Consider the following 54,419-nt stretch of genomic DNA (forward strand, 5'->3'; position numbering starts at 1 on the left):
TAACTGGCGTTGTCACTCTTCCGGAAGGCGTAGAAATGGTTATGCCTGGCGATAACATCCAAATGTCAATCGAACTGATCACTCCGATCGCGATTGAAGAAGGTTTGCGTTTCGCGATTCGTGAAGGCGGCCGTACCGTCGGCGCTGGCGTTGTAACCGCGATCTCTCAGTAACCAACAGTAAGTGTGTCCTGTCTGGTTGGCAGTGGTCAGCCAGACAGGGCCATTCCCCCAATGCGATGATGCGGAAGGTTGCCCGCGTCGCGGGGAGATTTCCGCAGAGAATGTCCGTTCTAGAAACTGGACGATAAGGAGGAACCTGATATGGCCAAACAGCAAAAAATTCGTATACGCCTAAAGGCGTATGACCATAAAGCACTGGACCAAAGCGCGGTGAAAATCGTTGAAACCGCTAAGCGGACCGGCGCAATGGTGTCCGGACCTATTCCGCTTCCGACGGAAAGAAATGTCTTTACTATTCTGCGTTCCCCGCACGTGAATAAGGATTCACGGGAACAATTTGAAATGCGGACTCATAAACGTCTCATTGACATCATCGAGCCGACTCCTAAAACTGTCGACGCCCTAATGCGCCTCGACCTGCCGGCCGGTGTTGACATTGAGATCAAGCTGTAGAGGAGGTGGAAATAATGGCGAAAGGAATTCTGGGCAAGAAACTGGGTATGACACAACTCTTCTCTCCGGAAGGAAAATTAATTCCTGTGACCGTTGTTGAAGCCAACCCCAGCGTTGTGCTGCAGACTAAAACAGTCGAAACCGATGGCTATAATGCCGTTCAACTCGGTTACGGTGTTGTTAAGGATAAAAAAGTTACCAAGCCGATGAAAGGCCACTTCGCAAAAGCAGGTATAAAGCCTGTGAAGTTCATTCGCGAATTCCGCCTAGCAACTACGCCAGAATATAGCGTAGGTCAAACCATCGGTTGCGACGTGTTTGAACAAGGCCAATTAATTGATGTGATTGGTGTCGCTAAAGGCAAAGGATTTGCCGGCGCAATTAAACGACACAATTTCGCACGTGGACCGATGGCCCACGGCTCTAAATCGCACCGCGAACCTGGTTCGATGGGACCTCGGATGAGCGGCGGCGGCGGTAAAGTGTTCAAGGGCAAAAAACTTCCTGGTCGCATGGGTAACCAAAAAGTAACTGTACAACGTTTGACAGTAGTTAAAGTAGATACAGAACGTAATCTGATTTTAATTAAAGGCGCGGTCCCTGGACCTAAAGGCAGTCATCTTGTTATCAGAGATACGGTTAAGCCTCGGAAATAGCCTACGGGTAGGAAAGGAGGATGCACTATATGGCGAAAGTAGCAGTGTATAATATCGCCGGTCAGCAGACTGGTGAAATAGAATTAAATGATACAGTTTTTGGCATTGAAGTCAACGAAGCCGTTGTTCACCAAGCACTTGTCATGCAATTGGCAAGTCAGCGTCAAGGCAATGCGGCCACTAAAACGCGTGCCATGGTCCGTGGCGGCGGCAGAAAGCCTTGGAAACAAAAAGGCACAGGCAGAGCCCGTGCCGGCACCATCCGGTCGCCCCTGTGGGTAGGCGGCGGTACCGTTTTTGGACCGCACCCTCGCAGCTATTCTTTCAGAATGCCGCGTAAAGCGCGCCGGCTGGCGATTAAGTCCGCTTTGTCGGCAAAAGTTCAAAGCGGAGAATTGGTTGTTCTCGAAGGTATTCAATACGATCAACCGAAAACCAAGCAGGTTGTTGAGCTTCTGAAAACCTTTGGCCTGGAAGAACGCAAAGCGTTGCTTATTACCAGGGAAGCTGACGAAAATGTTGAGAAGTCATCCCGTAATATCCCGGGTGTTAAAGCCCTAGCGGCTAGCGGATTGAATGTCTTCGACCTCCTGCATCACGACAAACTGCTGATCACCCGGGACGCGGTTGCCCGGATCGAGGAGGTGCTTGCGTAATGACGAACCCGCGTGACGTTCTGATTCGCCCGCTGATTACCGAAAAAACTACCGCTATGATGCAAGAGAACAAGTATACTTTTATCGTGCCGCTTAAGGCAACTAAAGTAGAAGTTCGGCAGGCGGTCGAGCAAATATTCAAAGTAAAAGTCCTTGAGGTCAGCACCATTCGCGTGATGGGTAAAGTCAAGCGCATGGGACGGACAGCAGGAAAGCGCCCGGACTATAAGAAAGCTATCGTGAAACTGGCTGAAGGCCAGCGGATCGAGTTTTTTGAAGGCGTATAGTTCATTTTAGTGGAAAAGGAGGGGTACCATAATGCCAGTAAAAGGATTTAAACCTTACGCTCCCGGCAGACGGTTCATGACTGTCTCAGATTTTGCCGACATCACGACCGACAGGCCAGAGCGTTCTCTTACCGAACGGCTGAGTAAACATGCCGGACGTAACAATCAAGGACGTCTTACCGTCAGACATCAAGGCGGCGGCCACCGTAGATTGTATCGAGTTATTGACTTCAAACGGAACAAGGACAATGTTCAAGCAAAGGTTGCTTCTATTGAATATGATCCTAACCGTTCCGCTCGCATTGCTCTGCTGCACTATACAGACGGCGAGAAACGTTATATTTTGGCGCCCAACGGACTAAAAGTTGGCGATGTGATCATGAGCGGCGAAGCTGCGGATATCAAGGTTGGCAACGCGTTGCCGATGAAGTTTATCCCAGTTGGCACCATGTTGCATAACATCGAGATGAAAATCGGCAAAGGCGGCCAAATGGTTCGCTCAGCCGGGGCATCTGCTCAGTTGATGGCTAAAGAAGGCGATCATGCACTTCTCAGACTGCCTTCCGGTGAACTCCGCAAAGTGCACGTTCTTTGCAGAGCCACGATTGGTCAAGTTGGCAATCTCGAACATGAGAATATCACCATCGGTAAAGCCGGTCGCTCTCGTTGGCTCGGCATTCGCCCGGCTAACCGCGGCGTAGCAATGAACCCGGTTGATCATCCGCATGGCGGCGGCGAAGGCCGTTCACCTGTCGGACGCAAACATCCGGTTACGCCTTGGGGCAAACATGCAATGGGTGCTAAGACCCGTAGGAGAACTACGTCTGACAAGCTGATTGTCAAACGCCGTAAATAAGCGAGTGAGAAGGGAGGCCTATTAGGTGTCCAGATCGATTAAAAAAGGACCATACGTTCATGAAAGTCTCTTGAAAAAAATTGACGCAATGAACGAAAAAAATGATAAGAAGGTTATTAAGACCTGGTCGAGAAGTTCCACTATTCTGCCGGGCTTTGTCGGACACACTATTGCCGTACACGATGGCCGCAAGCATGTGCCTGTCTATGTCACTGAAGATATGGTTGGTCACAAGCTGGGCGAATTTGCTCCGACACGCACCTATAGAGGACACGGCCATACAGAACGGTCATCGTCTCTCAGGTAGTCAACGGCATAACGGAATTTTCGAAGAGAGGGGGGCTACCCATGGAAGCGAAAGAAGCTAAATCGATAGCCAAGCATATTCGCATCGCGCCTCGTAAAGTCCGTATTGTTATGGATCTGATTCGCGGCAAGAATGTGGGCGAGGCGTTTGCTATTCTGAAATTTACTCCGAAAGTTGGTTCGGACGTCATTGAAAAAGTATTAAAATCTGCCGTAGCCAACGCAGAGCATAATTATGATATGAACGCAGATAAACTTTACGTCTCTGCGGCGTATGTCGATCAGGGACCGACGTTGAAACGCATTCACCCGCGTTCCCGCGGACAGGCGTTCAAGATCCTGAAACGCAGCAGTCATGTGACGGTAGTCGTCAAAGAACGATAATTAGCGAAGGAGGGAAACTACGTGGGTCAAAAAGTCAACCCGCATGGGCTTAGGATCGGCATAATCAAGACCTGGGACGCTAAGTGGTATGCTGATAAAGAATATGCCTCAAACTTGCATGAAGACATTAAAATGCGCAAGCTGATTAAGAAGAAACTTTATGCAGCAGGTGTGTCCCGTATTGAAATCGAGCGTTCGCTCAACCGCGTTAAAGTTACTATTCATACCGCCAAGCCGGGCATGGTTATTGGTCGCGGTGGTTCTGGAATTGAAGACTTGAAGCAAACCTTGAAAAAACTGACCGGAAAAACAATTGACGTCAATGTGGCGGAGATCAAACAAGCGGAACTTGATTCCACTCTGGTCGCTGAAAATATCGCTGCACAATTGGAAAAACGCATTGCTTTCCGTCGCGCGATGAAACAGTCTGTCATGCGTACTATGCGCATGGGAGCAAAAGGGATCAAAGTTATGGTAGGCGGTCGTTTGGGCGGCGCTGAAATTGCCCGTACAGAATCGTATCGTGAGGGCAGCATCCCGCTGCATACACTGCGCGCCGACATTGATTACGGTACGGCAGAAGCGCACACCACTTTTGGTGTAATCGGCGTTAAGGTCTGGATCTATAAAGGTGAGATTCTGCCCCAAGCCAAAAAGCCTGTTGCCGCCGCCGTTTCCGAAGGGAGCGAAGGCTAATGCTGATACCAAAGAGAGTAAAGCATCGTAAGCAATTCCGTGGTCGTATGACTGGCAAAGCGCAAAGAGGCAATACAGTTACTCATGGCGACTTCGGCTTAGTTGCTATGGAACCGGCATGGATAACTAATCGCCAGATCGAAGCCGCTCGTATTGCGATGACACGTTTTATTAAGCGTGGCGGTAAAGTTTGGATTAAGATTTTCCCAGATAAACCGATTACGGCAAAACCGGCCGAGACTCGCATGGGTAGCGGTAAAGGATCGCCTGAGTACTGGGTTGCAGTAGTAAAACCAGGACGCGTTATGTTTGAAATGGACGGCGTGTCCGAAGAAGTTGCCAAAGAAGCAATGCGCCTTGCCGCTCACAAACTGCCGATCAAAACCAAGTTTGTGACCAAGAGCGAACAAGCTGACGAGAAAGTGGGTGTGGCCGATGAAAGCTAAAGACATCCGCGAAATGAGCGCTGGTGAGCTCGACCAAAAAGTTGCCGCTCTCAAGGATGAATTGTTCAATCTGCGCTTCCAACTGGCTACCGGGCAACTGGAAAACCCTAAGCGGATTCCGGAAGTTAAGAAAACCATCGCCCGAATCAAAACCATTCAGCGCGAACGCGAAATAAAAGCAAAGCACGCCTGATTGGCGGCCAAAGATAAGTGGAAGGAGGCTCATCGAAGGTGACCGAAAGAAATGAACGTAAGGTCCGTACTGGAAAAGTCGTTAGCGATAAAATGGATAAGACGGTAGTTGTCGCCGTTGAACGTCTTGTGCAGCATACTCTTTACAGTAAACCTGTAAAGAAAACTACCAAGTTCAAGGCGCACGATGAAAACAACGAAAGCCATACTGGTGATACTGTTACTATTATGGAAACCCGTCCCCTATCTAAAGACAAGCGCTGGAGAGTCGTGGAGATCGTCGACAGAGCGAAATAAGACGAGACTCAAGCGTATCATAGCGAAAAGGAGGGAAAACGATGATTCAACAGCAAACGATTTTGGCTGTCGCAGACAACACTGGCGCTAAGCAAATCATGTGCATCAGAGTCATGGGCGGATCTTATCGCCGCTATGCGAACATCGGCGATATCATCGTCGCTTCTGTAAAAGATGCATCACCCGGTGGCGTTGTCAAGAAAGGCGACGTCGTAAAAGCGGTAGTGGTTCGTTCGCACAAAGGCTTGCGCCGCCAAGACGGTTCCTACATCCGTTTTGACGAAAATGCAGCAGTTATTATAAAAGAAGACAAGAGCCCGAAAGGAACCCGTATTTTCGGACCAGTAGCGAGAGAACTTCGCGAGAAAGATTTCATGAAAATTATCTCGCTCGCGCCTGAGGTGCTCTGAGGAAGCGGGCCGCGCGGATCGCGGCCGTTAACGCGATAAAGGGAGGTGTCTAGTATGTCCGAAGCCGTAAAGATGCACGTTAAAAAAGGCGACACAGTCCTGGTGCTGTCCGGTAAAGATAAAGGCAAAAAAGGCAAGATCATTGAAGCATTGCCGAAAAAAAGCAAGATCGTGGTTGAAGGCGTGAACAAAGTGAAACGCCATACCAAGCCGTCGCAGAAGATGCCGCAGGGCGGTATTATTGTTAAAGAAGCAGCTATGCATTCAGCAAAAGTAATGCTGGTTTGCCCCGCTTGCGATAAGCCTACCCGCATCAAGAAAACCACTCTAGCGAATGGTAACATGGCTCGCAGTTGCAAACACTGCAGCGAAATTATAGACAAAGATAAGTAAGCGCGCGGAAAGGAGGTAAGTCGCTATGGTCAGGTTAAAAGAAAAATTTATGACCGATGTAGCCCCTGCTATGATGCAGAAGTTTGGCTATAAAAACGTGATGCAAATCCCTAAAATCGAGAAGGTCGTCATCAACATGGGTGTTGGTGAGGCAGTCGGCAATCCGAAGGTGCTTGACGCTGCTGTTGGTGATCTAACCACTATCGCTGGACAAAAGCCGGTTGTGACACGGGCGAAAAAGTCTATCGCCGCATTTAAGATTCGTCAAGGCATGCCGATAGGAACCAAAGTTACTCTGCGCGGCGAGCGGATGTTTCATTTCCTTGATAAACTGCTTAACATCTCACTACCCCGCGTGCGTGACTTCCGCGGCGTTAGCCCGCGTGCCTTTGATGGTCGTGGTAACTATACCCTCGGAGTTAAAGAGCAGCTTATCTTCCCGGAAATCGAATATGACAAAGTAGATAAGGTTCGTGGTATGGATATCGTTATTGTTACCACCGCGAAAACTGACGAAGAAGCACGGGAACTGCTGAAGCTGATGGGAATGCCATTTAGCGCATAAAAGGAGGGAATTTCGTGGCCAAGAAGGCTTTAATTGAAAAATGGAGCCGCGCGCCAAAATTCAGTGTGCGCAAATATAATCGCTGCAAGATTTGCGGCCGTCCACACGGTTATTTACGCAAATTTGAAATGTGCCGGATTTGTTTCCGGGAACTGAGCTATAAAGGCGCTATTCCGGGCGTCACCAAAGCAAGTTGGTAATGACACGGAAAGTGGTACGCGAAAACAGGAAGGAGGTTTACAATCCATGGTAATGACCGATCCGATTGCAGATATGTTGACTCGAATCCGCAACGCTAATTCGGTTTATCACGATAAAGTAGAGTTCCCTGCTTCTAAAATGAAACAGGCAGTTACTCAGATCCTCAAGGAAGAGGGCTTTATCAAGGATTACGAAGTAATCAGCGATGCTAAGCAGGGGACCGTCCGGGTCAGCCTGAAATATGGTCCGAATCGTGAAAAAGTAATCACAGGCATAAAGCGGATCTCAAAACCCGGCCTCAGGGTATACGCTAAAAACGACCAACTGCCTAGAGTGTTGGGCGGTTTGGGAATCGCCGTTATCTCAACATCCCACGGGATTATGAGTGACAAGCAGGCCCGCAAGCAAGGTTTGGGCGGCGAAGTTATCGCATACGTCTGGTAAGAATCAGGCAATAGGAGGTGCGCACATGTCGAGAATAGGAAGGATGCCAATTACCGTGCCGCAAGGCGTAACAATTACAATTGACGGTAATTTGGTATCAGTCAAAGGCCCTAAAGGCGAGCTCAGCCGAGTCATCCATCCTGATATGATTTTGGAACTGGATGGAGGCGTGTTGAACGTTAAGCGGCCAACTGAAGAAAAAAATCACAGAGCGCTGCACGGCCTAAGCCGTACGCTCATTAATAACATGGTTGTCGGCGTGACTCAAGGGTTTACCAAGACTCTGGAAATTGCCGGCGTTGGCTACAGAGCTGCCAAATCGGGAACAAAACTCAACCTGACTTTGGGCTTCTCGCATCCGGTTGAAGTTGAACCTCCCAAAGGGCTCACAATTGATGTCCCTGCTCCTAATAAAATCATCGTTTCCGGTATTGATAAAGAAGCAGTCGGCGCGCTGGCCGCTAAAATTCGTGGTTATCGTGAACCTGAGCCGTATAAAGGCAAAGGCGTTAAGTACGAAGGTGAAGTTGTTCGTCGCAAAGTCGGTAAGGCTGGCGGCAAGGGCAAGAAGTAGCCGCGTGGGATTAGCATCATGATTTCAACGGAAAGGAGTGGATACTTTGATTCGTAAAGCAAATAAGAATGAATTGCGTAAACAGCGTCATCTGCGGGTTCGCAAAACTTTACACGGCACGACAGAACGTCCTCGTTTGAATGTTTTCCGCAGCTTGCACCACATTTACGCGCAAATCATTAATGATGAAACTGGCGTTACACTAGTAAGTGCCAGCACTGTGGAAAAAGAGGTGTCTGCATCGCTGGTAAACGGCGGCAACACCGAAGCAGCTAAAGCGGTTGGCACCGCAATTGCCAAGCGTGCTGCTGAAAAAGGTATTGAAAAAGTTGTGTTTGATCGCGGCGGATATATTTATCACGGTCGAGTGGCTGCTTTAGCTGCAGCTGCACGTGAAGCCGGACTGGACTTTTAGGAAAAGGAGGGAAACCAATGGCCAGAATCGACCATACTAAGTTGGATTTAAAAGAAAAAGTTGTCTATATAAACAGGGTCGCCAAGGTTGTTAAAGGCGGTCGGCGCTTTTCCTTCAGCGCACTAGTCGTTGTCGGCGACGGTAACGGTTATGTCGGCGCCGGACTAGGCAAGGCTGGAGAAGTTCCTGAAGCGATTCGTAAAGGCGTCGAAGATGCCAAAAAGAATCTCATCCACGTTCCCATTGTTGAAACGACGATCCCGCATCAAATCATTGGTGAATTCGGCTCAGGCCGTGTTCTGCTAAAGCCCGCTTCTGAAGGTACAGGCGTCATTGCCGGTGGCCCAGCCCGTGCAGTGCTGGAACTCGCTGGAATCCATGACATTCTGACCAAGTCTCTGGGCTCATCCAATGCTAACAACGCGGTTCGCGCGACTATTAAGGGACTTGAGCAACTCAAACGCGCCGAACAGGTAGCCGAACTTCGCGGCAAAACCGTTCAGGAACTGTTGGGTTAAGGAGGAAAGGTCATGGCAAAGCTCAAAATTACACTTACCAGGAGCTTGATCGGCCGTCCGGAAGACCAGCGGGCTACCGTTAAGGCGCTAGGCCTAGGTAAAACAAATAGCTCCGTTGTTCAGGAAGACACTCCTGCAATCAAGGGCATGGTCCGCAAAGTGGAACATCTGGTCACAGTGGAAGTCCAAGATTAGTCCAAGGAGGTGCTACTGATGAAAATACACGAATTATCGCCTGCTGTCGGTTCAAAGCAAACGCGCACCCGCGTGGGCCGTGGACTTGGCTCTGGCCTCGGCAAAACTGCCGGTAAAGGTCACAAAGGTCAGAATGCTCGTTCAGGCGGCGGCACGCGTCCCGGTTTTGAGGGCGGTCAAAAGCCGTTGTACCTCAGGTTACCGAAACGCGGCTTCTATAACAAATTCGCTAAACAACTATCTGAAGTTAACGTTTTCATGCTGAACCGTTTTGATAATGGTGCAGTAGTTGATCCGGTCGCCTTGGTTGAGGCTGGCATTCTAAAGAATGTCCTTGACGGCGTACGCGTTTTGGGCAATGGTGAACTTGAAAAAGCATTGACTGTCAGAGCCCACGGCTTTACCAAATCAGCTGCCCAGAAAATCGAGGCCGCTGGCGGCAAAGTCGAGGTGATCTAAGGATGCTGGCAGCTCTGTCCAATGTGCTGAAAATCACGGAACTCAGGCAAAAAGTAGTGTTTACTTTAGCGATGTTCATCGTTTTCAGGGCCGGAGCCCATATTCCTGTACCCGGTGTGAATGCTTCGGTCATTGAGCAACTATTTACGTCTGGCAATCTATTTGGTCTTCTTGATCTTTTTGCCGGTGGCGCATTAAGCAAGTTCTCAATTTTCGCGATGAGCATCACTCCATACATCAACTCTTCTATTATCATGCAGCTTCTCACCATCGTTGTGCCGAAGTTTGAACAATGGGCTAAAGAAGGGGAAGAAGGCCGTAAGAAAATCAGCCAGATTACCCGCTATGGCACAGTATTGTTAGGTTTTATTCAGGCTCTTGGCATGGCATATGGCCTGCGCGCTGCAGTGATTAATCCTGGTATAGGCTCAGTACTACTGATTGCTCTCACCTTGACTGCTGGTACTGTATTCTTGATGTGGCTGGGCGAGCAGATTACCGAAAAAGGCATCGGTAATGGCATTTCATTGATTATTTTCGCAGGCATCGTATCACGTCTGCCGGATGGTTTATATGTAATGTACCAATACCTTGCCGCGGGAACGATTAGCATTTTCAACGTTCTGTTGTTCCTTATCATTGCAGTGGCTATGATTGTTTTCGTTATCGCCATTCAGCAAGGACAACGTAAAATTCAAGTTCAATACGCTAAGCGTGTTGTTGGTCGCAAAACCTATGGTGGCCATTCTACCCATATTCCACTTAAAATTAACCAAGCAGGTGTAATTCCAATTATCTTTGCGTCATCCGTGCTCATGTTTCCGGTAACCATAGCTCAGTTTATTGATGTGGCCTGGGTTAAAACAGTGGCAGGATGGTTTGCGTGGGGAACTCCTCTACAAACGCTGTTGTATGCGTTAATGATCGTATTCTTCACGTACTTCTATACTGCGGTTACCTTAAATATCCCGGATATGGCAGAGAATATGAAAAAATACGGTGGCTTCATCCCGGGACTGCGTCCTGGCAAGCCAACCGCTGACTATTTAGAGCGGGTTATGAGCCGCATAACCCTAGCCGGCGCTATTTTCCTCGCTCTAATTGCCATATTGCCGAACTTCGTGGCAGGTGCCACGAACATTCAGGGCGTCTATTTCGGCGGCACCGCGCTCCTAATTGTCGTGGGCGTGGCGCTCGACACCATGAAACAGATTGAATCACTCATCCTGATGCGGCACTATCAAGGTTTCATGAAATAGGAGGTGCGGCGGGATGTATATCCTGTTGATGGGGCCGCCGGGAGCGGGCAAAGGCACGCAAGCGGCCAGGCTGGTAGAGCGCTATAATATTCCGCACATTTCTACCGGCGATATGTTCAGAGCAGCAGTTAAAGAGCAAACAGAACTGGGAAAGCAAGCAAAGGCATACATGGATGCTGGCCAACTCGTGCCAGATAGTGTAACGATCGGTATCGTTAAAGAACGATTGTCAAAGCCTGATGCGAAAAAAGGATTTATCCTTGATGGTTTTCCCCGTACGCTTGAACAGGCGCGTGCTCTTGACGCAACACTTGAAGAACTAGGAATTTCGTTAGATGGTGTACTAAATGTTAGCGTTCCTGCGGGAGAGCTCATCAACCGCGTAACCGGGCGCCGTATGTGTAAACAGTGTGGCGCCACCTATCATGTGGTTAATTTCCCTTCCTCAGACCCGACGCGTTGCGATAAATGCGCTGGTGAGCTGTATCAAAGGGATGATGACCGGGAAGAAACGGTTGCAAGACGTCTGGCAGTACATCAGTCCCAAACAAAACCCTTAATCGAGTATTATAACCAACACGGAATCTATACCGAGATCAATGGTCTGCAATCCATGGATACGGTATTTAAGGACATCATCTCTGTACTGAGGAGCGTCTCAGCATGATCATCTTGAAGTCTGAACGAGAGATAAAGTATATGCGGGATGCGGGGCGCATTGTGGCCGAAACGCTTCAAGAAGTGAAGAAAGCGGTGCGGCCTGAGATCACTACTCTCCAACTTGATCAGATCGCAGAGGACTATATCAAGAACTGCGGTGCCATACCGACGTTTAAGGGATATCACGGATTTCCAGGGAACATTTGCGCTTCAGTAAATGAACAGGTCGTCCATGGCATTCCAAGTGTAAAAAAGTTAAAAAATGGTGATACTGTTAGCATTGATATAGGAGCGGTAATTAATGGATATCATGGTGATGCCGCACTTACCCTGCCAGTCGGCGAAATTGACATCGAGGTGAGAAATCTGCTCAATGTCACTCAAGAGTCGCTGGATAAGGGGATTGAAAAAGCAATAGCGGGAAATCGTCTCAGTGATATCTCCCATGCCGTGCAGACTCATGCTGAGAAACACGGCTACGGCGTGGTACGCGACTATGTGGGCCACGGAATAGGCAGGAACATGCACGAAGATCCGCAAATACCCAACTACGGCATTCCTGGTCACGGACCGCGATTAAAGCCTGGCATGACACTAGCGATTGAGCCCATGATTAACATGGGAACACACGCAGTGAACGTACTGAATGATGGGTGGACGGTAGTGACAGCGGACGGAAAACCATCCGCTCATTTCGAGCATACTATCGCCATAACCCCTGACGGACCGGAAATCCTAACCCGCCTGTAACTCAGGCGGGTTGGGAACCGGGCACGATGTCAGCAAACCGGATTCGTGAAGTGGATGAGGAGGAGATAGCGTGTCCAAACAAGACGTCATCGAAGTAGAGGGTACGGTAATCGAAGCGCTGCCGAATGCCATGTTCCAGGTAAAACTCGAGAATGGGCATGTAGTGTTGGCTCATATTTCTGGCAAAATGCGGATGCATTTCATTCGAATTTTGCCTGGAGATAAAGTCACTGTCGAGATCACGCCTTATGACCTGAAGCGCGGCAGAATTACCTACCGGTTCAAATAGCCCAAGGTTCGGAGTAAGTAAGGGAGGTTGCTTCTATGAAGGTCAGACCATCGGTGAAGCCGATTTGTGAGAAATGCAAAATTATTAAGCGCCATGGACATGTCATGGTGATTTGTGAAAACCCGAAGCATAAACAAAAACAAGGATAGGGGGTGCATTGAATGGCACGTATTGCTGGTGTAGACTTACCGCGTGATAAACGCATAGAAATCGCACTGACATACATTTATGGCATCGGTTTGACACTAGCCCGTCAGATCGTGGCAACGACAGGGATTAATCCTGATACACGTGTTCGCGACCTAACTGAAGAAGAAGTCGCTAAAATCCGTGAGTCGCTTGACAAGAACTATAAGGTTGAAGGCGATCTGCGTCGTGAAGAATCTCTTAATATCAAACGGCTGATTGAAATCGGCTCTTACCGCGGAAAACGTCATCGCGCCGGACTGCCGCTACGCGGACAGCGCACGAAGACTAATGCTCGCACGCGTAAGGGTCCGAAGAAAACTGTCGGCGTGAAACGGAAAGCAACTAAATAATAAGTAGCGTAAGGAGGGGATATTGATTGGCTACAAAAAAAGTAGTGGTTCGTACAAAACGCAAAGAGCGTAAAAATATCGAGTTTGGCGTTGCGCACATTCGCTCAACCTTTAATAACACGATTGTTACGATTACTGATACCAGAGGCAACGCATTGTCCTGGGCCAGCGCTGGTGAAATGGGATTTAGAGGCTCACGTAAAAGCACTCCGTTTGCCGCTCAAATGGCTGCTGAACAAGCTGCAAAAGCAGCGATGGAACACGGTCTGAAGCAAATTGAAGTCTATGTTAAAGGTCCCGGATCGGGACGTGAAGCGGCTATTCGGTCCTTACAAGCCGCTGGTCTAGAAGTTAATCTCATTAAGGACGTTACGCCGATTCCCCATAATGGCTGCCGTCCGCCCAAGCGTAGAAGAGTATAAACCGGGAGGTGTTATAAGAATGGCAAGATACGTTGGACCTGTTTGCAGACAATGCCGCCGCGAAGGTATGAAACTATACCTCAAGGGCGATAAGTGCTATAGTGATAAGTGCCCTGTTACCCGGCGCGCTTATGCCCCCGGCCAGCACGGCCAGGGCCAGGGACGCAAAAAAGTTTCTGAGTATGGCATTCAGTTGCGGGAGAAACAAAAAACTCGCCGCACCTATGGCGTTCTAGAGCGCCAATTCCACAACTACTTTGTAAAGGCTGACCGTCAAAAAGGCATCACCGGTGTAAACCTGTTAGTTCTGCTGGAACGCAGAATTGATAACATTGTTTATCGCCTTGGCTTCGCAGCTAGTCGCCCCCAAGCTCGTCAGCTCGTCCGCCATGGACATTTCACTGTTAATGGACGTCGCCTAAATATCCCGTCTGCACTGTTGAAACCTGGTGATGTGATTCAAGTTGCCGAAGGCAGCAAGTCATCACCAATCATAAAAGAGTTGGCAGAAGGACTGGCACACAAAACTGCGCCCGCGTGGCTTGAACTGTCTGCTGCAGACATGACTGGCAAAGTGGCTAGGTACCCGTCCCGCGAAGAAATTGACTTACCGGTTCAGGAGCATCTGATTGTTGAGTTGTATTCAAGGTAGTCACCTGAACACTTTTCAATCGCGAGCTGAGGCGGCGCTCACTGCAGGCAGTTGCAGCACGGCGCCGGCTTTTGCAAAGCTCTACACAGTTTTGTCCCTTAGGGGCGCACTAGCGCACGAGGAGGAGGGCATTTCCGGATGATGGAAATCGAAAAACCGAAAATCGAAATTGTGGAACAAAGTGAAGATAACAAACATGCAACGTTTGTTTGTGAACCGCTGAAGCGTGGTTATGGTATTACTCTTGGCAACAGCTTGCGGAGAATTCTCCTGTCATCTTTGCCTGGGGCTGCTGTCACCTCTGTGAAAATCGACGGCGTGCTTCATGAGTTTTCCACGATACCCGGCGTGCGGGAAGACGTAACCGACATTATCCTCAACTTGAAAGAGCTATATCTGAAATTGCATGGCGATCAGCCGCGTGTTATTCGGGTTGAAGCGCAAGGTGAAGGAGAAATTAAGGCGAGCGATATTATTACCGACGCAGATGTGGAAATTCTCAATCCTGACAAACATATCGCTACACTTAACGCGGACGCCAATTTCAAAATGGAAATGACTGTTCAGCCTGGTTATGGCTATGTTCCTGCTGATAAGAATAAGCGGCCTGATCAGGTGATTGGCGAAATTCCGATTGACTCAATCTTCTCTCCCATCCAGCGGGTAAATTATAGTGTAACAGATACGCGTGTCGGTAATGTCACTAACTTTGACAAACTTACGCTGGAAGTCTGGTCAAATGGCGGTATAAAGCCGTCCGAAGCCGTTAGCAAAGCGGCGCGAATCCTGATTTCCGAACTGAAGCTGTTCCAAAATTTCGCCGGGACCCCTCTCGAGGATGACGCCTCCGACGGAGTCGTCGCAGAACCTGTGGAGGACAGCGGCTCCAAAACAATGGAAATGAACATTGAAGACCTGGAACTGTCGGTACGGTCTTATAACTGCTTGAAGCGGGCTGGGATCAATACCGTTGCTGAGTTGGTTCAGAAATCAGAAGAAGATATGATGAAGGTTCGTAATTTGGGGCGTAAGTCTCTAGATGAAGTCAAGAAAAAGTTGGCTGAACTCGGACTTTCACTCGCCGAAAACGAGGAATAAAGGGAGGGAAATTTGTGGCCTACCGTAAATTTGGACGTGACTCCAGCGCCCGTAAGGCGCTGTTTCGCAGCATTTTGACCTCCTTCTTCGCCCATGAGCGTATTGAGACAACTGAAGCCAAGGCTAAAGAAATGAGCGGCCTAGCCGATCAGATGATTACCCTGGCTAAACGAGGCGATCTGCATGCTCGCCGTCAAGTGTTGTCCTTTCTCATGGATGAAGAAGTGACGAAAAAACTATTTGATTCGATTGCACCAAAATATAAAGAGCGTCAGGGTGGCTACACCCGTGTGCTGAAACTCGGACCCCGTCGGGGCGATGCCGCTCCGATGGCTATCTTGGAATTGGTGTAAAACACTCACCAAGCAACGTCTGATGCTTGGTCAATAATTCCGTAATACAACGGGCATGAAAGGGCGGCCGAAGGGTCGCCCTATGCGTGCATATACTCTGGCATGGGGGATTGTGATATGGGAGAGGTCATGACAGAGACAGAACAGATTATCCGATTAGATCGTGTTATACACGAGTATGTAGACGTAGAAGGAAAACCCCAAATTGCATTAAATCAAATTAACCTATCAGTCACAAAAGGCGAGTTTGTTGCGATTATCGGTGCAAACGGATCGGGTAAATCCACCCTTGCCAAGCATCTCAATGCTTTGCTGCTGCCAACAAGCGGAGTTTGTCAAATTTGTGGCATGGATACAAGTAATCCGGAGCTTCTCTGGAACATCCGTCAATCAGTTGGCATGGTATTTCAAAACCCAGACAACCAAATTGTAGCTGCAATTGTTGAAGAGGATGTAGCCTTTGGACCTGAGAATTTAGGCATTGAGGCACTTGAAATTCGCCGAAGGGTCGATGATGCGTTGCATTCAGTGGGGATGTTCGAATATGCCTCGCATGCTCCGCATCTGTTATCAGGCGGTCAAAAACAACGCATCGCTATTGCGGGAGTGCTGGCTATGCGTCCTAAATGTCTGGTACTTGATGAACCAACGGCAATGCTTGATCCAACAGGTCGTAGCGAGGTTCTTGCAACAGCTCATCGCTTGAATAAAGAAGAAGGCATCACCGTTGTCTATATTACGCATTTTATGGATGAAGCAGTAACTGCTGACCGGGTGATCGTGATGGAAAACGGTTCGGTGCTGGAACAGGGCCCTCCAGAACAGATCTTTTCTCAAGTTGAACGGTTAAAACAGATAGGCCTTGATGCGCCGATTGCTGCGGAAATAAGCCACCGATTACGCAGCCGTGGTTTGAAAATAACAGGCAAGGTCATCACAGATGAGGAACTGGTGACATCGCTATGTCGATAAAATTAGATAATGTTTCCTATACCTATATGCAGGGAACGCCATATCAGAAGACTGCTATTAGAGAAATAACGCTAGAAATTCAGCAAAGAGAGTTTGTCGGCGTGATTGGACATACCGGGTCTGGTAAGTCAACGTTGATTCAACATCTCAATGGTTTGTTGCAACCTACCCTAGGGGAAGTGTTGGTCGACGGAGTCAATCTCCACACCAAGTCTGCTGAGTCTAAGAGCGCAAGGCGTAAGGTTGGCATGGTCTTTCAATACCCGGAACAGCAACTATTTGAAGAGACGGTGTTTGATGACATTGCCTTTGGACCGCGGAATCTTAAACTGGATGCCGATACAGTAGAGGCTCGCGTCAGGCGGGCTATGGATTTTGTCGGTCTTGACTTTGATGCATTTTCCCGCCGCTCTCCTTTTCGGTTAAGCGGTGGTCAGATGCGTCGCGTAGCGATTGCAGGTGTGATTGCACTCGAACCAACCTATCTTGTCCTTGATGAACCATCTGCCGGACTTGATCCTAGGGGACGAGACGAGATATTTGGACAGATATTAAATCTTTATCATACTTCTAACATCACAGTAATCTTGGTATCACACAACATGGAAGACATAGCGCGCATGGCCAATCGTCTGTTGGTCATGCATGACGGGATCATTAGTCTTGACGGACGGCCTGAGACAATCTTTGGCGGTAGCATTGACCGCTTGCGAGCAGCTGGCGTAGATGTGCCTAGTGTGACTACCTTGCTGCGCAAATTAAAGACTGCTGGCCTTCCCGTACTCGGCGAAGCGCTAACCCCCGAGCTGGCAACAGAAGAGATTCTGGCGGCGATGGGAGGCAAGTACAGTGCTTAGTGGCATTACGTTAGGACAATATTTTCCTGGGGCGTCATTTATTCATCAGCTAGATCCTCGAACTAAAATTCTGGGCACAGTGCTGTTTATTAGCAGTATATTTTTGGCTGAGACATATCTCGCTTATGGCGTGCTAGTGCTGTTTTCTATTTTAGTTGTTGGCATATCCCGCATACCGGCTAGGCTGGTTTTTAAATCCATAAAACCACTATGGCTGATACTGTTGATTACCTTTCTCATTCATCTGCTGACTACACCAGGCGCCATTGTATTGGCTGCTGGCCCATTTGCAATCACTGACACAGGACTGCGGCAAGGGATACTCATGTCGCTGAGATTGGTGTTGCTGATCGTGATTTCCTCATTATTAACCTTTACCACTTCGCCTATTGTATTGACTGACGGAATTGAAAGGCTGCTGAATCCGTTTAAACGGATTGGCGTACCAGCCCATGAACTGGCAATGATGATGACAATTGCCCTGCGCTTTATTCCTACCTTAATTGAGGAGACAGACCGTATCATGAAGGCACAGATCGCTCGCGGTGCTGAGTTTTCTTCTGGTTCATTGCTTAAGCGGGCGCAGAATATGATCCCCTTGTTGGTCCCCTTGTTTATCAGCGCGTTTCGACGGGCTGATGAATTGGCGACAGCCATGGAGGCGCGATGCTATCGCGGTGGTGACAACCGGACACGGATGAAGGAATTACGGCTGGCGCTACGCGATGGAGTAGCAATGGCAGCGATTATCGGCCTAATTGTTACTTTGGTTTGGTTAAAATAATGTGTGAGAGAAATATTTGTTTAACTGTCGCTTATGATGGCACAGCCTACCATGGCTTTCAAAGGCAGGCGAATGCGCTGAGTATTCAGCAGGTTCTCGAAGACCGGCTAGGATCGCTTTTTGGGCATACCCTTAAAATTGCTGGTGCAGCGCGAACAGACACCGGTGTGCACGCTCATGGGCAGGTTGTCACGTTTAAGACTACCGGCTCCATACCTGTCTCACGCATACCCTTTGCCGCTCAGGGAGTACTACCGACCGATATCGTCATCCGCAAAGCCGCTGTGGTGCCAGCTGAATTTCATGCCCGCATATCAGCAAAAAGCAAGATCTACTATTATCGCATATACAATAACCACTTAGCTGATCCGCTCCTAATACGATACGCCTGGCACATTCGGCGGAAGTTGGATATTGAGCGAATGAGTCAATCGCTTAAGCATATAATTGGCAAGCATGACTTTTCTGCCTTTCGTGCTACAGGTGGAGCGACGGTCAATCCTGTCAGAGAAATGCTGCATGCAGAATGCCGGCAGGACGGAGATGTGATTGAGTGCTTGTTTCATGGAACCGGTTTTTTGTATCATATGGTTCGAAATTTGGTTGGGACGTTAGTTAATATCGGGATTCACAAGCTGGACGCAGACGCCATGTTTCATATCCGTGAGTCGCGTGATCGTCACCGAGCTGGGGTAACGGCACCAGCACATGGTCTGTATTTGAAAGAAGTTTATTATGAATCCGGGTTGTTATAGCTTTTTTACTTGACATTGACCAGTCAATTAATTACAATATCCTTATGAGATTTTGCCACGATTCCACTAGCCCCGGAAATCAAGGTGAAAATCTAGACCTAAGCTTACTATATTCGTGCTACTCTTGATTTTCATGCAAGGAGGGATAACTGGATGAGAACGACGTTTATGGCCAATGAATCAAACATAGAACGTAAGTGGTATCTCGTGGACGCCGAAGGCAAAACGCTGGGCAGACTGGCGGTTGAAGTAGCTAAAGTTCTGCGCGGCAAACATAAACCGACTTACACTACACATGTTGACACAGGAGACTATGTCATCATCATTAATGCTGCAAAAGTACAATTAACTGGCAAGAAACTGGTGCAGAAGACGTATTTTAGCCACTCCGGCTATGTTGGCGGCACTACGTTTACTACTGCTGGCAAACTAATGCAAGAGCGCCCGGAAAGAGTCGTTGAGCACGCTATCAAAGGCATGCTGCCGAAAAATAGCCTGGGTCGCGACATGTTCCGTAAATTAAAAGTTTACCGCGGATCTGAGCATCCACATGCTGCACAGCAGCCGGAAAATCTTGAATTGAATATTCGATAACCGGAAAGGAGGAACAGAAATTGGCACAAGTAGTTTATTATGGAACTGGTCGGAGAAAAACTTCGGTTGCCAGAGTTCGTCTGGTTCCGGGAGAAGGCAAGATCGTTGTCAACGACCGTGCACTCGACGATTACTTCGGTTTGAAAACCCTTGAACTGATTGTGAAGCAACCGCTGGCCCTAACAGACACGGTTGGTAAATATGATGTACTCGCCAAAGTTGAAGGCGGCGGTGTATCCGGACAAGCTGGCGCCGTTCGTCACGGGATTTCCCGTGCTTTGCTAAAAGTTGATTTGGAATATCGCCCGTTATTAAAGAAAGCTGGTCTGCTGACCCGCGACCCGCGTGAAAAAGAGCGTCGGAAATACGGCCTCAAAAAAGCGCGTAAAGCTTCACAGTTCTCCAAGCGTTAATAACAAACCAAATCCCTCAGGAATTTTTGAAATTCCTGAGGGATTTTATTTTTCTAGCAGGAAAGTTTGACCTGTTAGTCTAATATAAGTTCTATCTAGGAGTAAACGGAGGAGAATGAGAATGAAGAAGTTTGTTGTATTCACGTTGTTGCTATTGCTAGCAACGACCATGGGAACTGCATTTGCTGCGGTGGGGAACAGCCGCTCCGATACAGCTGCTCTCTATGGAGAGTATCGCATTGTTGTCGATGCAGACAATCAATTGTGGACAAAACTAGATTGGGAACAGTCCGGACACAAATATGCTAAAGAAGCGACCTTGTGGCATCAGTTTTGGCGCAATGAGCAAGGATTCCAGATGGTTGCTGCCTATGAAACCGGTAAACCCGATTCCGTTGTCCAGATTCAACGCTTCACACCGCAGAGTCCATTTAAACTCAGCGAAGTGAAAACGTTATTTCCAGAAATACATAAGTTGCTCATGTCACCAAAGACAGTAATTTTTGCCACTGATCAACAAATTACCAGTCATTTCGTGGAAAGCAAGCCTGAGATCATTCTGGGCGCAGTAATTAAAGAAGCGCCTACAGCAGATCGGCAAGCCTACTACACTCTCGTATCCTTCAACGTTGTTCAGGAGGGCCGTGTAGTCAAACATATTGACCAGATTAACGCTGATACGCTGATTCGTGAATTTGTCATGGAACGCGTTTCCAAAGCTGATGTTGACAATAAACTGCAGGAACGCAGTGGTTGGACCGTCAGCCCAAACCACTTCAAGTAATGAGAAAACTCAAGGCCCCTGGCGGTATTACCGCCAGGGGCCTTGAGTTTTCTCATTACCGGGCTCTAGCTAGGCTCAACGGCTCTGTGCGGGCTTTCTGAGCCGTTGCAGCATCGATGTATCCATTGCGCTGCATGGCAGCTAAGACGACCGCCTGGCGGCGTTTAGCCGCATTCCAGTCAACATAAGGAGAATAGATCGAGGGGGCATTAGGCAGTCCGGCAATTAGAGCAGCTTCTGGTAGAGTGAGTTTATTAGGCGTTTTATTGAAATAGATGACAGACGCTCGTCCAATTCCATAGGCGTTTTCGCCAAAATAAATCGTATTTAGATACATCTCTAGAATTTGCAACTTTGAATAGCGCAGCTCGAGATCCAGGGCCAAAGCAACCTCTTCGAGTTTTCGAGCTAGTGTCCGGTCTGGCGACAAAAATAGATTTTTCACTAATTGCTGGGTGATGGTGCTGCCACCTTCAACCACTTCACCAAATTGTAGATTAACAAGCGATGCCCGGAAAATTGCGCTCAGGTCAATGCCGATATGATTGTGAAATCGGTTGTCTTCAACAGCGATAATGGCTTGCTGCAAAATGAGCGGGATCGAGTCTATATGTACATAGTTCTGTTTGGGAATTCTGGAGTTCACGGCAGTCTTTAAAGCTGCAACACGCAATACGCGCTCGCTGACGCTTGGTTCATCCGAGTGGATGGCGAATGTGCGTTCAAGGCGTGATTGGAGCAACCGTGGCGCGTCTCCAGCCCACCAGAAGGAAGCAGCAAAAATGAGACCGAGGATAATGACAAATTTAAGACGCATAAGCCCCTCCCATGGATGTTCTTCTATATATTGTAGCGTAATTGTGGTGGTTTGGCTATATGGGCAGTACATAGAGAAAGCCGCAGTCGCATAGTATTAGCAAGAGCGCGCTGAAAAAGCCGCGAAGTGATAGGGGGACGTGTATGCGAATTCTTTTGCTGAAGCATAAAAACGTTAAATTGATTTTCTTCTGCAGTATATTTGCCATTGTTACTCACGTCTTTTCGTCATACTATCCCACTCTGACAAAGGGGAGTATTAATGACGCCGATTTATCTGCATTGAAGGGAGTATGCATTGCGATTGATCCAGGGCATGGTGGCATTGATGACGGAGCATCGCGTAATAATGTGATCGAGAAAGACTTGAATTTAACCATTTCATTGAAATTGGCTGATGTCCTGAATGCGGCTGGCGCTAACGTTGTATTGACAAGAGACAATGATGTCGATTATTATACGAAAGGCAAAGGCGGCAAACGTAATGATTTGCTGAAACGAGTGGAGATCATTCAGAATGCGAATCCCCGTTTATATGTCAGCATTCACGCTAATGCAATCGCCGGTTCTAAGTGGTCAGGGTCTCAGGTATTCTTTAGCCCTCATGTTGCGGAAAATAGACTATTAGCTGAAACTGTCCAAGAAGCCCTGCGCAATTTCCCCCCCGGAAACCGGCGCCAGGCGAAGCAGGATTTGGATATTTTGGTGTTGAATCGAATAGGTATCCCAGGTATACTGATCGAAACAGGCTATATCAGTAATACAAATGAGGCGGCTAAGCTGGTCAACCCTCAATATCAACAGGAAATGGTTGATTTGATCGCCAGAGCTCTAGCGTATCATTTGAGTAATAATATGGGAAGATAATCAGACAAAGGCCAAAGGAGTGGATGTATTTGAAGAGTCTGGTTGGTTGCGCGCTTATGCCGCACCCTCCGATAATGGTGCCAGAAGTCGGCGGGTGTGATACTAAACGCATTTGTTCCACCGTGCGGGCTGCAGAGCAGGTTGCGCAAACTCTCGTTGAGCGCGGCTCTGAGACCGTCATTTTAATAACTCCGCATGGCCCCGTTTTCGAGGACGCTGTTAGCATCAGTGTCTATCCGCGCTTACGAGGCAGTTTGGCAGCATTCGGCGCGCCGGATGTTTCTGTAGCCTTTGAGACGGACGGGCTGTTGGTGCGGCATATCGTTCGCAGGGCCGAACGCCTAGGCATTAATTATATTGAACTGACCGATGATGTGGCGAAAAGTCGTCGTCTGCCGCTAGAACTGGACCACGGCGCTGTCGTACCGCTCTATTTCCTGCACAAAGCGGGTTTTAAGGGGCAATTAGTTCATCTTTCGATTGGTATGTTGCCTTATGAAGAAATGTATACGTTTGGTAAGGCTGTACAAGGGGCTCTCGGAATGCTAGATCGAAGAACAGCGGTAATTGCTTCTGGCGACTTATCGCATAGGCTAGTACCAGACGCACCGGCGGGGTATAGCCCAAGCGCGGCTGAATTTGACAGACAGGTAATGGATGCTGTTGCCAATATGAACGTTAAAGCATTATTGACAATGGATAAGAACTTAATTGAAGAGGCCGGAGAATGCGGGTTGCGCTCCATTTTTTTTCTGTTTGGCGTTCTTGGTGGCCTGGAGGCGCAAGCCAATGTCCTCTCCTATGAAGGACCATTCGGTGTAGGCTATGGTGTTGCTTTACTTACCCCCCTGCAGGCAAAGGAGAAGTCTAAGACAAGGGCGGCGCGTCATGGATAGTTCAGCAGTAAAATTGGCTAGGCAAAGTATAGACCACTTTCTAAACTACGGCACGCAATTGCCGACACCGAGCAACATTCCTGCTGAACTCTGCGGTCAGGCAGGGGTATTTGTATCCTTAAAGAAAGACGGCGAATTGCGTGGCTGTATTGGAACATTTGCGCCAACCCGTGAGTCTATTGCGGCTGAGATTATTGCAAATGCAATCAGCGCTGGAACGGAAGACCCGCGGTTTTGGCCAGTGACTACAGACGAACTGCCTGACTTGACAGTATCTGTAGATATCCTTTCGGCCCCTGAAAGGGTAGAAAGCTTGGCAGTACTTGATCCAAAGCGCTATGGAGTTATTGTAAAGCGAGGACGCCGCAGTGGCCTCTTGTTACCTGATCTTGACGGGGTCGACACAGTTGAAGAACAGATTTCCATCGCCATGAATAAAGCGGGAATTGATCCGCACGAAGAGATCGAGTTATACCGATTCTCGGTTACTCGTCATACCTGATATGAAAGCTGCAGAATACTTCAGCATAGAAGGCGACGGTGTGCGCTGCTGTTTATGTCCGCACAACTGTCTGATCAGATCGGATAAAACAGGCTTCTGCCGGACGCGTGTCAATCGTAATGGCAGTCTATATATCACAAACTATGGAGCATGCACTGCATCGGCTATTGATCCGATTGAAAAGAAACCGCTTTATCACTTCTATCCTGGCGCAGATATCTTATCGCTTGGGTCATGGGGCTGTAACTTCAACTGCCGCTTTTGTCAGAATTGGCACCTTACGCAAACAAATGTAGAGCCCACGGATCTCTCGCCCCAAGAGTCTGTGAATTTAGCCATATCTGCAGGGAAAACCAATATTGGTATCGCTTACACCTACTCTGAACCCGGAGTCTGGTTTGAGTACGTTCGCGATGCAGCGATTGTCGCTAGAAGCGCCGGATTGGCAAATGTCGTAGTCACAAATGGTTACATTAATCCCAAACCTCTAGCCGAGTTGCTAACATGCACTGATGCCATGAATATTGATGTTAAGGCTTTTACTGAGGATTTTTATAAAACCGTCTGTTCTGGTGAACTGCACCAAGTGATGAGCACAGTCGAGTCTGCCGTCCAAGCCTGCCATGTTGAAGTCACTACCTTGGTGATTCCAGGGATGAATGACTCAATGAATGAAATTAGCGCTCTGGCCAAATGGCTGGCAACACTCAGCCCAGACATCCCCTTGCATCTTTCACGTTATTTTCCAAACTATCAAATGAACCTACCGGCAACGCCGCTTACCACCTTGCAGCAGGCCTGGCAAACAGCGCGAGAATATCTCCACTATGTCTACATAGGAAATATTGGCCCAACTGGCACCAATACCGATTGTCCGGGGTGTGGTGCTTTGTTAATTGAGCGGTGCCAACGAAAGAGCTGGTTAACTAAGGACAAGCTATGTCCGGAATGCGGACAACGGATACCGATTATTGGCCAGATTATGTACTAATATAATTAAGTATACAAAATCCTAAAAAATATATTGCATTTTTATGCATTGATGACGTATAATTATTACAGTGATAGAGGGGGAAGGCTATATGAAAATCAGCATTTGTGGTGCAACAGGCTATACCGGAGAAGAACTATTGCGAATTTTAGCTAGTCATCCGCAGGCAGAAGTTGTTCATATCACATCCGAGAATCAAACAGGCGCCGACATTAACAGCGTTTATCCGCATTTTGGCCACATTTATCATCAGACGCTGACAAGCATGGAACAGCTTGATGTCGTAGCTAAGGATAGTGATGTTGTCTTTATAGCCTTACCGCATGGGCATGCAATGGATGCGGTAAAAACGATCACTGGACATGGGAAAAAGGTCATCGATCTAGGGGCTGATTATCGGTTTGCCGATACATCGGTATATGAAAAGTGGTATAAAGTACCCCATACCCATAAAGACGCTAACGCAGTTTACGGTTTGACCGAATTATTTCGAGAAAAAGTCAAACATGCAAAAATTCTTGCCAATCCAGGCTGTTATACCACTGCCAGCATTTTGGCGCTGACGCCGCTCGTTAAAAACGGATTGGTGGCTACAGACAGTATTATTGTTGATGCTAAGTCTGGCATCTCAGGCGCAGGCAGAGGCTTGAATCAAACGTATCACTATGCAGAAGCGACAGAAAATCTAAAAGCCTATAATATTGGCGGACATCGCCATACGCCAGAAATAGAGCAAGCGCTTTCTGAGTTCGCGTCTAATGAGGTGGTTATTAACTTTACTCCCCACCTGATTCCGATGGTCCGGGGAATCTTAGCAACTTGTTATGCAAATCTCAAACCAGGGGTCAGCGCTGAACAAGTGGACGACGCGTTTGTTTCCCATTATGATAGCGAATACTTTATCCGACTGCTTGGCAGAGGCGGATATCCTGCAACAAAAAATACACGAGGTTCGAATTTCTGCGATATCGGCTGGCATGTTGACAAACGCACCGGTCGCGTAATCGTAGTTAGCGCCCTTGATAACTTAGTAAAAGGGGCTGCCGGTCAAGCTGTGCAGAACATGAATGTCATGTTTGGAATGGATGAACTCACTGGTTTGACGCAAGTCCCGCTGTATTTGTAATAACTTGAGTGGAGAGTGAAGACTGATGAAAAAGATCGAGGGCGGCATTACGGCACCTCAGGGCTTTGTGGCCGCAGGCGTAAAGTCTGGCATTAAGAAGAGCGGCAAGGAAGACGTTGCACTGATTGTTAGTCAAGTTCCTGCAGCTGCGGCAGCTGTATTTACACAAAATAAAATGGCGGCAGCGCCTGTACTTATTTCCCGGGAAAACGCAGCCAAAGGAAAACTTCGCGCTATTGTGGTAAATTCCGGCTGCGCCAATGCCTGCACTGGTGAACGAGGGCTGATTGACGCTCGTTTGATGGTGACTACAACCGCAAATTTGCTGGGGATAGCAGAAGATGAAGTGCTGGTTTCGTCAACTGGCGTTATTGGTGTTACTTTGCCAATGGATAAAGTGCTGCCAGGCATTGAAGCTGCTGCGGCCGGTTTGTCAGTTAACGGTCATGAACAGGCATTGCACGCCATTATGACAACAGATACATTTCCCAAGGTTTGCGCCTATGAACTGACATTAGGTGACACCACAGTAAAAATAGGCGGCGTTGCAAAAGGCGCTGGCATGATTCATCCGAATATGGCGACTATGCTTTCGTATGTCACAACAGATGCAGCAATAACAGCTCCGGTTCTGCAACAGGCGCTCAATGCTGCTGTAAACAAATCCTTCAACATGATTACGATTGACGGCGACACCAGCACAAATGATACCCTGGCTGTATTGGCAAACGGGTTGGCTAAGAACTCACTCATCGACAACGTCTCACATCCGGACTACGCAGCCTTCTGTGAGGCGCTGACAAATGTATTAATCGAACTTGCCAAGTTGGTTGTTCGTGACGGCGAAGGGGCGACAAAGTTCTTAGAGGTCAACGTCAGCGGCGCTGCCAGTCAAGAGGATGCAAAAACTGCCGCCATGGCTGTTGCCAAATCACCGCTTGTAAAGACGGCGTTCTTTGGTGAAGACCCGAACTGGGGCAGAATTCTTTGCGCTGTCGGCTACTCTGGCGCGCAAGCAGACCCTGCGAGAACATCATTACGCATCGGCGGCATTCCGGTTGTGTCCGCCGGACTAGGCGTCAAACCTGATCTGGAGGCGTTACGGACGGCGATGTCGGCAAGCGATATTGTTGTTGAAATTGAACTCGGCATTGGCGATTATGCCGCCACTGTCTGGACTTGTGATTTTTCATACGATTATGTAAAAATTAACGCCGAGTACCATACCTGAGTGTTGGAAGAGAAGGGAGAGTTACAAACGATGAGTATCAGCAACATGGAAAAGGTGGCAGTATTGACTGAAGCTTTGCCATATATGCAAGAGTTTTTTGGCAAGACCATTGTCATCAAGTATGGCGGCAATGCGATGATTAATGCCGAACTAAAACAGAAAGTTGTTCAGGACATTATCTTCATGAAGTACGCAGGCATGAAGCCAGTCGTGGTTCATGGCGGCGGGCCAGAAATCACCGCTGCGTTAAAACAGATGGGAAAACAGTCATCATTTGTCGGCGGACTGCGCGTTACTGATGCCGAGACCATGGAAGTGGCTGAGATGGTGTTAGCCGGGAAAATCAACACGGAAATCGTTAATCTGCTCAATCGCTCAGGCGTCAAAGCAGTTGGTTTAAATGGTAAAGATGCTAATCTTACGTTAGCCAAGAAACATTTAGCGCAAGTAGTTGAGAACAGTCAATTAAAAGAAGTCGATATCGGCTTTGTCGGCGATGTGGAACGCATTAACCCCGAAATTATCAATATGTTATTAGACAATGACTACATACCGGTCATCGCTCCCACCGGAGTTGACGCAGTTGGAAATAGCTACAATATTAATGCCGACTATGTTGCCGGGGAGATAGCTGCAGCCCTTGGCGCGGAGAAACTACTGCTTTTGACTGATGTGGAAGGCCTGTATCGCGATTTCAAGAACAGGGCAGGCTTTGTTTCTACACTGACTTTCGCTGAAGCAACCACGATGATTGCGAAGGGTTTACTCGACGGTGGCATGATTCCTAAGATCGAGTCGTGCGTCCGAGCCTTGGCTGGCGGCGCGGCAAAAGCCCATATCATCGACGGCCGCTTGCCGCATTCACTGCTGTTAGAGGTGTTTACTACTGAAGGTATCGGCACTGAAGTGGTAAAAAAAGGAAGTGAGACGTTGTGAGCAAAGAGCAAATCATCTCGCAGGATCAATCCCACTATATGAAGGTATTTGGCCGCTATCCTGTCGTTTTGTCCCATGGTGACGGGCCTTACGTATATGACGTAGAGGGAAAGAAATATATCGACTTTCTGGCAGGGATCGCTGTCAATGTGTTAGGTCATGCTCATCCTCAACTCGTGGCTGCTATATCCGAACAAGCCGCCAAGTTGATTCATTGCTCTAACCTGTATTACACCGCTCCCCAGGCAAACCTGGCTAACAAGCTGAGCGAAGTCAGCGGCCTTGAACGTATCTTCTTAGCCAATAGCGGTGCCGAAGCCAACGAAGGTGCTATGAAACTGGCAAGAAAATACGCCAAAACGATCAGCCAAGATAAGGTAAACATCATCACAGCCGAGAATTCATTCCATGGTCGCACCCTGGCGACCTTGACGGCAACCGCGCAGCCGAAATACCAAAAAGGCTATGAACCTTTGCCTCAAGGTTTCTCTTATGTTCCTTATAATGATATCGCCGCTCTGGCAGCAGCGATGAATGAACAAACTGCGGCCGTCATGCTAGAACCAATTCAAGGTGAGGGCGGCATTCAGGTTCCTGATGCCACCTATTTAGAGCAAGTGCGTGCACTTTGCGATCAGCATGGTGCGTTACTCATTTTTGATGAGATTCAAACTGGAATGGGGCGCACCGGAAAAATGTTCGCCTTCCAACATTCAACCATTAAACCAGACATTGTTACCTTAGCGAAGGGACTGGGCGGCGGCGTGCCAATCGGCGCCGTGCTGGCTAGCGAGAAGGTCGCTGGTGCGTTTGGGCCTGGCGATCACGGCTCTACCTTTGGCGGCAATCCGCTTGCCGCGGCGGCGGGGAATGCTGTGCTAGCTGTGATTGAACAGGAGAAGCTGTTAGCTAATGCTGAAGCTATCGGTCAGTATATGATCGGCGAACTGAACAAACTGAAAGCGAAATATCCGGCCTTGGTGAAGGATGTGCGCGGTAAAGGCCTGATGATCGGCATGCAACTGTATGTTCCTGGTGGCAATTTTGTTACGGCAGCCATGCAGCAAGGAGCTCTCATCAACTGCACAGCTGGCGATGTATTACGATTTGTACCGCCACTAATTATTACCCGTACCCATGTAGATGAACTGATCGCGATTTTGGATAAAGTGTTAGCGGCGTAATGAATCGAGAGGGAGAGTGAAGAAAATGAGTTTGCGCGGTAAGGACCTACTGTCAGTGCATGATTTATCGCTTGCAGATATTGAGGATATTTTTGCCCTGGCCAAACAACTAAAAACTGAACGCAAACAAGGTATAGAGCATCATCTGCTTAAAGGCAAAACTCTGGGGATGATCTTCCAAAAGTCCTCGACCCGGACGAGAGTATCCTTCGAAGTGGGCATGTGGCAGCTTGGCGGCATGGCGTTATTTCTCAATTCCAATGATCTGCAAATTGGCCGTGGTGAGCCGGTAAAAGATACGGCGCGTGTTCTGGCGCGTTATCTTGACGGCATTATGATTCGCACCTATTCGCATGCTGAGGTAAAAGAATTGGCTGAGTATGCGAATATACCTGTTATCAACGGTTTAACCGATTTGATGCACCCTTGCCAGGCATTAACCGATCTGTATACAGTGCTCGAATGCAAGGGTGAGCTGAAAGGACGAAAGATGGCGTATATCGGCGACGGCAACAACATGGCGAACTCGCTGCTGCATACCTGTGCGAAAGTCGGCATGCATATCTCGGTCGCCACGCCGCACGAATATAAAGTCAATGAAGACATCGTCAAGGAAGCTAAGGCAGATGCAGCACAGTCCGGATCAGTCATTGAATTGGTTAATGATCCGTATCTTGCGGTTAAGGATGCTGATGTAATCTATACTGACGTTTGGGCAAGCATGGGTGAGAAAAGTAAGTGGCAAGTGCGTTGGCAGGCTCTCGCTCGCTTCCAGGTGAATAGTGAATTGGTTTCTGCCGCGAAATCTGATGCTGTGGTTATGCATTGTTTGCCGGCGCATCGTGATGAAGAAATCACCGCAGAGGTGATGGAATCTGCCCAGTCGATTGTCTTTGATCAGGCGGAGAATCGTCTGCATGTACAAAAAGCTATTATGGCCCTGTTAATGGGCGCTTAATCAGATACATTTATTAAACAATGAGGAGGAAGTAAAAAATGAATGATATTAAAAAGGTTGTACTCGCTTATTCCGGTGGTCTCGATACATCAGTTATCATCCCCTGGCTGAAAGAAAACTATCATTGCGAAGTTATCGCCATGTGCGCTGATGTCGGACAGGGTGATGAATTAAATCCTGTTCGCGAGAAAGCGCTCAAATCAGGCGCCAGCAAGGTCTATATCGAAGATCTTACAAAACCGTTTATTGAAGATTTTATTTGGCCGGTACTGAAAGCTGGAGCTGTTTATGAAGGCAAGTATCTGCTCGGAACCTCCTTTGCCCGCCCGATCATTGCCAAGGCATTAGTCGATATTGCAGAAAAAGAACAAGCTGACGCTATTTGTCATGGCGCCACCGGCAAAGGTAATGACCAAGTCCGGTTTGAATTAACAGTCAAGGCACTTGCACCACATTTGAAAATCATCGCTCCTTGGCGCCTCTGGGATATTCGTTCCCGCGAAGACGCGATTGACTATGCGGAAAAACACAATATTCCCATTCCGGTAACCAAGAAGCGTCCTTACAGCATGGACCGCAATATCTGGCATCTCAGTCACGAAGGCGCAGATCTCGAAGACCCCTGGAATGAGCCGAAAGACGATGTTTTCATGGTTACCTCGACGCCTGAACAAGCACCTGACAAGGCAACATATATCGAAGTTAGCTTTGAAAAAGGCATCCCTGTAGCGGTAGACGGTGAAAAGCTCGGCGCAGTTGCATTGCTTGAAAAACTTAATGCAGTTGGCGCAGCCAATGGCATCGGCATTGCTGATATTGTAGAGAACCGTCTGGTTGGCATGAAATCACGCGGTGTTTATGAAACACCTGGTGGCGCGATTCTGTTCTACGCGCATCGCGAGTTGGAGTATTTGACGCTAGACCGCGCGACTATGCACTATAAAGAGCAAGTTGCTGTCCGCTATGGTGAGTTGGTCTATGATGGAATGTGGTATTCACCATTGAAAGAAGCAATTGACGCATTTGTTGATTCGACACAGGCTACAGTCACCGGTACAGTGCGCATGAAGCTGTACAAAGGCAACATCATCAGCGCTGGCGCGAAATCCCCCTATTCACTCTACCATGAAGGGTTTGTCACCTTTGGTCGCGACGAAGTCTATAATCAGCAGGATGCTGAAGGCTTTATCAATCTGTTTGGTTTGCCCTTGAAAATCAGGGCGCTGATGCAGAAAGAGGCTAAGAAGAATGGCTAAACTTTGGGGTGGCAGATTTGCCAAGAATACAGACGCAATGGTGGAGGAGTTCACCTCCTCCATTGCCTTTGATCAACGCATGTATCGCGAAGACATTGCGGGCAGTATTGCCCATGCCCGCATGTTGGCTAAATGCGGCATAATTGAAACAGAGGAAGCGGAAACGATTATCACTGGGCTTTCAGGCATTCTTGCAGATATTGAAGCTGGAAACTTTTCGTTTGAAGTCTCGCTTGAAGATATTCACATGAATATCGAGAAGCGCCTGACTGAACGTATCGGGCCAGTCGGCGGCAAGCTGCACACTGCCCGCAGCCGCAATGACCAAGTTGCTCTAGACACCCATATGTATTTAAAGCGGGAGATCGCTGATATCGCAGAACGACTGGTTGATCTGCAACAGTCTATTCTTGAAACCGCGGAAAAACATAAAACGATCATTATGCCCGGTTACACGCATTTGCAGAGAGCGCAGCCGATCCTGTTTTCTCACCATCTGATGGCATATTTCTTTATGTTGGCGCGGGACTTCTCACGCTTAGGCGGAGTATGGGAACGGACAGACATTATGCCGCTTGGTGCTGGGGCGCTAGCTGGCACGACGTTCCCCATCGATCGTTTCTTTGTTGCCGAACAGCTCGGTTTTAACAAGGTCTATGAAAATAGTTTGGACGCAGTTAGTGACCGGGATTATGTCCTGGAGTTTCTATCTTTTGCGTCGATTCTGATGATGCATCTGAGCCGGTTGAGTGAGGAGATTATTCTTTGGTCAACGGCAGAGTTTTCGTTTATTGAACTTGACGATGCTCACTGCACAGGTTCTAGCATCATGCCGCAGAAGAAAAATCCTGATGTCTCAGAATTAGTGCGCGGCAAAAGTGGACGAGTGTTTGGTCATTTGATGGCTATGCTGACCATTGCCAAAGGGCTGCCGCTCGCCTATAACAAAGACTTCCAAGAAGACAAAGAAGGCTTGTTTGATACGATTGACACAGTGAAGTTTAGTATTACCGTCTATGCGGCTATGATAAAAGCCATGCGAATTAACGGCAATCGCATGGAACAAACGCTAACTCAAGACTTTTCAAATGCGACCGATATGGCTGATTATCTAGTGAAAAAAGGCCTGCCGTTTCGCCAGGCTCATGAAGTGGTCGGGAAAAGCGTCCGTTACTGTATCGAAAACGGCAAGTTCTTAATGGATTTATCCTTAGAAGAGTTTCGCCAGTTCTCGCCTCTATTTGCAGAAGACATTCAAGATGCCATACGAGTTGAAACCTGCGTTGCTAACCGGAACTCCTTCGGCGGTACGTCTTACCAACAGGTGGAGCTGGCAATCAAGTCTGCTCAGCAAACGGTAATTTCCGAGCGAGAAAAAGCGAAGATGTTTACTGCTTCGAAATAGCTTGTGATCATGAACGGACACGAGTAACCCAATCACTGATACGCTGCAAATCATTGAGATGATTGCAAAATTAACGTTTATTAAATAAACCGTTAACAACTTGAACATCAGAGCTGACCAGTGGTTTTTCTTTCTGATTGTATCTAAATAGTTCGCCTCTAACGGCGTAAAAATTGGCATGGTACACCCGTGCCAATTTTTATTTTGTTTGCGGAAACATTTAAAATGTCATGGCACTTGACAAGGATTTTGGCACATAAAAGTAGAAAATAAATAGTTAACTGCTTGGGGATAATAAAACAACGCAAATAGTAATCTGATGTGTGCACTGTATGAAGTAAAATCTGTTACAGACGGACCTTCTATAACTTCTGCTTGCCGATGAAAACAAGAGATGGGCGAGAAGCAATGCCCGCTCGAAAACTCGGGAATGCTGATAGAAAGCATGAAATGATCTGATCCTTTTGCTGTCATATACTATCATTTTCAAGTGGTATGATAAATAAAAATAAGCATATAATTTATTTAAGGAGAGGTAAATGAATATGACTAAGTTAGCAAATATTGATTGGGGTAATTTAGGGTTTAGCTACATTAAAACAGACTTTCGTTATGTTTCTAATTGGAAAGATGGCAAGTGGGATGAAGGCAAACTGGTAACTGATAATAAACTGACAATCAGCGAGGGGTCGACAGCGTTACACTATGGTCAGCAATGTTTCGAAGGATTGAAAGCCTACAGAACAAAAAATGGCGATATCCAACTTTTCCGTCCTTATGAAAATGCCAAACGGATCAATAACAGCGCTCAGCGTCTGCTAATGCCGGAAATTCCCGAAGAAAAGTTTATCGATGCCATTTTACAAGTGGTACGGGCGAATGAAGCCTATGTTCCTCCTTACGGTACTGGCGGGACTCTTTATATCAGACCGCTTCTGATCGGAGTGGGAGATAATATTGGTGTCGGTCCAGCTTCTGAATATTTGTTCTGCGTTTTCTGCATTCCCGTAGGTCCTTACTATAAAGGGGGCATGAAGCCTGTCAATTATACTGTTTCCGATTATGATCGCGCAGCTCCCTATGGAACAGGCATGGCCAAAGTAGGTGGCAACTATGCAGCCAGCCTCTACTCCCATGAGTTGGCGAGAAAAAGCGGCTTTGCTGATTGCATTTATCTTGATCCAACAACACATACAAAAATTGAAGAAGTTGGCGCAGCTAATTTCTTCGGTATCACGAAAGATGATGAATTTGTCACGCCGCAATCTCCTTCGATTTTGCCCAGCATCACGAAGTATTCGCTTCTATATCTAGCCAAAGAGTTTTTACACTTAAAAGTGGCAGAGCGGGACGTCTTGATCGATAATCTCGATGAATTTAAAGAAGCGGGTGCTTGCGGAACTGCGGCTGTTATTACGCCGATTGGTGGTATTCAATACAAAGATAAGCTCCACGTCTTCCATAGCGAAACAGAAGTGGGACCGGTTACTCAAAAGCTATACGATACTCTTTGCGGTATTCAATTCGGTGATTTGGAAGCACCAGGTGGATGGATTCTTAAGGTTTAATGGCTTTGTGACGGCCCAAGAGGTGATTTGTCCTTCAGGGGAAGCAGTATAAAAAATGTGAACGTAGCCTTTAGAACAACCTTATATCTGCTGAATAAAACAAGAAGCAAATAGACATCTTCAAAAGGTCATTTGAGATTTTCTGTATTGAGAGAGATTGCTTCACTTCGTTCGTAATGACACTTCTCGTGTCACTGCGAGCGAAGCGTGGCAGTCTTCTTTTTGTTAAGATGCAACAAGATTTTTATTCGAGCGTTCGTGCAAACCAGGTCGCTCCTTGAGGCAAGCTTATTTAAAACTTTTTTTCATCATTGGCATGTCTGTCAAAAGGTTTTCCCTATTCTTGGGCAGAATAGTAATGGGGTAAGGATTTTTGAGGTGATCTTATGCTGCTACAAATACGGGGCATTTTAGCAACGATGAACCCGCTGGACATTATCGATATCGTCATTGTGGCCATAGTCCTGTACAAGTTTTTTTATATGATAAAGGATACGCGAGCAGTTGCTCTCCTAAAGGGCTTAGTTGTGCTTTTGGTCATGACTCTGGTGAGCAAATGGTTCGGTCTGAATGTCATCAATTGGTTGCTGCAAAAGTCGGCGACAGTCGTGCTAGTTGCGTTGCCAATTGTTTTTCAGCCTGAATTGCGCCGTGCCTTAGAACAATTGGGTAGAGGCGGCTTATTCCGCAAAAACGTCTTTTTAAGTGCGCAAGAGGCTGAAATCTTTATCAACGAGCTGGTTAAATCAGCTGTTACCTTATCACGCAATAAGATTGGGGCATTGCTTGTTATTGAACGTGAGATTGGGCTTAATGATTACATGGAACAAGGCATCAAGATTGACGGGATTGTGTCATCCGAATTTATTATCAATATATTCATTCCTAATACCCCGCTTCATGATGGGGCAACAATCATACGCGGCAATCGGGTTATGGCAGCTGGCTGTTTATTGCCGTTGACTGAAGCAAACAATTTAAATAAAGAATTAGGCACACGGCATCGTGCTGCTATTGGACTTACCGAACAAACTGATGCCATTGTGCTTGTCGTCAGTGAAGAAACGGGCGTTATCTCCCTTGCCCGCGGCGGACAGCTGCTACGCTATCTAGATGCAGAAGGCTTGAAAAAGAATTTGCTGCCCCTGTTTTTTACAAAGCAGACGGGGCTAAGTGATCTCTTACGCTGGAGGCCTACAAAATGAGGGAAAATGGATCGAAAAATGCAATTGCCAAAGTAATTGCTCTGGTGTTAGCTACTATCCTTTGGCTGTATGTTATGAATGAGCAGAATCCACCGATGGAGACCAGTTTTACGTCTTCGCTTGAAATTCGCAATGTGGCTGCTTCGTCAGTAATCATAGACGCCCCTGATACGGTTAAAGTCAAGGTGAGAGCTCCCCGCAGCTTGATTGCTGGCATTTCAACAAAAGATATTAAACCATATATCGATGTAAAAGGTCTTGCGGAAGGACGGCACTCTCTGCAAGTGCGTGTTAACTTACCGCCGAGCATCGAATTAGTTGATATTACTCCTGAAAAAACCACCATTAAAGTGGATGCAGCTTTGCAACGGAAATTCGCTGTGGCTGTTCGCATGACTGGAACGCCTAGTATGGGTACCGTGGTTGGTAAGACTGAGGTAGAACCTGGGCAAGTGACAGTTCAAGGACCCAAAAGCGCGGTTGATGCCATTGACAAGGTCGTGGCGGCAATTGACTTGACAGGAAAAACCAAGGATATTGTTGAAGAAGTTCCTGCCGTTATCTATGGCCGTGATGGCCGGGAAGTGGAGGGATTGTCGATTAATCCGGCTAAGGTAACGGTGAAAGCCGCTATTAGCCAAATACCAAACAAGAAGACAGTTGATGTAAAAACAGTTATATACGGAGACTTGCCTACAGGAATTGTGTTGCATCGTATTACCGGTTCACCGGAAAAAGTGGAACTCCAAGGCGATCCATTTGTGCTAGAAAAGATTGAATTCGTCTATACTGAGCCAATAAACGTTAACGGAATTGATAAGAATACCAAGAAAGATGTAAAATTGCAACTTAAAGAAGGCGTGACTGCGACTCCTTCCTCAGTATCTGTCCAGTTAGAAGTGGGTCCGCCTGTTAGATAGGAGAAGCAGACAATTTGATACGAATCACAGACTATCGCGTACCCATAGAGGACGAAACACCGCTGCCGAGGCTTGCGGCTAAGCGATTAAAATTGCCAACTGGCATTATTACTCAAGCGACGATTATTCGCAAGGCGCTCGACGCTAGGCGTAAAGGCAATATTGCGTTCGTCTATACTCTAGATGTTCAAGTCAACGGACCTGAGGCGCAAATCGTGCAACGTATGAGAGATTCACATGTGGCTTTGGTGGTAGAACCGCCGCCAGAGCCTGTTTTTTATGGCCATCAGCAACTAACAGATCGCCCTGTCATTGTTGGGTTCGGCCCTGCGGGCATGTTGGCTGCTTTGACCTTGGCTGAGCATGGCTATCATCCTTTAGTACTTGAACAGGGCAGGGATATTGATCGCCGTACTGCCGATGTCGCTGCTTTTTGGCAGACCGGTAAACTTGATGAAATCTCGAATGTGCAGTTTGGCGAGGGTGGCGCCGGGACGTTTTCCGATGGCAAGCTAACAACGCGGGTAACTGATCCGCGTATGCGCCAAGTGCTAGATCAATATATCGAGGCAGGAGCGCCACCGGAAATTCGCTATTTATATAAACCTCATATCGGTACCGATCGTTTACGTCACGTTGTTAAGAACATTCGCCAGAAAGTAATTGCCTTAGGCGGAGAAGTGCGATTTGAAGCAAAAGTGGCTGATATCATTCTGCGGGATGGACAAGTTCAGGGGGTTGTCTTAGCTGACGGCAGCGTTATTGCCTGTTCGACACTGTTATTAGGTATTGGTCATAGTGCCAGAGACACGTATGAACTCTTGCAGCGACGGGGAGTAGCGATGGAGCCAAAGCCCTTTGCGATCGGGGTTCGTATCGAGCATCCGCAAGAGATGATTGACTCAGCTCAATATGGTCAGTCCGCCGGACACAAGCAATTGAGTCCAGCCGATTATGCATTAGTCTATCATGACAAATCCAGCGGTAGGACAGCCTATTCCTTTTGCATGTGTCCAGGCGGGTTAGTTGTGGCCGCTGCATCTGAGCACGGTGGGGTTGTCACCAACGGTATGAGCCTGTATCAACGTGCGTCCGGAATAGCCAATAGCGCGCTGGTTGTAAACGTTACAACTGCTGATTATGGCGGAGAGGTACTCGGCGGAATAGAATTTCAGCGACGCTATGAACAGTTAGCTTTTCAATTGGCTGGTGGTGACTATCGGGCACCAGCTCAGACAGTGGGCAGCTTTCTTTCAGGCTCGCTCGCTACTAAATCTCCCTTACTAAAGCCTAGCTATCGACCAGGAATTGTTCAAACGCCTTTGGAAAAATGTCTGCCCGATTTTGTCATACATACTTTGCAACAGGCACTACCCGATTGGGGCAGAAAAATTCGCGGTTTCAATCATCCGGAAGCTGTCATGACCGGTGTTGAGACTCGTACATCAGCACCGGTGCGAATTGTGCGCCAAGACTTTCAATCAGTGTCTGTCCAAGGCTTATACCCAATAGGCGAAGGAGCAGGCTATGCCGGAGGGATCATGAGCGCTTCGTTAGATGGCATGAACGCTGCATTGACACTAATGAAGACCTTCCAACCACCTCGGTGATACGAGAAAGAACAAGAGAACTCGCTTTGCGTGTGAATAGTGAAAGGAGCAAAACCATGGGAAGATTATTTGGCACTGATGGCGTGCGCGGAGTCGCAAATTCTGAACTTACTCCGGAACTGGCATTTCGCCTGGGCCGGGCGGCAACATATCATTTTGGACAAGAACAGGCAAATCCGGTATTAATCATTGGACGTGACACACGCGTATCTGGGCAGATGTTAGAAGCAGCCTTAGCGGCTGGCATATGCTCTGCCGGCGGACAGGCTATCCTCGTTGGCGTTGTACCAACACCGGCGGTCGCTTTTCTGACTCATCGCTTAGGCGCTCAAGCTGGGGTGGTTATCTCAGCTTCTCATAATCCTTTTCAGGATAACGGAATAAAGTTTTTTGCTCAGAATGGCTATAAATTGCCTGACTCTGTTGAAGATGAGTTGGAGGCGCTAGTACTGGCTGCTGCTGACTCAATGCCTCGCCCTGCCGGCTCAGAGGTAGGACAGATTGTTTACCGCCCAGACTTAATCCAACAGTATATCGACTATGCAGTTGGGACTGTGACAGAGACCTTCAAGAATCTGAAGATTGTCATCGACTGTGCTAACGGCGCGGCATTTGAAGCTGCTCCTAGTGTATACCGCCGATTAGGCGCAACCGTTGTTTCTTTGCATGACATGCCTGATGGCATCAATATTAATCATCACTGTGGTTCAACCCACATGGAGAGTTTGCAACAGGCTGTACTGCGGGAGAAAGCCGATCTGGGGATTGCCCATGATGGTGACGCCGACCGTTGCTTGTTTGTTGATGAGAAAGGCGAAATCGTGGATGGCGACCAGATGATGACTATCTGTGCCCTCGATTTTATGCGTCAAGGAAAACTGAAAGACAACACACTTGTTGCGACTGTTATGAGTAATATCGGCCTGCATCAGGCAATGAAAAAAGCTGGCCTTAGAGTTGAAGTTACGGCTGTGGGTGACCGCTATGTGCTGGAAGCCATGCGGGCGAACGGCTTTTCGTTAGGTGGAGAGCAATCCGGTCATATCATCTTTGGTGAATACAGTACGACCGGCGATGGCATAGTTACTGCTTTGCAGGTGTTGTCCGCAGTGGTGCAATCAGGTAAGCCTATGTCAGAATTAGCGGCCCAAATGACTCGCTTTCCCCAACTCTTAGTCAATGTTAGGGTCAAAACTAAAAATGGCTGGCAAGAAAACCAAGCGATAGCCAACGCAATTCGCCAAGGTGAGGGTGAGTTGGGAGATAACGGTCGGATCTTAGTCCGACCATCCGGAACTGAGCCATTAATCCGAGTAATGGCAGAAGAACCTGACCAAGTACAATTAGATCAGATAGTTAACAGGATTGCGTCAGTTATTCAACAGGAACAATCTCATTGACCAACTTGCCACAATCACTTACAATGAAGAATAGTACAATGTAAGGGAGCGCGCTTTTGCGCTCCCTTACATATAGTAACTACTAAGCGAAGGAAGGTGAGACATGGATAAGTGTTAGTAATTTCGCTGAAACTAATTAAAGCGCTGGCGCTTGCCATTGGCAAGCAGACGAGGAAGAGGTTTATCGAGTAGTCGGCGGGTACCTCTCGGAACTGCGCAACCGTTAGCAACCGACAAAACCGGCAAGTGATTGCCGGGACAAAACGCGTTGCAGCGCAAAAAATGGAAATATGTTACTGTCTAGGAGGTTTATACCTATGTGTGGTATTGTTGGATATGTTGGCCCCAAACAGGCGGCTGATTTTTTACTAGAGGGCATGAGCAAGCTCGAATATAGAGGATACGACTCGGCTGGTATCGCGGTCTTTGACGGACAAACGATTGCGGTTCAAAAAAGTGTTGGTCGGCTAAATAACCTTGAAATGAAACTAGGATCGTCTCTGCCCAAAGGAAATATGGGCATTGGTCATACTCGATGGGCAACTCACGGCAGGCCGTCAGATCTGAATTCGCATCCCCATACAGATTGCAGTGGCGACTTTGTCATCGTGCATAACGGCATTATCGAGAATTACCTGCATCTGAAAGAAGACCTGATTGCTAAAGGCCATGTATTTGCCTCTGAAACAGATACTGAAGTGGTAGCACACTTGTTGGAAGAGTGTTATCAGGGAGATTTTGAAGCCGCCGTCAAGAAGGTATTGACAATCATCGAAGGCTCCTATGCTTTAGTATTTATGTCTAAACACGATCCCGGCAAGATCATTTGCAGTAAACAAGATAATCCCTTAGTCATTGGCTTAGGTGAGGGTGAGAACTTTATTGCCTCAGACATTCCTGCCATCATCAACTATACAAGAAAGACGTATATCTTAAGTGATGGTGAAATGGCAATCGTGACCCCAGAATCTGTCTGGGTAATGAACCGCCAAGGCGTGCCGGTGAGCAAAAAAGTATTTGAAGTCAACTGGGATGCCGAAGCTGCTGAAAAAGGCGGCTACGAGCATTTTATGATCAAAGAGATTTATGAACAACCCAAAGCCATTCGTGAAACTATGAGCGGTCGTCTGGCTAAAGATGACAGCTCCATTATCTTTGACGAACTAAAATGGACCAAAGATGACTTGGCAAACATTAATAAGATATTTATTATCGCTTGCGGTACGGCCTATCATGCCGGAATTGTCGGCAAATACTACCTAGAACAGTTAGCCCGGGTTCCGGTTGAAGTAGATATCGCTTCTGAGTTCCGCTATCGTTCACCGTTAGTGGATGAGAATACCTTAACCCTTGTGATCAGCCAATCTGGTGAAACTAGCGACACCCTGGCGGCGTTAAAAGAAGCAAAACGCCTAGGAGCGAGAACCATAGCGATTACCAACGTGGTAGGATCCTCCATTGCCCGCGAAGCCGACCAAGTCATTTACACATGGGCTGGCCCGGAGATTGCGGTTGCCTCGACTAAAGCCTATACCACTCAGTTGGTCAGTGTATGCATGTTCGCTATCTATATTGCAGGCATGCGCGGCACTCTGCCTGTCGAAACAATTAAAACCTTAATCAGGGGCTTGCGGGAACTGCCCGCCCAAGCCCATGAACTGCTTGAGGATGTAGAGCCGATTAAAACATTTGCTCAACAATACGGCTTTGCTGAAGACGTTTTCTTCATCGGCAGATCGCTCGACTATGCGGTTGCACTGGAAGGCGCGCTAAAACTCAAAGAGATTTCTTATATACACGCCGAAGCCTATGCCGCCGGCGAGCTTAAGCACGGGACTCTGGCCTTGATCGTTGACGGCGTTCCTGTCATTGCCCTGGCAACACAGCATGATGTCTATGAGAAAACCCTCAGCAACATCAAGGAAGTCAAGGCTCGTGACGCTGTCGTTATCGGCATTGGTCTGAAGGGTGACAAACAGTTAGTTAAGTATGTTGATCATACTATCTATATTCCGGCGACAGAGAAATACCTCACTCCGATCTTGACCGTCATTCCGCTGCAACTGTTAGCCTATTATGCTGCTGTAACGCGTGGCTGTGATGTTGATAAGCCGAGAAACTTGGCAAAGAGTGTAACAGTGGAATAAGTATCTCAATACCATATAAGGTAGAACTTGCTTAAAATAGATGGTGAATGGAAAGTAATTTCGAAAATATTCCACCAGCATTCCTAAAAGCATATTCCACCAGAAATAGACAAACCCGTTCAACCTTACTTGATGTAGGGTGAACGGGTTTTTTAACGGTAGCGCCATTAGTATTGACGCTTCTACTCATCCAATTGATATTGTTATTCTTCGCATAAAAAAAATGAGTGTAAAGACCGGGATTGATCTGACGGGTATTACCCCAAAAAAGCAGATAGCATTAGATTTATTTGGAATTTTCAAATAAATCTTTGACTAGTTAAATAGCCTTGTGCTAGTATGAAAATGGACAAAGAAGCAAAGGGGGAATAAATATGGAAAAACCAGTAATTGGCAAAAAAGAGCCTATTGCTGTTGAAGTTAAGAAGGGGGAAACCTATTATTGGTGTTCCTGCGGAAAAAGCTCTAAACAACCCTTTTGTGATGGATCACACCAGGGAACTTCATTTACTCCATTAGCATTTACTGCCGAGAAAGATGAAACAGCTTATTTATGTGCATGTAAGTGTACTAAAAACCCTCCATTCTGTGATGGAACCCACAAGAGTCTTTAGTAGCAGATTAGTTTTGTAGAGAATAGCAAAGGGGCCGTGTTGAAACTTTAGTTTTGGCATGGCCCCTCTTCACGACCGCTGTGTGCTGCGCTAGCTTTGTTTGGCGATGGTTCTAGCGGATTACGCTCAACGTGAGGCGGATCATTACCTACAATACTTGAACTCATCGAGCGATACCTCGCTGAAATGCCTATCAAGCTAGGCTGTTATGAATAGTGGAAAGCGCCAAAGCGGAGACCGGCTGGTCCCCGCTTCAGGCATAATCCGACTTGTTTATTATGCCTTGTTATATTGCTTTATTATCGTTCTTCTTGCTATTGAATTTAGAAAGCAGGGAGTCTAGTGAATATTCTCCACCGCCGCTTAATGCAAGGCATATCGCCATGGCTAACAGGACAAGCTCCAGCTCATATCCGGACGCCTTTCCAGAACCCAAAAGGCCAGCAGCCAATTTTACTTTAACAATCGCTCCAATCATCGTAGTTGCTAATAAAAAAGAAATAATGCGTGTCCCAAGACCAGCAATTAGGGCTGTTCCTCCAGCCACTTCTAAAGTAGCTACGAAATAAGCCATAAATCCAGGCAACCCCATGCTGGCAAACCAGCCTGCCACTTTTTCGATACCCGAATTAAATTTAGCCATACCGTGGGCCAAAAATACGATACCTAATACAACACGTAAAACCAGAATTCCGAGTTCTTGTTTCTTTAACATTTTTCTACCTCCGTGAATTGTAAATATTTATTAATGGTAATAAGCTCTTGTGTCGACCCGGTCATTGTCCATCTCTATATTTACATGGGTATGCTTACCGCGAAGGTACTCCCTTTCCCCGGTTCGCTACTCACGGTTATTTTTCCATTGTGTGCCTCAACGATCCACTGCGCTATAGCTAGACCCAACCCTGAACCAGAGGTATCACGGGAGCGGTTTTGATCAACGCGAAAAAAACGTTCGAAAATTTGTTGCTGATGTTCTGCCTCAATACCGACGCCGGTATCGCTTACACTGATACGAAACAGTGAGCCTGAATCGCTCTCTTCAACTGCTAAGGCTACGATGACAGTTCCCCCCCGGGGCGTATACTTAATTGAGTTGTCTACTAAGATGGTTAACAGTTGGCTTAGGCGCTCCTTGTCTCCATAGATTGCATTTGCATGATATATTTGCAGGAAAAGCTGGATATTCTTTTCTTCAGCTGAAGGCTCAAGCATTCTTATAATTCGCTCGGCCTCAGGGGCAAAATCAAATCGCTCCTTGAATAGCTCTATCGCCCCAGCGTCAGCCCTTGCTAGGGTCAGTAAATCACTGACGATCCCTGTCATTTTATGGATCTCATCTTTCATATCCGCCAGAACCAATTGCGAAAAAGAGGACATTACGTTTTTATCATCACGTGCAATGGCGTCCGCTGATGTACGCAGAACAGTTAATGGCGTGCGTAGTTCATGTGATGCGTCGGCTACAAACTCCCGCTGTCGGGAAAAGGAACGCTTAAGTGGAATCATTGTACGTCCAGCTAAAATATGTGCGGCTCCAGCCGCTACCAATAAAAAGACAAAGGAAATGCCAATAAGCACAGGGGTGGAATGCTGAATTACGTTATAATAAGCTGTCACATCTTTACCGAAATACAGCGTTCCGATAAGCTGCTGATTTTCGTATATCCCACGTGCTGTCATGACTACCTTAATTTCCTGCCCGTTTTGCAATGAAGCGCTATAAGTTTCTGTCTGACCCTCTTTACTGCGCCATGTACGGATTTTCCCCAAAATAGTCTCTCTCATTTCTGGGAAAGGTTCCTGCGCACGCCATACGTTGCCTTTATCATCAAGAAGATAATAAAAGACAACTCCGCTAACGCTGCGTGCATCATAAATTTCTTTATCTGACTCTTGTTCAAGTTTGCCATTCTGCTTATACGATTCCAACTGTTTTTCAGCTTCCTTAAGACAAAGTTGGCGAACTTCTTCATTAAGCTCGTAGGATACCGCCCATGTTGATCCCAAGTAACTTACACCTGCAAATAAAATCAGGAAGCATGTGAAGATTGTCGTATATAGAAGCGTAAGTCGATTTCGTATCCTGGAAAACATGTTATACCTCCAGCTTATAGCCGACACCCCGGATGTTTTGGATTAGAATGCGTTCCCCCGGCAGGTGAAGTTTTCTCCGCAAGAGTCGGATAAATGCTTCCAAGTTATTGGAAGCAACTTCCGCTTCTAATCCCCAGATCCGGTCAATAATTATCTCCTTGGGTAATACTTGTCCACGGTTTTGAACCAGCAAATCGAGCAACTGAAATTCTCGGCCTGTGAGCTGAATTTCTCTACCATCCCTTTGGACAGTCTTAGCTGAGCGGTTAACAACAAGATCCCCAATAGTTATGATCTCATCGCGAAACTGGACACTGCCTCTTCTCCCTAACGCTCGAATACGCGCAAGAAGCTCTATAAAATCAAACGGTTTGACAACATAGTCATCCGCTCCCGTCTCCAAGCCCAGAACCTTGTCATCTACAGAATCCTTAGCTGTCAATAGAAGGATGCTGCCTTGGTATCCTTCTTTCCGGAGCCGTTTGCAGACTTCGATACCCGACTGGCCTGGCATCATCCAATCTAATACAATCACTTCATAGGCACCATGGGATGCATACTCATATGCTGTATCCCCTTGCTGGACCCAGTCGACCGGGATATTCTCATCATTTAGCATATGTGTTAATAAATTCCCTAGACGCCGATCATCCTCAGCGAGCAGAACACGCACGCGATTTCCTCCTCTTTTATAGGTGTTACTTCCCTGCAACATCGTCAAGATGGATTTACAATATGTTGCACTGTTCTCTTTTGTTTCAGCCATAGTCGGAAAGAAATTCGGCGTGAATTGGGTTATTGTCGCGTAATAATTCTCGCTGCGCGTTCGTAAAACAAGTAATCCCAAATCCATTTCATAAATACTACCGCTCGATTACGAAAATCAACTAGTAGCCATATGTGTGCCAGAGACCAGAAAAGCCATGCCAAGAACCCCTTGAGTTTAATAGGCCCGATGTGAAGCACAGCAGCATTTCTACCAATAGTAGCCATATTGCCCACATCTTTAAATGCAAATTGGCCTAAGGGTTTCCCGCTTATCAGATTCAAAATATTATCAGCAGCTACGTCGGCCTGCTGAGTGGCAACAGGAGCAACCATGGGCAACGGTATTCCGTTTTGTTCGAAGTGCGCCGCATCACCGATAATGAAGACGTCTGGATAATCAGGGGCTTGAAGGTGTTCATTTACTATCGCCCTTTGCAGATGGTCTTGACGTATATTTAACTTATTTATTAAGTCACCAGCTCTTACACCGGCGGCCCAAATAACAGTGTGGGTATTAATAATTTCCCCACCTTTAAGAGATAGCTTCTCTCCATCAAAATCTGCCACCTGAACACCTAATCGAACTTGAACATTCTTTTTAGTTAAGGTATATACAGTTGCTTCACTCAAGTCATTAGGCATCGCCGCCAGTAACTTGTTCGTGGCCTCAACCAACACCACTCTGACTTGTTTGAAGTCAATATTACGATATTCCTTAGCCATAACATGATGAATTAGCTCTGACAAAGCACCGACTGCTTCCACACCCGTCGGCCCACCTCCGACAACGACAAAAGTAAGAAGTGCTCTCTGTTTATCCGGGTTATCCTCAAAGGATGCTTCTTCAAATTTTCGTAGAATATGGTTTCGAATATTTACTGCTTCATCTAGGGTTTTTAGGCCATAGCTATATTCTTCGACACGTTTCATCCCAAAGTAATTTGTTGTCCCTCCGGTAGCCACTACGAGAAAGTCATAATTAGTAATACCATTTTTACCGATTACACGGCGAGTATTTAAATCGATATCAATTACTTCATCCATGTTAAATTGCACATTTTTTAGACCCTTTACAATTGCTCTGATTGGATAAGCAATATCGTCGACTGATAAGCCCGCAGTAGAAACTTGATAAAGCAGAGGTTGGAACAGATGATAGTTCCGTTTGTCTATAACTGTTACTTGAATATCTGAACGAGCTAGCGCTTTTGCAGCCCGAATTCCGCCAAATCCAGCGCCAATAATAACTACGTGCTTCATACTTTCAACACCTCATAAGATATAATTAATAACTCATTAATAGCTATATCTGCAGCTACTCTCTGGTTTCAGCAAAAGATTGCAGTGTATTTCTACTCGCAGTAATCATATAGCTGCTTAATGAAAAGCAGATGAAAGATAAGCTGATATAAAATAGTTAATTATTACTTTAGTAAGGCGAGATTGACCGCCACCGACAATGGAGAAAAAGTAAAAATAAAAACCCCGCATTCCTGTTAGTGGCTATTCGCCAATTCACAGGGAGAAATGCGAGGTTTTATATCATGAGGGTTAATAGCTTACACCGCACGGAAATACTAACAAAAAGGTTCAATATTCATTACTGACACTGCCTTGCATTAGCAAGAACTGAATTAGCTAGGAGCGAAATACTTATCTGAGTATCTCCTTGAGAGATTGGAGAACATCTGGACAAATCTTTCCGCCCTTTGAAAGATCATCCATAATCTCGTAGACCTTCAATTGAGACATTGGCTTCACCCGATATGGACGTTCCTCGACTAGTGCATGGTAGATGTCGCAAACAGTGATTATTCGCTCAGGAATGCTTAATTTAGAACCGGAGAAGCCTTCCGGGTAGCCACTGCCGTCAATTGCCTCGTGATGGTTTCCGGCCCAATCTTTAATCTTGTCAAATCCTTTGATCTTCGCTAGAATCCGTTTGGTATAATACGCATGGCTTTTTACGATTTGATATTCAACGGGAGTCAATTTATCTGGCTTATTTAAGATATCATTAGGTATTGCTAGTTTTCCCAGATCGTGCAGCAGTCCGCTGATGTTAAGCATTCGGACAGTATCGTCGTCAAACCCGTAGTGTTTTGCTAGTTTCGTTGCTAGCTCCGCAACTCCCTGTGAATGGTAATGAGTAAAGGGGGATTTGTTATCTATTATTTTTGCGAAAGTAGTTGCTATAGTTTCAAAATCTTTTAAGTCAAAGTTGACAATATTGTATGGATTCGAAAGGATGGCATCCTCGATCCCGTTTGTACTATAGTCCAGCCAAAACTTTTCTCTACTTTGTACGGCATAAAAGGCTTCGCAAACAACTGGATTGAACAGACTGCCTGTACTGGCCTGCACAAAATTTAAGATATGATCACGTTCGGTATATATCGAAGACACATTTCGCAACTTTAGGTCGATTTGATCCGATAAATATATGATCTGAGCACCTAGGCTGATGTCATTTCCGCTTACCTGGAAGGGACTATTCCCGTCCCAGTTTGCATGATGGTTAGCAATATAGTCTCCCGCTTTACTTGAAACAAAGGGGAGGGACCTTACTATTTGTTGCCCGTTGACACAGTGGGAGACGAGTTGGTTTGGGTCAATATGCGCGTCGGCTTTCGCCTGCGTTATCCCAATATCATGTAAAAGCGCGGCAATATATAAGTCTTGCATATCCTCAGAGGGTATTACCAGTTCCTTGCTAACTTGGAGCACAATATACGCGGTTCTTTGAGCATGTTGTAGGGGTTGATTTTCTGCAATATCTAAGGCTAAGGAAAAGGCAGAAAGAACGTGACTTACGTCAAACAAGGAATTCCCTCCTTTGAAGAGCAGCTTTTTTGCTTTTTATCACATATCTTAAATCCAATGTGTCATGTAATACGTTTTCCCTTGACATTCGTTTATGTATATTTTAAAATCATCTTGAAATTAAGAATATTATACTACACTGCTTGGGAGTGTGACAATGAGCCAAGATGACCATGATCAGGGATTATCGTTAAAGTTGTTTACTGTCCTTGCACGTACGCATAACACATTGATGGAGATTGACCGGCGTGATATTAGGAACTACGGGCTGAATCAAACGGAGTTCGCCGTACTTGAGTTGCTGTATCACAAAGGACCTCACCCGTTGCAGCAGATTGGGGAGAGGATCTTAATTACCAGCGGTAGTATCACCTATGTAGTCAATAAGCTGGAGAAAAAGGGGTTGCTTGAGCGAAATCCCTGCGAAGAAGACAGGCGAATCGTGTATGCGATGTTAACAGAAAAGGGGCGGAGTCTATTAGGCGAGATTTTCCCGCATCATGCTCTGGCCTTAGCGAAGGCTTTTAGGGGATTAACGCAAGAGGAAAAGCAACTTGCAATCCAACTAGTCAAGAAAATTGGTCTATACGCTAATAATCCTGAATAAGAATTTTGTTAGCACATATCTTAAATTTAAGATTATTGCAAGATGGTTAAGCTGAAGTTGAGAAAAGTACGAGGAGGAAGGACATGTTATTTAGACGTTGGGACAAGTATAGGGAGTTGGGAATCCTATTGCTGCGGGTGGGAATTGGCCTCATGTTTATGTATCACGGGTGGCCTAAAATAGTAGGCGGAACCGAGACATGGGTTAAGCTCGGGATGGCAATGAAGTTTCTAGGCGTAAGTTTTGCCCCCGCATTTTGGGGTTTCATGTCTGCCGTTACCGAATTCATTGGCGGTTTTCTCATTGCTATCGGTCTTTTAACCCGCCCAGTTGCTATGTTTTTGAGCTTTAATATGATTGTCGCGGTTGTTTTGAAATTTAGCAGCGGAGCTGGATTAGGCGGAGCTTCCCAGGCGATTGAGGTAGGTATTGTATTTCTGAGCTTAATATTGATGGGACCCGGAAGATATAGTATTGACGAGCGTTTGTTAAGGTAATAATCGTGCAGACCTTGAAATCTAAAGTTCAAGGTCTGCCTTTTTATAGAGTCATGGCTGGGTTGATGGAAAAAAATTGGCAGAAAATCATATTAATCGCTAGTTGACCTAGCATATTTAAGTATGTTATATTATTGTTCGTGATAATGAAAATCATTATCGACTAAATACATAACGGAGGTATTGGAAGAAAGTGAAGAAGCCCATCACCCTACTATTATCGCTACTACTACTTGCATCCATGATTGCAGCTGGATGTGTGTCGACGAAGCAATCGCCTGCAACGCAGACTACTCAGACTGAGTCAAAAGAGGTTAATATTTATACTGCCAGACATTATCCAGGTGTTGATGACGCAATATATAAGGCGTTTACTGATAAAACAGGCATTAAAGTAAATATTATTAAAGCCGGTGGCGAAGAACTTATCCAACGGATCAAAACAGAGGGAAACAGCAGCAAGGCAGATATATATATTACGTCTGATGCAGGTAATCTTTACATAGCAAAACAGGCAGGTTTGTTACAACCGATAACTAGCCCTATACTCGAAAAAAATATTCCTGCCAATTTTATCGACAAAGATAAGATGTGGGTTGGCTTGACAATGAGAGCCAGAGTATTGGTTTATGCGAAAGACCGGGTGAGCAAGGACGAGCTTTCGACTTATGAAGACTTAACCAATGCTAAGTGGAAGGGCAAAGTATTGACTCGTTCCTCCAACAATATTTATAGTCAGTCGATGCTTGCCTCGTTTATCGAAATCAACGGTGAAGCAAAAGCCAAGGAATGGGCTAAAGGGATAGTTAATAATTTGGCGATGCAACCTGAGGGCGGGGATAGAGACCAAGCTAAGGCGGTAGCTGCAGGTAAAGGCGATGTGGCTATTATGAACTCCTATTACCTCGGACAGATGCTGAATTCTAAAGACCCGCAAGAAGTTAAGGCTGCTGAGAAACTAGGCGTTTTCTTCCCAAACCAAAATACGACAGGTACTCATGTTAATGTAAGTGGCGCGGGAATTGTAAAGACATCTAAGAATGTCGCTAATGCTGTGAAACTTCTAGAATTTTTGTCTGAGGCCGAGGCACAAAAGACGTTTGCCGAGGCAAGCACTGAGTACCCGGTCAATCCTGCTGTTGAGCCCTCTGATCTCCTAAAGTCGTGGGGGACGTTTAAGAAGCAGAACATCAGCCTTTCTAAGCTAGGTGAAAACAACAAGAGAGCAGTTCAAATATTTGATGAAGTAGGCTGGAAGTAAGCTCTTCATAAAGGAACAAGCATGATTTCCAATCATGCTTGTTCCTTTAACCAATATCAGTCCCGTTTTTGAAAGGAATTATGACATTGAAAAGACTGCAAAATATAATTACAGAAACGAATGTATGGAGCCTTTTGGCCTTTGCTGTTGTGGCAGCAACTGTAATTCCGGCGGTGAATATAGTCTTTGGCGTTATCACGAATGAGACAGAAAATTGGTTACATATCAAGCAATATCTGCTTAAGGATTATATAGTAAATACAGCCATTCTGTTTGCGTTTTCGGGATTCTTTGCATCGTTTATTGGTGTTAGTCTGGCATATCTAGTTACAGTCTTTGACTTCCCGTTTCGAAGGTTTTTTAAGTGGGCACTCATTCTTCCCTTGTCAATACCGGCCTATATTGGAGCCTATACATATAGTGGCATGCTTAGTTACACTGGCGTAATTACCAACTTTTTGGCATGGGCTTCCGGCAAAATGATTTTTATTGACATTATGTCCATGCCTGGGGCAATTTTCGTTTTTACCTTTTTCTTGTTTCCGTATGTGTATATCATTAGCCGGGCTTTTCTAGCAAAGTATACGGCTTCATTAATTGAAAGCGCGAGAATGCTTGGTAAGGATTATACGCAAATATTCTTTAGCGTGATTTTGCCGGTTTCGCGAGGCGTCATTGCCGCAGGCTCTGCATTAGTGCTTATGGAAGTTGCTAATGACTACGGAGTTGTGAGTTATTTTGGAATCAACACCTTTAGCGTTGCCATTTTCAAGGTATGGTTCGGCATGGGCGATATTAGCTCTGCTGCTAGACTATGCGTGTATTCGATGGGATTCATTATACTGATAATGCTGGCAGAGAAGGTGGTTAGGGGGCAAAAACGATTCGCTATTGCGACCTCCAAAGTCAGGGTACTGACCCCGCAGCCTCTGCCAAATACAAAAGCACTGGCAGCGTGCTTTTATTGCTTTGCAGTATTTTGTTTGGGATTCCTTATTCCTTTATTCCAATTAGTTGCGTGGGCATACATGACTTATGAAGAGGTGTTAGACCCGAGCTTTTTGGAGGCGACAGTGAATACTGTGGTCGCAGCAGTTGTTTGCGCCGTGATTATAGTTTGCTGCGCTATTTTGATAACAAATAGCGCACGAATCAGTCGAAGTAGGTTCGCTAAGATTGCCAGCAGGCTTACCGCTGTAGGCTATTCAGCGCCGGGAGCCGTTATCTCCATTGGAGTCTTGATACTGTTTATGTGGCTAAATGACTTCACTGAGAGTTTTTGGTCTTTCTCTATAATCACTAGTGCATATATGTTGTTTTTCGCGTATATAGTTAGATTTTTGGCAGTGGGTTGCAGCTCACTTGAGAGTGGTTTTGAGAAAATTGGGAAGACATATTTTGAAGCATCGCGAACTTTGGGATTCGGCGTTACTCGAACGTTTTTCAAAGTGGATTTTAAGATGATTATTCCATCTCTAATTGGCGCCTGTTCCCTAGTATTTGTCGATATGGTTAAAGAACTGCCGTTAACCCTGATCTTACGACCATTTAATTACAATACGCTCGCCACGAAAATCTACGAGTACGCCCATGATGAGCGGATTCAACATAGTGCTCCAGCGGCGCTGATAATAATAGCCATCTGTTCTATTTCGGTTTACTACTTGTCCAGAGTAGAAAGGGAGTGACTGTATGTTCTTAGACCTAAAGGATATCTCGTTTAAATATGATGGCACCGGTCAGTATGTTCTTAAGGACTTTAATCTTCAGGCAGCGAAGGGTGAAATCGTCTCTATAATCGGCTTAAGCGGTAGCGGCAAAAGTACAGTAATACGCCTTATAGCGGGATTAGAAGTTCCGAATGCTGGTACTATTACCGTAAATAACCGAATAGTAGCTGATAAGACTACGTTTGTACCTCCTGAGAAACGAAGGATAGGCATGGTTTTTCAGGATTACGCACTATTTCCGCATCTTACTGTGTATAGCAACATAGCTTTTGGCTTATCGGAAATGCCTAAAAGAGAACGTCAGGTGCGCATCGACCGGTTGCTCGCCTTGATCAATATGAGTGAGTACAAAGATAGATACCCTTATCAGCTTAGTGGCGGTCAGCAACAGCGAGTAGCAGTTGCCAGGGCACTAGCGCCCAACCCCGACCTACTGCTAATGGATGAGCCATTTAGTAATATAGATTGTGAACTGAAACAGAAGATGCGTATGGAAATTCGGACGATTTTGAAGGCGGAATCGGTTACCTGCATATTTGTCACACATGATAAATCAGACGTAGAAGATCTATCAGAGAGGACAATCACAATTGTACCGGCATTGATGCCTAGCGTTTGTTAATGGTTATGCGGCTAAACTTTCATATAAATTCATTGAATCTTAGATTACAGACGCTCATTGGTTAGCGTCTGTTTTTTTATCGACCATAAGGAAAAAGACTGTCATTATATTTCTTCTCCCTATTGTTTAACAGAGGAAGAGGGCTCGTGGCTACTTTTCCTGAGTCCACAATCGGCTATTAGCTACATGGTCGACGGATTGCGGTTGCTCTCCGGATCAAAGTGTTAATTTAATGGAGAAAAGCACAACAGATGAAATAAGAAGGGCTAATAATCTGCTCAGTATGTTGCGATGCTGGAAGAATAGTGTATAATAAAAATCTATAGTAGAGCTCCCATAAGCTAGTTCTCATCAATTCTAGCTTACAGGAATTTGTTGTTAAGGTGGTCAACTTTTATAGAGTAAAAACAAGAATCAGCAAAAAATCTTGAAGTCTTAAGGCTGACAGTGCAGGATGATTCTCAAAAAAAATTTTCCTGTTGCTCAAGCAATTCCCGCCGCTTAAACGACTCGGCCCATAGGCAGCAAAATTTTTAGCGTTGAAAAAGAGCAGCCCGGCTGCTCTTAGGTTGATGGGTGAATAGGACCGTCTGTACGTTTACTTTCCGAGCGAGGATCACTTTTGATTTCTTGATTGTATTTTTTCTCGCGCTTCTGTTCTAAAGAGTCATTTGAGTTTTGTTGTTTCACGCTGTCACCTCCACCGTTAGTTTTCCCATGACGTAGTAGGTCATTCTTCGGATGAAATAATATGATCTGAGGGAGATACGTTACCATGGCCGCGTTGATCTTGCCGGTTAAGCGGATTGAGGCGAGGAGTAGGCTAAAATAAGCTAGAAAGACCAAGGACATGAAAGGAAAATCTATGTTAAGTCTGGGTTACCTTGCGTTTGGCTCAGCAATCATTGCCCTGCTCATGGCATGGCAAGTTAAGACTGTAGCACCAAATTCTTTGGATATATTAAAATTCAATGCCTACATCATCATTCCGATCTGGATTGCGAATTCAGCTTTGGGGATTGGGTTTATAAAAGCCCAGGATATATTCAAAAGTTTTCCGCTCACTGCTGCTGTCCAAACCTTTTTCTACTACATATTTCTGACGATCGCTAGTTATTATCTTTTGGGAGAAAGACCAGATGTTGCTCGACTCTCTTTGGGGTTTTTACTCATCCTATCAGGCATATATGTCTTGAAAGGGTAAACCAGTGACTATCCCCATCAACTTAGTTTCGTGTTTTTTCCGTAACATTCCGAAGCATCCAGTCAGAATTAACGTCATATAGCCAGCCAAGGCGAAGCCGATAACTCTCCCTATTGACAGAGAATGCTGGGTATAGTAAGATGTAAATCCGTCAATCAGACGGTATTATCAAACCGATAGTGTTTAGGCCAGACGAGTTCGCTCGATTAGCATCCTTATATCCATAATATACATATTGACGCGGCAAAGTAACCGTGGTATGATATGTATCCGCCGCTGAAAAGCGGTTACCGTACAAACGGTCGGTGAGTTTCCAGAAAAGACGTATTGACTTGGCAAACAAGCCGTGATATTATGTAAAGGTGTCGCCCCAATTACGGTGGCAACCGAAAGCTCCTTGAAAACTGAACAA

Annotated in this window: 71 protein-coding genes; 63 read left to right on the forward strand and 8 right to left on the reverse strand. The window is 46.5% G+C overall.

Annotated features, from left to right (window positions below; all coding sequences use genetic code 11):
* From AXX12_RS18665 to AXX12_RS03030, 39 genes are all read left to right on the forward strand, one after another.
* A partial coding sequence (locus tag AXX12_RS18665; RefSeq protein ID WP_461781724.1) for an EF-Tu C-terminal domain-related protein occupies nt 1-173 on the forward strand: 173 nt, incomplete at its 5' end.
* Nucleotides 174-323: 150 nt separating this feature from the next.
* Complete coding sequence (gene rpsJ, locus AXX12_RS02845) at nt 324-635, forward strand: 30S ribosomal protein S10 (protein WP_066237900.1); 312 nt, start codon at nt 324-326, stop codon at nt 633-635.
* A gap of 14 nt (nt 636-649) precedes the next feature.
* Nucleotides 650-1,291 carry a 50S ribosomal protein L3 gene (rplC, locus tag AXX12_RS02850; protein ID WP_066237903.1) on the forward strand — a complete coding sequence of 214 codons (642 nt, stop codon included), beginning with the start codon at nt 650-652 and terminating at the stop codon, nt 1,289-1,291.
* Between the two features lie 29 nt (nt 1,292-1,320).
* Nucleotides 1,321-1,947, forward strand: a complete 627-nt coding sequence (rplD, locus tag AXX12_RS02855) for a 50S ribosomal protein L4 (RefSeq protein ID WP_066237906.1) — start codon at nt 1,321-1,323, stop codon at nt 1,945-1,947.
* The gene (rplW, locus tag AXX12_RS02860; protein ID WP_066237909.1) at nt 1,947-2,234 is read left to right on the forward strand and encodes a 50S ribosomal protein L23; all 288 of its coding nucleotides are present in this window, start codon (nt 1,947-1,949) and stop codon (nt 2,232-2,234) included. Before rplD ends, rplW begins: the two co-directional genes overlap by 1 nt.
* A 31-nt stretch (nt 2,235-2,265) precedes the next feature.
* Nucleotides 2,266-3,090: a 50S ribosomal protein L2 gene (rplB, locus tag AXX12_RS02865; RefSeq protein ID WP_066237912.1), complete on the forward strand. Its 825-nt coding sequence runs from the start codon at nt 2,266-2,268 to the stop codon at nt 3,088-3,090.
* Between the two features lie 25 nt (nt 3,091-3,115).
* Nucleotides 3,116-3,397 (forward strand): 30S ribosomal protein S19, encoded by a 282-nt coding sequence (gene rpsS / locus AXX12_RS02870; RefSeq protein ID WP_066237915.1) that lies wholly within the window; start codon nt 3,116-3,118, stop codon nt 3,395-3,397.
* Nucleotides 3,398-3,438: 41 nt separating this feature from the next.
* Nucleotides 3,439-3,780 (forward strand): 50S ribosomal protein L22, encoded by a 342-nt coding sequence (rplV, locus tag AXX12_RS02875; protein ID WP_066237917.1) that lies wholly within the window; start codon nt 3,439-3,441, stop codon nt 3,778-3,780.
* A 21-nt stretch (nt 3,781-3,801) separates the two neighbouring features.
* The gene (gene rpsC / locus AXX12_RS02880) at nt 3,802-4,476 is read left to right on the forward strand and encodes a 30S ribosomal protein S3 (RefSeq protein WP_066237920.1); all 675 of its coding nucleotides are present in this window, start codon (nt 3,802-3,804) and stop codon (nt 4,474-4,476) included.
* Nucleotides 4,476-4,922: a 50S ribosomal protein L16 gene (gene rplP, locus AXX12_RS02885; RefSeq protein WP_066237922.1), complete on the forward strand. Its 447-nt coding sequence runs from the start codon at nt 4,476-4,478 to the stop codon at nt 4,920-4,922. Before rpsC ends, rplP begins: the two co-directional genes overlap by 1 nt.
* Nucleotides 4,912-5,115 (forward strand): 50S ribosomal protein L29, encoded by a 204-nt coding sequence (gene rpmC / locus AXX12_RS02890; protein ID WP_066237925.1) that lies wholly within the window; start codon nt 4,912-4,914, stop codon nt 5,113-5,115. Before rplP ends, rpmC begins: the two co-directional genes overlap by 11 nt.
* A gap of 38 nt (nt 5,116-5,153) precedes the next feature.
* Nucleotides 5,154-5,411 carry a 30S ribosomal protein S17 gene (gene rpsQ, locus AXX12_RS02895; protein ID WP_066237927.1) on the forward strand — a complete coding sequence of 86 codons (258 nt, stop codon included), beginning with the start codon at nt 5,154-5,156 and terminating at the stop codon, nt 5,409-5,411.
* 41 nt (nt 5,412-5,452) lie between these two features.
* A complete protein-coding gene (rplN, locus tag AXX12_RS02900) occupies nt 5,453-5,821 on the forward strand; it encodes a 50S ribosomal protein L14 (protein WP_066237930.1) in 369 nt (122 codons plus the stop codon).
* A 54-nt stretch (nt 5,822-5,875) separates the two neighbouring features.
* Nucleotides 5,876-6,214: a 50S ribosomal protein L24 gene (gene rplX, locus AXX12_RS02905; RefSeq protein ID WP_066237933.1), complete on the forward strand. Its 339-nt coding sequence runs from the start codon at nt 5,876-5,878 to the stop codon at nt 6,212-6,214.
* Between the two features lie 25 nt (nt 6,215-6,239).
* Nucleotides 6,240-6,779, forward strand: coding sequence for a 50S ribosomal protein L5 (gene rplE / locus AXX12_RS02910; RefSeq protein ID WP_066237935.1), 540 nt, complete (start codon nt 6,240-6,242; stop codon nt 6,777-6,779).
* A gap of 14 nt (nt 6,780-6,793) precedes the next feature.
* Nucleotides 6,794-6,979 carry a type Z 30S ribosomal protein S14 gene (locus AXX12_RS02915; RefSeq protein ID WP_066237937.1) on the forward strand — a complete coding sequence of 62 codons (186 nt, stop codon included), beginning with the start codon at nt 6,794-6,796 and terminating at the stop codon, nt 6,977-6,979.
* Between the two features lie 46 nt (nt 6,980-7,025).
* Nucleotides 7,026-7,424, forward strand: coding sequence for a 30S ribosomal protein S8 (gene rpsH / locus AXX12_RS02920; protein WP_066237939.1), 399 nt, complete (start codon nt 7,026-7,028; stop codon nt 7,422-7,424).
* A 25-nt stretch (nt 7,425-7,449) separates the two neighbouring features.
* Nucleotides 7,450-7,998: a 50S ribosomal protein L6 gene (rplF, locus tag AXX12_RS02925; RefSeq protein ID WP_066237942.1), complete on the forward strand. Its 549-nt coding sequence runs from the start codon at nt 7,450-7,452 to the stop codon at nt 7,996-7,998.
* 46 nt (nt 7,999-8,044) lie between these two features.
* Nucleotides 8,045-8,413, forward strand: coding sequence for a 50S ribosomal protein L18 (rplR, locus tag AXX12_RS02930; protein WP_066237946.1), 369 nt, complete (start codon nt 8,045-8,047; stop codon nt 8,411-8,413).
* A 17-nt stretch (nt 8,414-8,430) separates the two neighbouring features.
* Nucleotides 8,431-8,931: a 30S ribosomal protein S5 gene (gene rpsE, locus AXX12_RS02935; RefSeq protein WP_066237949.1), complete on the forward strand. Its 501-nt coding sequence runs from the start codon at nt 8,431-8,433 to the stop codon at nt 8,929-8,931.
* Nucleotides 8,932-8,943: 12 nt separating this feature from the next.
* Nucleotides 8,944-9,126, forward strand: a complete 183-nt coding sequence (gene rpmD / locus AXX12_RS02940) for a 50S ribosomal protein L30 (RefSeq protein ID WP_066237952.1) — start codon at nt 8,944-8,946, stop codon at nt 9,124-9,126.
* A gap of 18 nt (nt 9,127-9,144) precedes the next feature.
* Nucleotides 9,145-9,585 carry a 50S ribosomal protein L15 gene (rplO, locus tag AXX12_RS02945; RefSeq protein ID WP_066237954.1) on the forward strand — a complete coding sequence of 147 codons (441 nt, stop codon included), beginning with the start codon at nt 9,145-9,147 and terminating at the stop codon, nt 9,583-9,585.
* 2 nt (nt 9,586-9,587) lie between these two features.
* A complete protein-coding gene (gene secY, locus AXX12_RS02950) occupies nt 9,588-10,844 on the forward strand; it encodes a preprotein translocase subunit SecY (RefSeq protein WP_066237957.1) in 1,257 nt (418 codons plus the stop codon).
* Nucleotides 10,845-10,857: 13 nt separating this feature from the next.
* Nucleotides 10,858-11,511 carry an adenylate kinase gene (locus AXX12_RS02955; RefSeq protein WP_066237960.1) on the forward strand — a complete coding sequence of 218 codons (654 nt, stop codon included), beginning with the start codon at nt 10,858-10,860 and terminating at the stop codon, nt 11,509-11,511.
* Nucleotides 11,508-12,254: a type I methionyl aminopeptidase gene (gene map / locus AXX12_RS02960; RefSeq protein ID WP_066237964.1), complete on the forward strand. Its 747-nt coding sequence runs from the start codon at nt 11,508-11,510 to the stop codon at nt 12,252-12,254. Before AXX12_RS02955 ends, map begins: the two co-directional genes overlap by 4 nt.
* A 70-nt stretch (nt 12,255-12,324) precedes the next feature.
* Complete coding sequence (infA, locus tag AXX12_RS02965) at nt 12,325-12,543, forward strand: translation initiation factor IF-1 (RefSeq protein ID WP_066237967.1); 219 nt, start codon at nt 12,325-12,327, stop codon at nt 12,541-12,543.
* 35 nt (nt 12,544-12,578) lie between these two features.
* Nucleotides 12,579-12,692, forward strand: a complete 114-nt coding sequence (gene rpmJ, locus AXX12_RS02970; protein ID WP_066237970.1) for a 50S ribosomal protein L36 — start codon at nt 12,579-12,581, stop codon at nt 12,690-12,692.
* 12 nt (nt 12,693-12,704) lie between these two features.
* Nucleotides 12,705-13,082 carry a 30S ribosomal protein S13 gene (rpsM, locus tag AXX12_RS02975; protein ID WP_066237974.1) on the forward strand — a complete coding sequence of 126 codons (378 nt, stop codon included), beginning with the start codon at nt 12,705-12,707 and terminating at the stop codon, nt 13,080-13,082.
* A gap of 26 nt (nt 13,083-13,108) precedes the next feature.
* On the forward strand, nt 13,109-13,504 hold the full coding sequence (gene rpsK, locus AXX12_RS02980) for a 30S ribosomal protein S11 (RefSeq protein ID WP_066237976.1): 396 nt from the start codon (nt 13,109-13,111) through the stop codon (nt 13,502-13,504).
* Between the two features lie 19 nt (nt 13,505-13,523).
* Nucleotides 13,524-14,156, forward strand: coding sequence for a 30S ribosomal protein S4 (gene rpsD / locus AXX12_RS02985; RefSeq protein WP_066237978.1), 633 nt, complete (start codon nt 13,524-13,526; stop codon nt 14,154-14,156).
* Nucleotides 14,157-14,294: 138 nt separating this feature from the next.
* Nucleotides 14,295-15,254: a DNA-directed RNA polymerase subunit alpha gene (locus AXX12_RS02990; RefSeq protein WP_066237982.1), complete on the forward strand. Its 960-nt coding sequence runs from the start codon at nt 14,295-14,297 to the stop codon at nt 15,252-15,254.
* Between the two features lie 14 nt (nt 15,255-15,268).
* Nucleotides 15,269-15,607 (forward strand): 50S ribosomal protein L17, encoded by a 339-nt coding sequence (gene rplQ, locus AXX12_RS02995; RefSeq protein WP_066237985.1) that lies wholly within the window; start codon nt 15,269-15,271, stop codon nt 15,605-15,607.
* Nucleotides 15,608-15,736: 129 nt separating this feature from the next.
* Entirely contained in the window at nt 15,737-16,579 is an 843-nt protein-coding gene (locus AXX12_RS03000) for an energy-coupling factor transporter ATPase (protein WP_156478577.1), read from the forward strand.
* Nucleotides 16,570-17,436, forward strand: a complete 867-nt coding sequence (locus AXX12_RS03005; RefSeq protein ID WP_066237990.1) for an energy-coupling factor transporter ATPase — start codon at nt 16,570-16,572, stop codon at nt 17,434-17,436. Before AXX12_RS03000 ends, AXX12_RS03005 begins: the two co-directional genes overlap by 10 nt.
* Nucleotides 17,429-18,220: an energy-coupling factor transporter transmembrane component T family protein gene (locus AXX12_RS03010; RefSeq protein ID WP_066237993.1), complete on the forward strand. Its 792-nt coding sequence runs from the start codon at nt 17,429-17,431 to the stop codon at nt 18,218-18,220. Before AXX12_RS03005 ends, AXX12_RS03010 begins: the two co-directional genes overlap by 8 nt.
* The gene (truA, locus tag AXX12_RS03015) at nt 18,220-18,975 is read left to right on the forward strand and encodes a tRNA pseudouridine(38-40) synthase TruA (RefSeq protein WP_066237997.1); all 756 of its coding nucleotides are present in this window, start codon (nt 18,220-18,222) and stop codon (nt 18,973-18,975) included. The genes AXX12_RS03010 and truA overlap by 1 nt, the downstream gene beginning before the upstream one ends.
* Nucleotides 18,976-19,128: 153 nt before the next feature.
* Nucleotides 19,129-19,569, forward strand: coding sequence for a 50S ribosomal protein L13 (gene rplM, locus AXX12_RS03020; RefSeq protein ID WP_066238000.1), 441 nt, complete (start codon nt 19,129-19,131; stop codon nt 19,567-19,569).
* Nucleotides 19,570-19,589: 20 nt separating this feature from the next.
* Nucleotides 19,590-19,982 (forward strand): 30S ribosomal protein S9, encoded by a 393-nt coding sequence (gene rpsI, locus AXX12_RS03025; RefSeq protein WP_066238002.1) that lies wholly within the window; start codon nt 19,590-19,592, stop codon nt 19,980-19,982.
* A 121-nt stretch (nt 19,983-20,103) separates the two neighbouring features.
* Nucleotides 20,104-20,766: a hypothetical protein gene (locus tag AXX12_RS03030; RefSeq protein ID WP_066238004.1), complete on the forward strand. Its 663-nt coding sequence runs from the start codon at nt 20,104-20,106 to the stop codon at nt 20,764-20,766.
* Between the two features lie 55 nt (nt 20,767-20,821).
* On the opposite strand, the gene AXX12_RS03035 is transcribed toward AXX12_RS03030, so the two are convergent.
* Complete coding sequence (locus tag AXX12_RS03035) at nt 20,822-21,583, reverse strand: transglycosylase domain-containing protein (protein ID WP_066238008.1); 762 nt, start codon at nt 21,581-21,583, stop codon at nt 20,822-20,824.
* Between the two features lie 143 nt (nt 21,584-21,726).
* On the opposite strand from AXX12_RS03035, the gene AXX12_RS03040 reads away from it, so the two are divergent.
* The 18 genes from AXX12_RS03040 to AXX12_RS03125 all read left to right on the forward strand — a co-directional run bounded on the left by AXX12_RS03040 (nt 21,727) and on the right by AXX12_RS03125 (nt 42,398).
* Nucleotides 21,727-22,449, forward strand: coding sequence for an N-acetylmuramoyl-L-alanine amidase (locus AXX12_RS03040; protein WP_066238012.1), 723 nt, complete (start codon nt 21,727-21,729; stop codon nt 22,447-22,449).
* Between the two features lie 29 nt (nt 22,450-22,478).
* Nucleotides 22,479-23,345, forward strand: coding sequence for an AmmeMemoRadiSam system protein B (gene amrB, locus AXX12_RS03045; RefSeq protein ID WP_066238015.1), 867 nt, complete (start codon nt 22,479-22,481; stop codon nt 23,343-23,345).
* A complete protein-coding gene (amrA, locus tag AXX12_RS03050) occupies nt 23,338-23,847 on the forward strand; it encodes an AmmeMemoRadiSam system protein A (protein ID WP_066238017.1) in 510 nt (169 codons plus the stop codon). The genes amrB and amrA overlap by 8 nt, the downstream gene beginning before the upstream one ends.
* Nucleotide 23,848: 1 nt before the next feature.
* Nucleotides 23,849-24,838, forward strand: a complete 990-nt coding sequence (amrS, locus tag AXX12_RS03055) for an AmmeMemoRadiSam system radical SAM enzyme (RefSeq protein WP_066238021.1) — start codon at nt 23,849-23,851, stop codon at nt 24,836-24,838.
* A 91-nt stretch (nt 24,839-24,929) separates the two neighbouring features.
* Nucleotides 24,930-25,964 (forward strand): N-acetyl-gamma-glutamyl-phosphate reductase, encoded by a 1,035-nt coding sequence (gene argC, locus AXX12_RS03060; protein ID WP_066238024.1) that lies wholly within the window; start codon nt 24,930-24,932, stop codon nt 25,962-25,964.
* A gap of 25 nt (nt 25,965-25,989) precedes the next feature.
* A complete protein-coding gene (gene argJ / locus AXX12_RS03065) occupies nt 25,990-27,195 on the forward strand; it encodes a bifunctional glutamate N-acetyltransferase/amino-acid acetyltransferase ArgJ (RefSeq protein WP_066238028.1) in 1,206 nt (401 codons plus the stop codon).
* 30 nt (nt 27,196-27,225) lie between these two features.
* Nucleotides 27,226-28,131 carry an acetylglutamate kinase gene (argB, locus tag AXX12_RS03070; RefSeq protein WP_066238033.1) on the forward strand — a complete coding sequence of 302 codons (906 nt, stop codon included), beginning with the start codon at nt 27,226-27,228 and terminating at the stop codon, nt 28,129-28,131.
* A complete protein-coding gene (locus AXX12_RS03075) occupies nt 28,128-29,315 on the forward strand; it encodes an acetylornithine transaminase (RefSeq protein WP_074431327.1) in 1,188 nt (395 codons plus the stop codon). The genes argB and AXX12_RS03075 overlap by 4 nt, the downstream gene beginning before the upstream one ends.
* Nucleotides 29,316-29,340: 25 nt before the next feature.
* Complete coding sequence (argF, locus tag AXX12_RS03080) at nt 29,341-30,273, forward strand: ornithine carbamoyltransferase (protein WP_066238035.1); 933 nt, start codon at nt 29,341-29,343, stop codon at nt 30,271-30,273.
* Nucleotides 30,274-30,311: 38 nt separating this feature from the next.
* Complete coding sequence (locus AXX12_RS03085) at nt 30,312-31,529, forward strand: argininosuccinate synthase (RefSeq protein WP_066238038.1); 1,218 nt, start codon at nt 30,312-30,314, stop codon at nt 31,527-31,529.
* Nucleotides 31,522-32,934, forward strand: coding sequence for an argininosuccinate lyase (argH, locus tag AXX12_RS03090; RefSeq protein WP_066238040.1), 1,413 nt, complete (start codon nt 31,522-31,524; stop codon nt 32,932-32,934). Before AXX12_RS03085 ends, argH begins: the two co-directional genes overlap by 8 nt.
* 545 nt (nt 32,935-33,479) lie before the next feature.
* Nucleotides 33,480-34,502: a branched-chain amino acid aminotransferase gene (locus AXX12_RS03095; protein WP_066238094.1), complete on the forward strand. Its 1,023-nt coding sequence runs from the start codon at nt 33,480-33,482 to the stop codon at nt 34,500-34,502.
* A gap of 386 nt (nt 34,503-34,888) precedes the next feature.
* Nucleotides 34,889-35,707, forward strand: a complete 819-nt coding sequence (cdaA, locus tag AXX12_RS03100; RefSeq protein ID WP_066238043.1) for a diadenylate cyclase CdaA — start codon at nt 34,889-34,891, stop codon at nt 35,705-35,707.
* Nucleotides 35,704-36,627 carry a CdaR family protein gene (locus AXX12_RS03105; protein ID WP_066238046.1) on the forward strand — a complete coding sequence of 308 codons (924 nt, stop codon included), beginning with the start codon at nt 35,704-35,706 and terminating at the stop codon, nt 36,625-36,627. The genes cdaA and AXX12_RS03105 overlap by 4 nt, the downstream gene beginning before the upstream one ends.
* 14 nt (nt 36,628-36,641) lie before the next feature.
* A complete protein-coding gene (locus tag AXX12_RS03110; protein ID WP_066238048.1) occupies nt 36,642-38,237 on the forward strand; it encodes an NAD(P)/FAD-dependent oxidoreductase in 1,596 nt (531 codons plus the stop codon).
* A gap of 56 nt (nt 38,238-38,293) precedes the next feature.
* Nucleotides 38,294-39,637 (forward strand): phosphoglucosamine mutase, encoded by a 1,344-nt coding sequence (gene glmM / locus AXX12_RS03115; protein WP_066238051.1) that lies wholly within the window; start codon nt 38,294-38,296, stop codon nt 39,635-39,637.
* Between the two features lie 317 nt (nt 39,638-39,954).
* On the forward strand, nt 39,955-41,784 hold the full coding sequence (gene glmS, locus AXX12_RS03120; protein ID WP_066238054.1) for a glutamine--fructose-6-phosphate transaminase (isomerizing): 1,830 nt from the start codon (nt 39,955-39,957) through the stop codon (nt 41,782-41,784).
* Between the two features lie 374 nt (nt 41,785-42,158).
* Entirely contained in the window at nt 42,159-42,398 is a 240-nt protein-coding gene (locus AXX12_RS03125) for a CDGSH iron-sulfur domain-containing protein (protein WP_066238056.1), read from the forward strand.
* A 286-nt stretch (nt 42,399-42,684) separates the two neighbouring features.
* Here the strand turns inward: AXX12_RS03125 and AXX12_RS03130 are convergent, their stop codons facing one another.
* The 5 genes from AXX12_RS03130 to AXX12_RS03150 form a co-directional block, all read right to left on the reverse strand.
* Complete coding sequence (locus AXX12_RS03130) at nt 42,685-43,113, reverse strand: DoxX family protein (protein WP_066238059.1); 429 nt, start codon at nt 43,111-43,113, stop codon at nt 42,685-42,687.
* Between the two features lie 80 nt (nt 43,114-43,193).
* Complete coding sequence (locus AXX12_RS03135; protein ID WP_066238065.1) at nt 43,194-44,495, reverse strand: sensor histidine kinase; 1,302 nt, start codon at nt 44,493-44,495, stop codon at nt 43,194-43,196.
* 1 nt (nt 44,496) lies between these two features.
* Nucleotides 44,497-45,168: a response regulator transcription factor gene (locus tag AXX12_RS03140; RefSeq protein WP_066238067.1), complete on the reverse strand. Its 672-nt coding sequence runs from the start codon at nt 45,166-45,168 to the stop codon at nt 44,497-44,499.
* A gap of 122 nt (nt 45,169-45,290) precedes the next feature.
* Nucleotides 45,291-46,523: an NAD(P)/FAD-dependent oxidoreductase gene (locus tag AXX12_RS03145; protein ID WP_066238069.1), complete on the reverse strand. Its 1,233-nt coding sequence runs from the start codon at nt 46,521-46,523 to the stop codon at nt 45,291-45,293.
* 393 nt (nt 46,524-46,916) lie between these two features.
* Entirely contained in the window at nt 46,917-48,086 is a 1,170-nt protein-coding gene (locus tag AXX12_RS03150) for an HD domain-containing phosphohydrolase (RefSeq protein ID WP_066238072.1), read from the reverse strand.
* A gap of 157 nt (nt 48,087-48,243) precedes the next feature.
* Here AXX12_RS03150 and AXX12_RS03155 point away from each other — a divergent pair, with 157 nt between their 5' ends.
* From AXX12_RS03155 to AXX12_RS03175, 5 genes are all read left to right on the forward strand, one after another.
* Entirely contained in the window at nt 48,244-48,693 is a 450-nt protein-coding gene (locus tag AXX12_RS03155; protein WP_066238073.1) for a MarR family winged helix-turn-helix transcriptional regulator, read from the forward strand.
* Between the two features lie 83 nt (nt 48,694-48,776).
* Entirely contained in the window at nt 48,777-49,190 is a 414-nt protein-coding gene (locus tag AXX12_RS03160) for a DoxX family protein (protein WP_066238075.1), read from the forward strand.
* 193 nt (nt 49,191-49,383) lie between these two features.
* On the forward strand, nt 49,384-50,451 hold the full coding sequence (locus AXX12_RS03165; protein ID WP_197470631.1) for a Fe(3+) ABC transporter substrate-binding protein: 1,068 nt from the start codon (nt 49,384-49,386) through the stop codon (nt 50,449-50,451).
* An 86-nt stretch (nt 50,452-50,537) separates the two neighbouring features.
* Complete coding sequence (locus tag AXX12_RS03170; RefSeq protein ID WP_066238078.1) at nt 50,538-52,139, forward strand: ABC transporter permease; 1,602 nt, start codon at nt 50,538-50,540, stop codon at nt 52,137-52,139.
* A 4-nt stretch (nt 52,140-52,143) separates the two neighbouring features.
* Nucleotides 52,144-52,803 (forward strand): ABC transporter ATP-binding protein, encoded by a 660-nt coding sequence (locus AXX12_RS03175; RefSeq protein ID WP_066238081.1) that lies wholly within the window; start codon nt 52,144-52,146, stop codon nt 52,801-52,803.
* A gap of 564 nt (nt 52,804-53,367) precedes the next feature.
* Here AXX12_RS03175 and AXX12_RS19960 read toward each other — a convergent pair.
* Nucleotides 53,368-53,493, reverse strand: coding sequence for a hypothetical protein (locus AXX12_RS19960; RefSeq protein ID WP_269448381.1), 126 nt, complete (start codon nt 53,491-53,493; stop codon nt 53,368-53,370).
* A gap of 160 nt (nt 53,494-53,653) precedes the next feature.
* Between AXX12_RS19960 and AXX12_RS03185 the strand changes: the two genes are divergently transcribed.
* Nucleotides 53,654-54,007: a hypothetical protein gene (locus AXX12_RS03185; RefSeq protein ID WP_066238087.1), complete on the forward strand. Its 354-nt coding sequence runs from the start codon at nt 53,654-53,656 to the stop codon at nt 54,005-54,007.
* A 183-nt stretch (nt 54,008-54,190) separates the two neighbouring features.
* Here AXX12_RS03185 and AXX12_RS19765 read toward each other — a convergent pair.
* Nucleotides 54,191-54,419: hypothetical protein (locus AXX12_RS19765; protein WP_231881775.1), on the reverse strand; the 229-nt coding region annotated here is incomplete at its 5' end.

This window comes from Anaerosporomusa subterranea (genome assembly GCF_001611555.1).
GTDB classification, from domain to species: Bacteria; Bacillota; Negativicutes; order Sporomusales; family Acetonemataceae; genus Anaerosporomusa; species Anaerosporomusa subterranea.

What these genes read in the sequence shown, in the direction of transcription:
- AXX12_RS03035 (WP_066238008.1), bottom strand. Translation starts at nt 21,583, where the DNA reads ATGCGTCTTAAATTTGTCATTATCCTCGGTCTCATTTTTGCTGCTTCC.
- glmM (WP_066238051.1), top strand. Translation starts at nt 38,294, where the DNA reads ATGGGAAGATTATTTGGCACTGATGGCGTGCGCGGAGTCGCAAATTCT.
- argC (WP_066238024.1), top strand. Translation starts at nt 24,930, where the DNA reads ATGAAAATCAGCATTTGTGGTGCAACAGGCTATACCGGAGAAGAACTA.
- rplF (WP_066237942.1), top strand. Translation starts at nt 7,450, where the DNA reads ATGTCGAGAATAGGAAGGATGCCAATTACCGTGCCGCAAGGCGTAACA.
- truA (WP_066237997.1), top strand. Translation starts at nt 18,220, where the DNA reads ATGTGTGAGAGAAATATTTGTTTAACTGTCGCTTATGATGGCACAGCC.
- rpsH (WP_066237939.1), top strand. Translation starts at nt 7,026, where the DNA reads ATGGTAATGACCGATCCGATTGCAGATATGTTGACTCGAATCCGCAAC.
- rpsD (WP_066237978.1), top strand. Translation starts at nt 13,524, where the DNA reads ATGGCAAGATACGTTGGACCTGTTTGCAGACAATGCCGCCGCGAAGGT.
- amrA (WP_066238017.1), top strand. Translation starts at nt 23,338, where the DNA reads ATGGATAGTTCAGCAGTAAAATTGGCTAGGCAAAGTATAGACCACTTT.
- argJ (WP_066238028.1), top strand. Translation starts at nt 25,990, where the DNA reads ATGAAAAAGATCGAGGGCGGCATTACGGCACCTCAGGGCTTTGTGGCC.
- rplB (WP_066237912.1), top strand. Translation starts at nt 2,266, where the DNA reads ATGCCAGTAAAAGGATTTAAACCTTACGCTCCCGGCAGACGGTTCATG.
- argF (WP_066238035.1), top strand. Translation starts at nt 29,341, where the DNA reads ATGAGTTTGCGCGGTAAGGACCTACTGTCAGTGCATGATTTATCGCTT.
- rplW (WP_066237909.1), top strand. Translation starts at nt 1,947, where the DNA reads ATGACGAACCCGCGTGACGTTCTGATTCGCCCGCTGATTACCGAAAAA.
- AXX12_RS03105 (WP_066238046.1), top strand. Translation starts at nt 35,704, where the DNA reads ATGAGGGAAAATGGATCGAAAAATGCAATTGCCAAAGTAATTGCTCTG.
- AXX12_RS03135 (WP_066238065.1), bottom strand. Translation starts at nt 44,495, where the DNA reads ATGTTTTCCAGGATACGAAATCGACTTACGCTTCTATATACGACAATC.
- AXX12_RS03000 (WP_156478577.1), top strand. Translation starts at nt 15,737, where the DNA reads ATGACAGAGACAGAACAGATTATCCGATTAGATCGTGTTATACACGAG.
- AXX12_RS03185 (WP_066238087.1), top strand. Translation starts at nt 53,654, where the DNA reads ATGAAAGGAAAATCTATGTTAAGTCTGGGTTACCTTGCGTTTGGCTCA.
- AXX12_RS03030 (WP_066238004.1), top strand. Translation starts at nt 20,104, where the DNA reads ATGAAGAAGTTTGTTGTATTCACGTTGTTGCTATTGCTAGCAACGACC.
- rplE (WP_066237935.1), top strand. Translation starts at nt 6,240, where the DNA reads ATGGTCAGGTTAAAAGAAAAATTTATGACCGATGTAGCCCCTGCTATG.
- cdaA (WP_066238043.1), top strand. Translation starts at nt 34,889, where the DNA reads ATGCTGCTACAAATACGGGGCATTTTAGCAACGATGAACCCGCTGGAC.
- rpsM (WP_066237974.1), top strand. Translation starts at nt 12,705, where the DNA reads ATGGCACGTATTGCTGGTGTAGACTTACCGCGTGATAAACGCATAGAA.
- AXX12_RS03085 (WP_066238038.1), top strand. Translation starts at nt 30,312, where the DNA reads ATGAATGATATTAAAAAGGTTGTACTCGCTTATTCCGGTGGTCTCGAT.
- rpmD (WP_066237952.1), top strand. Translation starts at nt 8,944, where the DNA reads ATGGCAAAGCTCAAAATTACACTTACCAGGAGCTTGATCGGCCGTCCG.
- glmS (WP_066238054.1), top strand. Translation starts at nt 39,955, where the DNA reads ATGTGTGGTATTGTTGGATATGTTGGCCCCAAACAGGCGGCTGATTTT.
- AXX12_RS03160 (WP_066238075.1), top strand. Translation starts at nt 48,777, where the DNA reads ATGTTATTTAGACGTTGGGACAAGTATAGGGAGTTGGGAATCCTATTG.
- AXX12_RS02990 (WP_066237982.1), top strand. Translation starts at nt 14,295, where the DNA reads ATGATGGAAATCGAAAAACCGAAAATCGAAATTGTGGAACAAAGTGAA.
- AXX12_RS03040 (WP_066238012.1), top strand. Translation starts at nt 21,727, where the DNA reads ATGCGAATTCTTTTGCTGAAGCATAAAAACGTTAAATTGATTTTCTTC.
- rpmC (WP_066237925.1), top strand. Translation starts at nt 4,912, where the DNA reads ATGAAAGCTAAAGACATCCGCGAAATGAGCGCTGGTGAGCTCGACCAA.
- AXX12_RS03155 (WP_066238073.1), top strand. Translation starts at nt 48,244, where the DNA reads ATGAGCCAAGATGACCATGATCAGGGATTATCGTTAAAGTTGTTTACT.
- rplM (WP_066238000.1), top strand. Translation starts at nt 19,129, where the DNA reads ATGAGAACGACGTTTATGGCCAATGAATCAAACATAGAACGTAAGTGG.
- AXX12_RS03005 (WP_066237990.1), top strand. Translation starts at nt 16,570, where the DNA reads ATGTCGATAAAATTAGATAATGTTTCCTATACCTATATGCAGGGAACG.
- rplV (WP_066237917.1), top strand. Translation starts at nt 3,439, where the DNA reads ATGGAAGCGAAAGAAGCTAAATCGATAGCCAAGCATATTCGCATCGCG.
- AXX12_RS03125 (WP_066238056.1), top strand. Translation starts at nt 42,159, where the DNA reads ATGGAAAAACCAGTAATTGGCAAAAAAGAGCCTATTGCTGTTGAAGTT.
- rplO (WP_066237954.1), top strand. Translation starts at nt 9,145, where the DNA reads ATGAAAATACACGAATTATCGCCTGCTGTCGGTTCAAAGCAAACGCGC.
- map (WP_066237964.1), top strand. Translation starts at nt 11,508, where the DNA reads ATGATCATCTTGAAGTCTGAACGAGAGATAAAGTATATGCGGGATGCG.
- rplN (WP_066237930.1), top strand. Translation starts at nt 5,453, where the DNA reads ATGATTCAACAGCAAACGATTTTGGCTGTCGCAGACAACACTGGCGCT.
- rplC (WP_066237903.1), top strand. Translation starts at nt 650, where the DNA reads ATGGCGAAAGGAATTCTGGGCAAGAAACTGGGTATGACACAACTCTTC.
- AXX12_RS03095 (WP_066238094.1), top strand. Translation starts at nt 33,480, where the DNA reads ATGACTAAGTTAGCAAATATTGATTGGGGTAATTTAGGGTTTAGCTAC.
- secY (WP_066237957.1), top strand. Translation starts at nt 9,588, where the DNA reads ATGCTGGCAGCTCTGTCCAATGTGCTGAAAATCACGGAACTCAGGCAA.
- rpsE (WP_066237949.1), top strand. Translation starts at nt 8,431, where the DNA reads ATGGCCAGAATCGACCATACTAAGTTGGATTTAAAAGAAAAAGTTGTC.
- rplX (WP_066237933.1), top strand. Translation starts at nt 5,876, where the DNA reads ATGTCCGAAGCCGTAAAGATGCACGTTAAAAAAGGCGACACAGTCCTG.
- AXX12_RS02955 (WP_066237960.1), top strand. Translation starts at nt 10,858, where the DNA reads ATGTATATCCTGTTGATGGGGCCGCCGGGAGCGGGCAAAGGCACGCAA.
- AXX12_RS03175 (WP_066238081.1), top strand. Translation starts at nt 52,144, where the DNA reads ATGTTCTTAGACCTAAAGGATATCTCGTTTAAATATGATGGCACCGGT.
- argB (WP_066238033.1), top strand. Translation starts at nt 27,226, where the DNA reads ATGAGTATCAGCAACATGGAAAAGGTGGCAGTATTGACTGAAGCTTTG.
- AXX12_RS03145 (WP_066238069.1), bottom strand. Translation starts at nt 46,523, where the DNA reads ATGAAGCACGTAGTTATTATTGGCGCTGGATTTGGCGGAATTCGGGCT.
- amrS (WP_066238021.1), top strand. Translation starts at nt 23,849, where the DNA reads ATGAAAGCTGCAGAATACTTCAGCATAGAAGGCGACGGTGTGCGCTGC.
- rplP (WP_066237922.1), top strand. Translation starts at nt 4,476, where the DNA reads ATGCTGATACCAAAGAGAGTAAAGCATCGTAAGCAATTCCGTGGTCGT.
- rplD (WP_066237906.1), top strand. Translation starts at nt 1,321, where the DNA reads ATGGCGAAAGTAGCAGTGTATAATATCGCCGGTCAGCAGACTGGTGAA.
- argH (WP_066238040.1), top strand. Translation starts at nt 31,522, where the DNA reads ATGGCTAAACTTTGGGGTGGCAGATTTGCCAAGAATACAGACGCAATG.
- AXX12_RS03130 (WP_066238059.1), bottom strand. Translation starts at nt 43,113, where the DNA reads ATGTTAAAGAAACAAGAACTCGGAATTCTGGTTTTACGTGTTGTATTA.
- rpsJ (WP_066237900.1), top strand. Translation starts at nt 324, where the DNA reads ATGGCCAAACAGCAAAAAATTCGTATACGCCTAAAGGCGTATGACCAT.
- rpmJ (WP_066237970.1), top strand. Translation starts at nt 12,579, where the DNA reads ATGAAGGTCAGACCATCGGTGAAGCCGATTTGTGAGAAATGCAAAATT.